This is a genomic window from Bacillus sp. EU55 (genome assembly GCF_038005925.1).
Classification (GTDB): domain Bacteria; phylum Bacillota; class Bacilli; order Bacillales; family Bacillaceae; genus Bacillus; species Bacillus velezensis.
Map to the genome: position 1 here is coordinate 573,993 of NZ_JBBOUE010000001.1, position 43,508 is coordinate 617,500.

Annotated in this window: 44 protein-coding genes, 2 tRNA genes, 1 rRNA gene, 1 pseudogene and 1 riboswitch (2 of these 49 cut by a window edge); of the genes and pseudogenes, 25 read left to right on the forward strand and 23 right to left on the reverse strand. The window is 46.9% G+C overall.

What is annotated here, in order from left to right; genetic code table 11:
* Nucleotides 1-572: the 5' portion of a DMT family transporter gene (locus NYE50_RS02995; protein ID WP_172869008.1), read on the reverse strand. It extends 313 nt beyond the left edge of the window; only the first 572 of its 885 coding nucleotides appear in the window; it begins with the start codon at nt 570-572; its stop codon lies off the left edge, out of view.
* 126 nt (nt 573-698) lie between these two features.
* On the opposite strand from NYE50_RS02995, the gene pdxR reads away from it, so the two are divergent.
* Entirely contained in the window at nt 699-2,087 is a 1,389-nt protein-coding gene (gene pdxR / locus NYE50_RS03000; protein WP_021495035.1) for a MocR-like pyridoxine biosynthesis transcription factor PdxR, read from the forward strand.
* A gap of 65 nt (nt 2,088-2,152) precedes the next feature.
* Here the strand turns inward: pdxR and NYE50_RS03005 are convergent, their stop codons facing one another.
* The 5 genes from NYE50_RS03005 to NYE50_RS03025 are packed head-to-tail and all read right to left on the reverse strand — an operon-like array spanning nt 2,153 to nt 4,471.
* Nucleotides 2,153-2,452: a spore coat protein gene (locus NYE50_RS03005; protein ID WP_172869005.1), complete on the reverse strand. Its 300-nt coding sequence runs from the start codon at nt 2,450-2,452 to the stop codon at nt 2,153-2,155.
* A gap of 7 nt (nt 2,453-2,459) precedes the next feature.
* A complete protein-coding gene (locus NYE50_RS03010; protein WP_014417027.1) occupies nt 2,460-2,666 on the reverse strand; it encodes a hypothetical protein in 207 nt (68 codons plus the stop codon).
* 18 nt (nt 2,667-2,684) lie between these two features.
* Nucleotides 2,685-3,821, reverse strand: a complete 1,137-nt coding sequence (locus NYE50_RS03015; protein WP_014417028.1) for a zinc-dependent alcohol dehydrogenase — start codon at nt 3,819-3,821, stop codon at nt 2,685-2,687.
* Between the two features lie 18 nt (nt 3,822-3,839).
* Nucleotides 3,840-4,208: a spore coat protein gene (locus NYE50_RS03020; RefSeq protein ID WP_015416918.1), complete on the reverse strand. Its 369-nt coding sequence runs from the start codon at nt 4,206-4,208 to the stop codon at nt 3,840-3,842.
* 17 nt (nt 4,209-4,225) lie between these two features.
* The gene (locus NYE50_RS03025) at nt 4,226-4,471 is read right to left on the reverse strand and encodes a spore gernimation protein GerQ (protein WP_172869003.1); all 246 of its coding nucleotides are present in this window, start codon (nt 4,469-4,471) and stop codon (nt 4,226-4,228) included.
* A gap of 146 nt (nt 4,472-4,617) precedes the next feature.
* Between NYE50_RS03025 and NYE50_RS03030 the strand changes: the two genes are divergently transcribed.
* From NYE50_RS03030 to NYE50_RS03045, 4 genes are all read left to right on the forward strand, one after another.
* Nucleotides 4,618-4,914: a hypothetical protein gene (locus tag NYE50_RS03030; RefSeq protein WP_172869000.1), complete on the forward strand. Its 297-nt coding sequence runs from the start codon at nt 4,618-4,620 to the stop codon at nt 4,912-4,914.
* 46 nt (nt 4,915-4,960) lie between these two features.
* Nucleotides 4,961-6,178, forward strand: coding sequence for a sensor histidine kinase (locus NYE50_RS03035; protein WP_079891268.1), 1,218 nt, complete (start codon nt 4,961-4,963; stop codon nt 6,176-6,178).
* Entirely contained in the window at nt 6,171-6,806 is a 636-nt protein-coding gene (locus NYE50_RS03040; RefSeq protein WP_053285505.1) for a response regulator transcription factor, read from the forward strand. Before NYE50_RS03035 ends, NYE50_RS03040 begins: the two co-directional genes overlap by 8 nt.
* 97 nt (nt 6,807-6,903) lie before the next feature.
* Nucleotides 6,904-9,057, forward strand: a complete 2,154-nt coding sequence (locus NYE50_RS03045; RefSeq protein WP_172868998.1) for an MMPL family transporter — start codon at nt 6,904-6,906, stop codon at nt 9,055-9,057.
* A gap of 33 nt (nt 9,058-9,090) precedes the next feature.
* On the opposite strand, the gene NYE50_RS03050 is transcribed toward NYE50_RS03045, so the two are convergent.
* The 4 genes from NYE50_RS03050 to NYE50_RS03065 all read right to left on the reverse strand — a co-directional run bounded on the left by NYE50_RS03050 (nt 9,091) and on the right by NYE50_RS03065 (nt 13,347).
* On the reverse strand, nt 9,091-9,813 hold the full coding sequence (locus tag NYE50_RS03050) for a gamma-glutamyl-gamma-aminobutyrate hydrolase family protein (protein ID WP_095273189.1): 723 nt from the start codon (nt 9,811-9,813) through the stop codon (nt 9,091-9,093).
* A 126-nt stretch (nt 9,814-9,939) separates the two neighbouring features.
* On the reverse strand, nt 9,940-11,568 hold the full coding sequence (abc-f, locus tag NYE50_RS03055) for a ribosomal protection-like ABC-F family protein (RefSeq protein WP_172868995.1): 1,629 nt from the start codon (nt 11,566-11,568) through the stop codon (nt 9,940-9,942).
* 277 nt (nt 11,569-11,845) lie between these two features.
* Nucleotides 11,846-12,373, reverse strand: coding sequence for a GNAT family N-acetyltransferase (locus NYE50_RS03060; protein ID WP_159353837.1), 528 nt, complete (start codon nt 12,371-12,373; stop codon nt 11,846-11,848).
* 116 nt (nt 12,374-12,489) lie between these two features.
* The gene (locus NYE50_RS03065; RefSeq protein ID WP_032866769.1) at nt 12,490-13,347 is read right to left on the reverse strand and encodes a YitT family protein; all 858 of its coding nucleotides are present in this window, start codon (nt 13,345-13,347) and stop codon (nt 12,490-12,492) included.
* A 282-nt stretch (nt 13,348-13,629) separates the two neighbouring features.
* Between NYE50_RS03065 and NYE50_RS03070 the strand changes: the two are divergent.
* Together NYE50_RS03070 and NYE50_RS03075 are read left to right on the forward strand one after the other, a co-directional pair.
* Nucleotides 13,630-14,764: pseudogene (locus NYE50_RS03070) on the forward strand (glycerol dehydrogenase).
* A 145-nt stretch (nt 14,765-14,909) separates the two neighbouring features.
* On the forward strand, nt 14,910-16,121 hold the full coding sequence (locus NYE50_RS03075; RefSeq protein WP_017419177.1) for a Bcr/CflA family efflux MFS transporter: 1,212 nt from the start codon (nt 14,910-14,912) through the stop codon (nt 16,119-16,121).
* A gap of 29 nt (nt 16,122-16,150) precedes the next feature.
* Here NYE50_RS03075 and fabF read toward each other — a convergent pair whose 3' ends face one another.
* Nucleotides 16,151-17,386, reverse strand: a complete 1,236-nt coding sequence (fabF, locus tag NYE50_RS03080) for a beta-ketoacyl-ACP synthase II (protein ID WP_053573702.1) — start codon at nt 17,384-17,386, stop codon at nt 16,151-16,153.
* A gap of 108 nt (nt 17,387-17,494) precedes the next feature.
* On the opposite strand from fabF, the gene NYE50_RS03085 reads away from it, so the two are divergent.
* Complete coding sequence (locus NYE50_RS03085; RefSeq protein ID WP_159353838.1) at nt 17,495-18,334, forward strand: helix-turn-helix transcriptional regulator; 840 nt, start codon at nt 17,495-17,497, stop codon at nt 18,332-18,334.
* Between the two features lie 40 nt (nt 18,335-18,374).
* On the opposite strand, the gene NYE50_RS03090 is transcribed toward NYE50_RS03085, so the two are convergent.
* Nucleotides 18,375-19,118: a sulfite exporter TauE/SafE family protein gene (locus NYE50_RS03090; protein ID WP_060963459.1), complete on the reverse strand. Its 744-nt coding sequence runs from the start codon at nt 19,116-19,118 to the stop codon at nt 18,375-18,377.
* A gap of 145 nt (nt 19,119-19,263) precedes the next feature.
* Nucleotides 19,264-19,734 (reverse strand): GNAT family N-acetyltransferase, encoded by a 471-nt coding sequence (locus NYE50_RS03095; protein ID WP_159353840.1) that lies wholly within the window; start codon nt 19,732-19,734, stop codon nt 19,264-19,266.
* A gap of 131 nt (nt 19,735-19,865) precedes the next feature.
* On the opposite strand from NYE50_RS03095, the gene NYE50_RS03100 reads away from it, so the two are divergent.
* The 4 genes from NYE50_RS03100 (at nt 19,866) to NYE50_RS03115 (ending at nt 23,386) form a co-directional block, all read left to right on the forward strand.
* The gene (locus NYE50_RS03100; RefSeq protein ID WP_014417047.1) at nt 19,866-20,687 is read left to right on the forward strand and encodes a MerR family transcriptional regulator; all 822 of its coding nucleotides are present in this window, start codon (nt 19,866-19,868) and stop codon (nt 20,685-20,687) included.
* A 215-nt stretch (nt 20,688-20,902) separates the two neighbouring features.
* Nucleotides 20,903-21,775: a DMT family transporter gene (locus NYE50_RS03105; protein WP_224988676.1), complete on the forward strand. Its 873-nt coding sequence runs from the start codon at nt 20,903-20,905 to the stop codon at nt 21,773-21,775.
* A 175-nt stretch (nt 21,776-21,950) separates the two neighbouring features.
* Nucleotides 21,951-22,568, forward strand: coding sequence for an NUDIX hydrolase (locus tag NYE50_RS03110; RefSeq protein ID WP_014417049.1), 618 nt, complete (start codon nt 21,951-21,953; stop codon nt 22,566-22,568).
* A gap of 35 nt (nt 22,569-22,603) precedes the next feature.
* Nucleotides 22,604-23,386, forward strand: coding sequence for a class I SAM-dependent methyltransferase (locus NYE50_RS03115; protein ID WP_014417050.1), 783 nt, complete (start codon nt 22,604-22,606; stop codon nt 23,384-23,386).
* Between the two features lie 47 nt (nt 23,387-23,433).
* Here NYE50_RS03115 and NYE50_RS03120 read toward each other — a convergent pair whose 3' ends face one another.
* Nucleotides 23,434-24,492, reverse strand: coding sequence for a tartrate dehydrogenase (locus NYE50_RS03120; protein ID WP_224988678.1), 1,059 nt, complete (start codon nt 24,490-24,492; stop codon nt 23,434-23,436).
* A 182-nt stretch (nt 24,493-24,674) separates the two neighbouring features.
* Between NYE50_RS03120 and NYE50_RS03125 the strand changes: the two genes are divergently transcribed.
* Nucleotides 24,675-25,361: a GntR family transcriptional regulator gene (locus tag NYE50_RS03125; RefSeq protein ID WP_095273194.1), complete on the forward strand. Its 687-nt coding sequence runs from the start codon at nt 24,675-24,677 to the stop codon at nt 25,359-25,361.
* Nucleotides 25,362-25,503: 142 nt separating this feature from the next.
* Nucleotides 25,504-26,697: a macrolide family glycosyltransferase gene (locus NYE50_RS03130; RefSeq protein ID WP_159353842.1), complete on the forward strand. Its 1,194-nt coding sequence runs from the start codon at nt 25,504-25,506 to the stop codon at nt 26,695-26,697.
* Nucleotides 26,698-26,754: 57 nt separating this feature from the next.
* Here the strand turns inward: NYE50_RS03130 and NYE50_RS03135 are convergent, their stop codons facing one another.
* Entirely contained in the window at nt 26,755-27,009 is a 255-nt protein-coding gene (locus NYE50_RS03135) for a hypothetical protein (protein ID WP_014417054.1), read from the reverse strand.
* A 230-nt stretch (nt 27,010-27,239) separates the two neighbouring features.
* Between NYE50_RS03135 and NYE50_RS03140 the strand changes: the two genes are divergently transcribed.
* Both NYE50_RS03140 and NYE50_RS03145 read left to right on the forward strand, forming a co-directional pair.
* Nucleotides 27,240-27,509: a hypothetical protein gene (locus NYE50_RS03140; protein ID WP_007409303.1), complete on the forward strand. Its 270-nt coding sequence runs from the start codon at nt 27,240-27,242 to the stop codon at nt 27,507-27,509.
* Nucleotides 27,510-27,645: 136 nt separating this feature from the next.
* Nucleotides 27,646-29,004 (forward strand): serine hydrolase, encoded by a 1,359-nt coding sequence (locus tag NYE50_RS03145; protein ID WP_159353843.1) that lies wholly within the window; start codon nt 27,646-27,648, stop codon nt 29,002-29,004.
* 52 nt (nt 29,005-29,056) lie between these two features.
* Here the strand turns inward: NYE50_RS03145 and NYE50_RS03150 are convergent, their stop codons facing one another.
* Nucleotides 29,057-29,230 carry a hypothetical protein gene (locus NYE50_RS03150; protein WP_007409301.1) on the reverse strand — a complete coding sequence of 58 codons (174 nt, stop codon included), beginning with the start codon at nt 29,228-29,230 and terminating at the stop codon, nt 29,057-29,059.
* A gap of 196 nt (nt 29,231-29,426) precedes the next feature.
* Between NYE50_RS03150 and NYE50_RS03155 the strand changes: the two genes are divergently transcribed.
* Complete coding sequence (locus NYE50_RS03155) at nt 29,427-29,993, forward strand: YdhK family protein (protein WP_014417056.1); 567 nt, start codon at nt 29,427-29,429, stop codon at nt 29,991-29,993.
* A 51-nt stretch (nt 29,994-30,044) separates the two neighbouring features.
* On the opposite strand, the gene NYE50_RS03160 is transcribed toward NYE50_RS03155, so the two are convergent.
* The gene (locus NYE50_RS03160; protein WP_007409299.1) at nt 30,045-31,205 is read right to left on the reverse strand and encodes an MFS transporter; all 1,161 of its coding nucleotides are present in this window, start codon (nt 31,203-31,205) and stop codon (nt 30,045-30,047) included.
* A gap of 54 nt (nt 31,206-31,259) precedes the next feature.
* Nucleotides 31,260-31,359: riboswitch (purine riboswitch) on the reverse strand.
* Between the two features lie 177 nt (nt 31,360-31,536).
* Between NYE50_RS03160 and NYE50_RS03165 the strand changes: the two genes are divergently transcribed.
* The 3 genes from NYE50_RS03165 to NYE50_RS03175 all read left to right on the forward strand — a co-directional run bounded on the left by NYE50_RS03165 (nt 31,537) and on the right by NYE50_RS03175 (nt 34,265).
* Nucleotides 31,537-32,253 (forward strand): GntR family transcriptional regulator, encoded by a 717-nt coding sequence (locus tag NYE50_RS03165; protein WP_159353844.1) that lies wholly within the window; start codon nt 31,537-31,539, stop codon nt 32,251-32,253.
* Nucleotides 32,254-32,374: 121 nt separating this feature from the next.
* Complete coding sequence (locus NYE50_RS03170) at nt 32,375-33,061, forward strand: FadR/GntR family transcriptional regulator (RefSeq protein WP_031378597.1); 687 nt, start codon at nt 32,375-32,377, stop codon at nt 33,059-33,061.
* Nucleotides 33,051-34,265 (forward strand): CynX/NimT family MFS transporter, encoded by a 1,215-nt coding sequence (locus NYE50_RS03175; protein ID WP_012116961.1) that lies wholly within the window; start codon nt 33,051-33,053, stop codon nt 34,263-34,265. Before NYE50_RS03170 ends, NYE50_RS03175 begins: the two co-directional genes overlap by 11 nt.
* Before the next feature lie 59 nt (nt 34,266-34,324).
* Here the strand turns inward: NYE50_RS03175 and NYE50_RS03180 are convergent, their stop codons facing one another.
* From NYE50_RS03180 to NYE50_RS03205, 6 genes are all read right to left on the reverse strand, one after another.
* Nucleotides 34,325-34,639: a DMT family transporter gene (locus NYE50_RS03180; RefSeq protein WP_003156024.1), complete on the reverse strand. Its 315-nt coding sequence runs from the start codon at nt 34,637-34,639 to the stop codon at nt 34,325-34,327.
* On the reverse strand, nt 34,639-34,968 hold the full coding sequence (locus tag NYE50_RS03185; protein ID WP_003156023.1) for a DMT family transporter: 330 nt from the start codon (nt 34,966-34,968) through the stop codon (nt 34,639-34,641). The genes NYE50_RS03180 and NYE50_RS03185 overlap by 1 nt, the downstream gene beginning before the upstream one ends.
* A 72-nt stretch (nt 34,969-35,040) precedes the next feature.
* Nucleotides 35,041-35,622: a TetR family transcriptional regulator gene (locus NYE50_RS03190; protein WP_007409294.1), complete on the reverse strand. Its 582-nt coding sequence runs from the start codon at nt 35,620-35,622 to the stop codon at nt 35,041-35,043.
* A 116-nt stretch (nt 35,623-35,738) separates the two neighbouring features.
* Nucleotides 35,739-37,301, reverse strand: a complete 1,563-nt coding sequence (locus NYE50_RS03195; RefSeq protein ID WP_159353845.1) for an APC family permease — start codon at nt 37,299-37,301, stop codon at nt 35,739-35,741.
* Nucleotides 37,302-37,538: 237 nt separating this feature from the next.
* Nucleotides 37,539-38,393, reverse strand: a complete 855-nt coding sequence (locus NYE50_RS03200) for a manganese catalase family protein (RefSeq protein WP_172868986.1) — start codon at nt 38,391-38,393, stop codon at nt 37,539-37,541.
* A 111-nt stretch (nt 38,394-38,504) separates the two neighbouring features.
* Nucleotides 38,505-38,972, reverse strand: a complete 468-nt coding sequence (locus NYE50_RS03205) for an SRPBCC family protein (protein WP_020955414.1) — start codon at nt 38,970-38,972, stop codon at nt 38,505-38,507.
* Here NYE50_RS03205 and NYE50_RS03210 point away from each other — a divergent pair.
* From NYE50_RS03210 to NYE50_RS03230, 5 genes are all read left to right on the forward strand, one after another.
* Nucleotides 38,971-40,047, forward strand: coding sequence for an NADPH:quinone oxidoreductase family protein (locus tag NYE50_RS03210; protein ID WP_236563916.1), 1,077 nt, complete (start codon nt 38,971-38,973; stop codon nt 40,045-40,047). The genes NYE50_RS03205 and NYE50_RS03210 overlap by 2 nt on opposite strands.
* A gap of 428 nt (nt 40,048-40,475) precedes the next feature.
* Nucleotides 40,476-41,894 (forward strand): sugar porter family MFS transporter, encoded by a 1,419-nt coding sequence (locus NYE50_RS03215; RefSeq protein WP_224988682.1) that lies wholly within the window; start codon nt 40,476-40,478, stop codon nt 41,892-41,894.
* A 302-nt stretch (nt 41,895-42,196) separates the two neighbouring features.
* A tRNA-Arg gene (locus NYE50_RS03220) sits at nt 42,197-42,273 on the forward strand.
* Nucleotides 42,274-42,281: 8 nt separating this feature from the next.
* Nucleotides 42,282-42,355: transfer RNA gene (locus tag NYE50_RS03225), tRNA-Gly, on the forward strand.
* Between the two features lie 162 nt (nt 42,356-42,517).
* Nucleotides 42,518-43,508, forward strand: a 16S ribosomal RNA gene (locus NYE50_RS03230) (it continues 559 nt past the right edge of the window).

The window sequence follows — 43,508 nt, forward strand, 5'->3', positions numbered from 1 at the left end:
ATAAGGGGAAGCGATAAAACGAGAGCCCAAGAGATCACCTGCCAGTTGCCAAGCCGCCGGGAGAGGCGGGCGCCTTCGGCATAACCGAGACCGCACACGATAATCGAAGCGATCATGTACGTATCACCGAGCGGAGAGGATTCCCCTCCTTGCAGCAGAGCATATCCGGCTACGAGGATGCTGCCGGCAGCCGAGAAAATCCAAAAGACCGGTCTGGGCCGTTCGCCTCCTCGCAGTACGCCGAAGATCGCCGTCGCAAGCGGGAGAAGCCCGATGTAGACAATGGCATGAGCGGATGTGACATGCTGAAGCGCTAATGCTGTAAGCAGCGGGAAACCGATCACGACGCCGAGCGCTACTGTTATTAATGAAATGATGTCGCTTTTGGCAGGGCGTTTCTCCTGAAAAATCAGGAGCAGAGCGCCTGCCAATATACCGGCTATCGCGGCGCGGCATACGGTGAGAAATACCGGATCAAAGTCCGCTACAGCCAAGCGGGTCGCGGGAAGCGAGCCGCTGAAAATGAGCACGCCGATAAATCCGTTAATCCAGCCGTTTGCGGCCTTATTCATTCCAATCACTCCAATATATATTTCTAAACCCATTTTCAAAGTTTATAATGACTATAAACTGAAATTGGCCTTATACAAATGGCCAGTTTTTATAAAAAGAAGAATGCCAGTTTGGAGGGAATAAAAATGGATATCACGCCATTTTTAAATAGAGATCTGGATATTCCGCTTTATCAGCAGCTTTATCGGCATTTTAAGGAAAATATGCATCAGGGCCGTATTCCTAAAGGACTGAAGCTTCCTTCAAAAAGGCTTTTGTCAAGTCAGCTTTCCGTCAGTCAGACGACTGTGGAGCGTGCCTATGAACAGCTTGCCGCCGAAGGCTATATTGTCAGTAAGCCGAGAAGCGGATGGTTTGCCGATTATGACTCGGACGCCGTCTATGTGAAAAAGCCGGGCGCTTCGCCTGTTCAAACAAAGGCGAAGGAAGACCGCCAATGGATTGATTTTCACTACGGCACTGTGGATGCCGCTCATTTTCCTTTTTCGGCATGGCGCAAAAGCATGGTTGCAAGCTTAGATCAATATGGGCACGAGCTGTATCGGCCCGGGGATGATTTGGGCGAGCTTGAACTGAGAACGCTCATTTCAGAATACTTATATCAGTCGCGCGGCGTGAATTGCCGTCCTGAACAAGTGATAGTCGGCGCCGGGAACCCTGCTCTTTTGCAAATGCTGTGCAAAATATTTGAAGCAAATCTATCCATCGGATATGAAGATCCGGGTTATCCGAGAGCGAGGGAGATTTTTAAAGCCAATCACATGAAGATCATTCCGATACCCGTCGATAATGAAGGAGTCTGTATCCGGAAGCTGAATGAAGAGCGGCCGCGTCTTGTATATGTCACGCCTTCTCATCAATTTACGTTAGGAATGATTATGCCGGTAAACAGAAGGATTCAGCTGCTGAAATGGGCGAAGGAACATCAATCGTTCATTATAGAAGATGATTATGACGGTGAATTCCGATACACCGGCCAGCCGATCCCATCATTGCAAGGGCTTGATCAGCATCACCGTGTTATTTATATGGGAACGTTTTCCCAATCTCTGCTTCCTTCGCTGCGCATCAGCTATATGATTCTTCCTTTGCCGCTTATCGAAAAAGGCAGGGAAATCGCTTCTTTATATAAGCAGACCGTCTCCTGCCACAGTCAGCTGACGCTGGCTCAATTTATCAAAAGCGGAGAGTGGCAGAAACATATTAACAGAATGAGAAAGCTGTACCGGAAAAAAAGAGCGGTATTATTAGAGGCCGTGCGGCGCGAGCTGGGACAATACGTCAGGATTCGCGGAGAAAATTCCGGGCTGCGGATTTTACTTGACGTTCAGCTGCCTTTCAGTGAAAAAGAGCTGATTGAAAAGGCGGAGGAACAAGGAGTCAAAATCTATCCCGTGTCTCTCACCTATCAAAAACAGCTCCCTGAAAAAACAGTTTCTCTCGGTTTCGCGGGGGTTTCTGAAACCAATATACAAGAAGGTATAAAAAAACTGAGAGCCGCCTGGGCGCTGTAAAAGGCAGCTCACAGTTTGAAATACTGAAGCTTGAGTCAGGGGTGCAGTCTCAGCAGCAAAACGATTTATAGGACGGGCAGGCGGAGCGCCGTATCAATATTTTGCAAATTGAGCCGGACTTGTTCATTTGTGTTCCACGGGTGATACCAGCCTTTTTCCATCATATAGCGTGAGATTTGCTCGTGCATGTCAAGGGCTTCTTCTAAGTGCCAGGTGAGGATCGCTTTCACTTCAGGCGTTCCGGCTTCCGTCGCCGCCATCGCATAGTTTCTGACACCGCTTTTTGCCGAATTCAATAAATCCATTGCGACAATTTGGTCTGTCAGTGCATTCATTCCCGTCAAGTATTCAATAATCGGATTCATTCGTGATTCATCTCCTCATTTCATGCTGTGCATCAGATAAAATCGAGGCAAATTCCTGCAATTGCCTTGTTGATGTATCCACATCCTGCTGCATGATTTCTTTCAGCTGCGGATCGGATACGAGCGCTTTCATGGTTTTGGATTTCGTCAGACAAAGTGACTTAAAAGAAGCCATCTCCTGAATTTCGAGTAATTCATGTAAGGCGCTGGCCATTTCTGTAGCCTCCGTTCTTTAAGGTTTGAGTACAACTTTAATACAATCATCTGTTTTCGTGTCAAACATCTCATAGCCGTGCTTCGCTTCACTGAGCGGAATGACATGGCTTACAACATCGCCTGGATCAATTTTGCCGGTTGACACCAATTCAAACATATACGGCATATAGTGGATGACCGGAGCTTGTCCTGATCGGATATTGACGTTCCGCTGCATGATATCGCCAAGGGGAAACCCGTTGTATCTGCCGCCGTACACACCCGTAATCTGGATTGTTCCCCCTTTTCGCACCGCTTGGGACGCGATGACCAATGCGCTCATCGCCCCGCCCTGAAGTTTTAATCCGCTGGCGAGGAACTCGAGATCCGTCATTTTTCCGTCCATGCCGACGGCGTCAATGACAACGTCGGCGCCGCCTTTGGTGATTTCCTTCAGGTAGCTGCCTGTATTTTCGTGGTCTTCGAAGTTCACGATTTCTACTTTATTCGTCCGTTTCGCATGCTGGAGACGGTAGTTGACATAGTCTACGGCTATTACGCGTTTCGCTCCCTTTAACCAGCAGAATTTTTGAGCGAAAAGGCCCACGGGCCCGCAGCCGAGAACGATAACTGTATCGCCTTCTTTTACGCCGGCATTGTCGACGCTCCAAAAGCCGGTTGTCATCGCATCGGAAATAACACTCAGTTTCTCATCCGGTTCTTCGCATGTTTCGGGAACTTTAAAGTGGGTAAAGTTCGCAAATGGAACGCGCAAATATTCGGCCTGGCCTCCCGGATAGCCGCCGGCATTTCCTGAATAGCCGAAATAAGCGCCTATATCGCCGTTCTCATTTGATTGATCACATTGGCTTTCCAGGTGATTTTTGCAATAAACGCATTCTCCGCAGGCGATATTAAAAGGAATAATGACACGGTCCCCTTTTTTGACTTTCGTCACGCCGGGACCGGTTTCTTCCACGATGCCCATCGGTTCATGGCCGATGATGTAGTCTTCCTGCAAATTCGGGATGAGTCCGTGGATTAAATGTAAATCTGATCCGCAAATTGCCGTACTTGTGACTTTTATAATCATGTCATCGTGTTTTTCAATCTTCGGATCAGGCACGTCTTTGACAACGACGTTTTTCACTCCTTGATACGTTACGGCCTTCATGCTGTAATACCTCCAGTGTTAGTGTTCATCAGGTGTGCGGTCAAACATCCCTTTTCTGTTCGTTTCAACGGGAAACAGATTCATATTTCCGACCATGAGGGTATTTTTCGCAGAGAGCTGATCCAATTTATACTGTTCGCTCAGATCATGCGGGTGAAACCACTTTTTGCTGACCATCAAGTCTGTTATCTCCTGATGCATCGTGATTCCCTGCATGAGCTGTTTGCGCAGCAAAGCTCTTACATCAGGTGAAGCGGTTTCTGTTAAAGCAACGGCGGTATTTCTGACGCCTTCTTTGGCGCGTATGAGAAAATCCATTGCGAATGTCATATCCGCAAGTTCAGGGACATGTAATGAATTGATCGGATCTAAATGGTCATGATTCAATGATGCTTACCTTCCTTTCAATTGATGATCGAAGTCGGCCGGTTTTGAGGAACGGGAGCCTGAAACATTGCCCGTTCATAAACCGCCTGCAGATCAGCCAGGTCTTGAGAGGCTTGCTGAACGTCTTTTTCCATTAACGTTTTCAGATCCTGATCAAACACAAGCCCTTGCATGAGCTTGGATTTCGCGACACAAAGCGTCTTGAAGTTAATGATTTCATGTAAGTCCAGCGACTCGTGAGCCGCTAATTCACGCTTATCCATAATCGTCTGAAACCTCCCTTTGTAGAAATACGTAGTTAATTTCCCCTGAGAAAAGAGGTCTAGTCTTACAAATTTTGTTTGTAAGAAAAAGCGGTGAAAAAGCCTGACAGTGCATCAAAAAAAAGAGGAAGCACAATCGCTTCCTCTTGTCAAAATATGCCGAAAATGATAAGTCGGCAAATACGATTCTTTTGAAAGCGGCAAAAGCACCTGCGCTGATAACAAACAGAACGCTGACCGGGGCAACGAACCTGGTTCCCTTCCGCGAGATCATCCGGCTGGCGCTTAACAGGCCGATCAATGAGCCGAACGCAAGCCCGAATATAATCAATCCCGCAAAAACAGCTTGCGAACAATCCCGCAGGCTGTTTTTTCTTTCACCCGTCATGCAGGGACAGAAGGGGAAGGTGAGAAGAAGGCACATATGGTATGATGACAAATAGAATAAAACCTCGTGAGGCCGGTCGGCTAAAAGGAAGTGGACAGAGATTGTTTGGTACAAAACATCAAGAAGACTACGTCTCCCGTGACAGACGCTCATTGCATATGCTTGCGCTTCGGGTGCCCGGTCTGGCGTTTATTTTAATGGTATATGCCGCATCAGTTTCTTTGCAGTACATTTATGAAAGCTGGACGGTTTTTTTGCAGCTGTTATTCACGATATTGATCGTCATTTTTACCGTGCTGCACTGGCATTCCCATCGCTGGGTGAAGAAAAAGACGTTTCTTTATTTCATCATACAGGGATTTATCATATATACATCGGCTAACTTGATGACCGGCGGCTATATCGCACTGGTCATCGGTCTCTATGCCTTTTTAATCGGGCAGATTATCGGAATGGCGGATAAGGGAAAAACGTTGCTCATACTCTATCTTTTCATTTTAATGTCCATAACAGCCCTGCATCAGGAGCATCCGCATCATCTGCTGCGTTTCATCGTTATCGCCGCTCCCATCATGATCGTGATTATCACGTATGCGGCCACATTTTTCGCGCAAGTTGATGAAAAAATAAAAACACAGATGACGCTTGAAAAATTAGAGCTCGCTCACCGGCAAGTGAAACAGCTGACGCTTCAGAATGAAAGACAGCGGATGGCGAGAGACTTACACGATACGCTTGCCCAAGGATTGGTCAGCTTGCACATGCAGCTTGAAGCGGTGCAAGTTCATCTTTCGAAAGATAACACTGACAGAGCGAAAGACATCATCAGCCAGTCAATGGACAGAGTGAAGGGCACATTGGCTGATGCGCGCTCGGCCATTGATAACCTTCGCAGTAAATCAGAAGAGATCGGCTTCTTAAAAGAAAGCATCACTGAACAAATCAACCATTTTACAGAAGCCTCCGGGCTGTCTTGTTTTTTAGATTACAGCGTGCATCATGTGCTTGACGTTCATACGGCGGAGAATTGCCATTACATGATCGGAGAAGGCCTGACAAACGCCGCCAAGCATGCAGAAGCAAAGAATGTCTGGGTGTCCGTTCGGGAAGAAGAGAGACAGATCCGCATAACCGTCAAAGATGACGGGAAAGGCTTTGATGCCGGAACAGAAATGAGAAAAAGCGGACATTACGGGCTGCTTGGGATACAAGAACGCGTCAATATGATGAACGGTACTTTCCGTATAACAAGCGCCAGATCAGCGGGGACTCAAATTGAGATCATCATACCAATTCAGGGAGAGGCGGAACATGTATAAAGTGTTAATAGCAGATGACCATCTTGTCGTCAGAGAAGGTCTGAAGCTTTTGATAGAAACAAATGACCATTACACCATAACGGGAGAAGCGGAAAACGGGAAAACCGCCGTCCGCCTCGCAGAGGAACTAAAGCCCGATGTCATTCTCATGGATCTGTACATGCCGGAAATGAGCGGGCTGGAAGCCATTAAACAGATAAAAGAGCATTCTGATGTGCCGATCATTATTTTGACGACCTATAATGAAGATCATCTGATGATAGAAGGCATCGAATCAGGCGCGAACGGTTATCTGCTGAAGGACACAAGCTCAGAAACCTTATTTCATACGATGGATGCGGCAGTCAGGGGAGAAGTGCTTCTGCAGCCGGACATCTTGCGGCGTTTCCGGGAAATGAAAATGGAACGGGCAAATGCCAATGAAACACAGCTGACGGACAAGGAAATCATAGTTCTGCAAGCCGTTGCGCAAGGACATAAAAGCAAAGCGATCGCCTTCGATTTAGGAATCTCAGAGCGGACGGTAAAAGCGAGATTAACATCAATTTATAACAAATTAGGCGCTGATTCGCGGACGGAAGCCGTCACCATTGCCATGCAAAAAGGCATTCTGAAACTGAATATATAATGAAAAACTGCCCAAACGTACATGCCCCTATGTACGTTTTTTTATGTGAATGTGAACTACAATTAGGCAGAAAGTAATGATTGGAGAGGAGTATTCGATGTCTGGTTTTTTATATAAATTAGGGGGATGGTCTGCCCGCAATCGATTAAAAATGATCAGTGCGTGGCTCGTGATACTGATCGCTTCGATTGTGATCGCCATCTCGTTAAAACCTGCTTTTTCTGAGGATATGTCAATTCCCGACACACCTTCTGAAAAGGCGATGGATATGATTCAAAAAGAATTTTCAAAGGGTCCCGATAAAGGAAGCATACGGGTTATTTTCGGAGCTGAAGACGGGAAGAAATTGACGTCAAAACCGGAAAAACAAGCGATTGAAGAGACATTAAAGAAGATCAAAACAGATCATTCAGTCGCTTCGATTGCAAGTCCTTTTGAGACAGGAACCATTTCTAAAGACGGATCAGTAGCATATGCCGATATTACGTACAAAAAAGCGGCGGATGACATTACGGATGCGTCTGTTTCACATATTAAACACAGTCTGTCCGCCGCAGGAGACAAAGGTCTGCAGACGGAGCTCAGCGGCGATGTGCCGGGGGCCGGTGTTGAAATCGGCGGTGTATCTGAAATTGTCGGCGTTGTGCTGGCATTCGTCGTACTGGCTATTACGTTTGGTTCATTAGTCATAGCGGGGCTTCCGATTGTCACGGCCCTGATTGGGTTAGGCGTAAGCGTCGCGCTGACGTTAATCGGGACACAGTTCTTTACGATAGCCTCGGTCAGTCTCTCATTATCCGGAATGATCGGACTGGCCGTCGGGATTGATTATGCGCTGTTTATCTTTACGAAGCATCGTCAGTTTTTGGGCGAAGGTGTACAAAAAAATGAATCGATCGCTAAAGCCGCGGGAACGGCTGGCAGCGCCGTCGTTTTTGCGGGACTGACCGTGATCGTCGCGCTTTGCGGATTGACCGTTGTCGGCATTCCGTTCATGTCTGCCATGGGATTGACTGCGGCACTCAGTGTGCTGATGGCTGTATTGGCATCAGTAACGCTGGTTCCTGCGGTGTTGTCAATCGTGGGAAAACGGATGATTCCGAAATCAAACAAGAAGAAAGAAAAGAAAAGCGCCGACACGAATGCCTGGGGGCGCTTCGTTACAAAGAAGCCTATTCTGTTAAGCATTTTCAGCATTATTCTTTTAGCCGTCATCAGTCTGCCGGCCATGCATTTAGAGCTGGGGCTGCCTGATGCGGGAATGAAAGCGAAAGACAGCCCGGATCGCCGCGCCTATGATCTTTTGTCTAAAGGATTCGGCGAGGGCTTTAACGGCAAGCTGACAATTGTTGCCGATGCAAAAGGGGTCAAGGGGAACAAAAGTGAAGCATTTCAAGACGCCGTGAACGAAATGAAGGATTTGCACAATGTGGCGAGCGTCACACCGGCCATGCCGAACGAAAAAGGGGACTATGCCATTATTACGGCAGTGCCTGAAACCGGGCCGAATGATAAGGCAACGAAAGAGTTAGTGCAGGATATACGGAAACGATCAGACAAAAACGGCATCCGCCTGCTCGTCACCGGGTCAACCGCGGTGAACATTGATATTTCAGATCGGTTAAACGATGCCATTCCGGAATTCGCCATTCTCATTGTCGGGTTTGCGTTTGTATTGCTGAGCGTTGTTTTCCGCTCGCTTCTCGTGCCCCTTGCCGCCGTCGTCGGCTTTTTGCTGACGATGACCGCTACACTCGGCTTATCGGTATTCGTTCTGCAGGATGGGAATTTCACCGGCTTGCTCAGCATTCCGGAAAAAGGCCCGATTCTCGCCTTCCTGCCTATTTTAGCGATCGGTATTCTTTTCGGACTGGCGATGGATTATCAAGTATTCCTTGTCAGCAGAATGAGAGAAGAATATGTCAAAACAAAAAATCCGGTACAAGCCATCCATGCCGGATTGAAACATAGCGGACCTGTCGTAACAGCGGCGGGACTGATCATGATTTTCGTCTTTGCGGGATTCATCTTTGCGGGAGAAGCTACGATCAAATCCATGGGCTTGGCAATGACCTTCGGTGTTCTTTTTGATGCGTTCATTGTAAGAATGACCATTATTCCGAGTGTCATGAAGCTGATGGGACATGCGGCCTGGTACTTGCCGAAGTGGCTGGATAAGATCATTCCGAATGTGGATATCGAAGGCCATAAGCTGACACAAGGCAAAACACCGGAGAAACCGGAAGAATAAAATGAAAAAGCAGATCGTTATGATCTGCTTTTTTTATGTGCTGATCGCATTCATGAAAAGAGAAAAAAGCTTTTTCATGTCTTCATGTTTTTTTGTCAGCATTTCGGGATGCCATTGCACGCCGACGACAAATAATTCACCCGTCCGTTCAATCGCTTCAATGGCCCCGTCTTTCGCATAAGCCGCGGCTTTAAACGAAGGCGCCGTCTCTTTTATGATCTGGTGATGGAACGAATTCACCCGCGCTGAATCGCCGAACAAAGAATGGAGACGTGTCCCTTTTTCAAAGGAAACATGATGGGTTTTTAACGGTGGATCTTTTTCTTGATCGTGCTTGATTTCAGCAAATGAAGCGTGTGTCAGATCCTGATATAAAGTTCCCCCGTAAGTGACGTTTAACATATGCATCCCCCGGCAGATGGCCAGAATCGGCTTTTCTAAAGCAACCGCCGTGAGAATCAGCTCCTTCTCGTAGGCGTCCCGATCAGGAAAGGTCTTTCTTAAAGCCTGTAAAGGTTCTTCGCCGTAAAACAGCGGGTCTATGTCCTGGCCGCCGGACAGAATGATCCCGTCAACATGAGAGACCTGTTCCTTTACAAGCGCCGTCTCTTGAATCACCGGCAGTATAAACGGCACACCGCCGGCCTCAGAAACAGACTGAATATAATCATTATTGACATATGCCCGATTATAACCCGGGAAAGGACCGGATTGATCAGCCATAATGTTTCCCGTAATTCCGATGCGTTTGGCCATTCTTTGCCCCCCTGAACCATGCTCATAATAAATCTGAACGTAGGTTGTACAAATCAGTTTGAAATTATTCTTCATGATACGTGAACTTTCCAAAACAAAACCCGTGACAATCACGGGTTTTTACATTCATTTCAATTTCTTGATTTCTTCCGTCAGCTCTTTGAATTTTTGATCAAGCTCACGATATTGTTTATCAGCCGGAGTCATGAAGCTGAGTTTTCCGAGGACTTCCTGCCGTTCGGTTTCAAGCTTTAATCGCAGTTCTTCAGCATCGTCCCTGACAGAGGGGGATTCTTTCCATTGTTTTCGGACGCTGCCATTTGAGATATCAAGCCGGATGTCCGTCGTCTTTTCGAGAAAGTAGCGATCATGAGATACGATGATAAGCGTTCCGTCGTATCGGGCCAAAGTGTCTTCAAGCTGCTCGCGTGACGGCAGATCAAGGTGGTTTGTCGGCTCATCCAGAATCAGCACATCTTTCTCCTCCAGAATAAACGCCATCAGTTTGCATTTGACCCGCTCTCCCATGCTCATCTTGCCGATGGGTTCCGTCCATTGCGCTGCGGTAAATCCTAAATGCTTCATGAGAGATTGAACATTTCCCCTTTCCTCGAACGTTTCTTTGTAAAAAAGCTGTTCGGGGGTTTTATCAAGCGGGAGGTCGAATACTTCCTGCGTTAAATATCCGACGTTTGCAGACGGAGAAATCCATATGCTGCCCTGCGCTTTTTCCTGCCCGAGGATGACCTTCAATAATGTTGTTTTCCCGCTGCCGTTCGGGCCTGTAATCGCGATCTTTTCACCGTGCATCACAGTAAAATTCACGTTTTTAAAAAGCATTCGGCCGTCATATGACTTTGCGGCATCCCTTACTTCTAAAAAACGCTTTCCCGCTTTTTTGCGGTGTTCAATGGAAAAACGGACTTCATACTCCGCTTCAACCGGTTCTGCTTTCGCTTTTTCAAGCTCTTTTTCAAGGCGCTTCTGCTTTGATTTAATCTGGGCGTCCGTGCGTTTTGCTTTTACGCGATGGTATTCTTTAAATCCTTCTATTTTCGTTGATTGGGCGTGGGCTTTTTTTGACCAGGCGCTCAGCTCGTTCATTTGAGCTTCAATCCGTCTGATCATATGCTGCTGATTCTCATATTCCCGCTGCTGTGTCAGTCTTCTCTGTTTGCGGACCTCCATATAGCTTGAATAATTCCCTTTATGTTCAATGAGTTTCTTTCCTTCGATGGCCCAGATTTTTGTCGCCGCTGCATCTATAAAAGCACGATCATGCGAAACAAAAACAATGGTGCCTTTGTAATTCTTGATCTGATTTAGCAGTATTTCTAAACTGTGCTGATCGAGGTGGTTCGTCGGCTCATCTAATAACAAAAGGCTGCTTGAGGAGGAGAAACCTTTGGCAAGACGGGCTTTCAATTTTTCTCCGCCGCTTAATTGCGAAAAGGCGCGTGCGGGCACGTTCCACTTTTCTAACAAGGCTGCCTCCGCAGGCTCCGGATGGCCGGAATCATAAGCTTCCGTTTCTTGTTCCACCATATATATATTCACATCTTGCATCATCTGGATCTGTCCTTGTGACGGCGCTTTTTGATTGCAGATCAATTGCAGCAATAACGATTTGCCGGCGCCGTTTTTACCGATAACGCCGATGATGTCACCTTGCTGAACGCTCGCGCTGATCTGTTCAAAAAGGGGAACGCTGTTGATTTCATAACTGATGCCGCTTATTTTTAACATTTCTTTCATATGTCAATCCCTCGCTTTAAAGGGAGGACCAAAAAAATCCTCCCAATTGATTTGGAAGGATTAGCCGTACCTGTGCATGATCAAATAAGCTATTTTTACATAGCTTTCGTATCGTATAGAAAATGGGCAGACTAATCCTATTTTTTCTGATTTGAAATATTTGATTTCAAACGGTCAAAATAAGATTAGTTAATCATTGTCCACCCATCATCCCTTCGTATTTGTTACAAACAGTGTAGCACACACTTATCTGTAAAAGCAAAGGGTATAAGCCTTTTTATTCCAGATTGGGGACTTCCCACTCTTCTTCTAAAACGGCATAATAATATTCGTCCCACCATTCATTATCATGGGGGATGCATTTTTTAAAAAATCCTTCCCGTCTCATTCCGATCTTTTCCATCACCCGGTGCGAAGCCGTGTTTTCCGGCTGACATGTCGCAATGATCCGGTGTAATTTCATCTTGTTAAACCCGAATGCCAGCACGGCGCGCGCCGCCTCTGAAGCATATCCTTTGCCCTGGTATTCCGGGTGAAACACCCAGCCGATTTCATACGTATGATCGCCAAAATACTGAAAAAAAGCAATGTGGCCAATGACCGTTTTCTCATTCTTCAATAAAACGGGAAACTTCCCGGCATGTTCACCGCTGTTTTCAGTAACGAATTTCCTGGCATCATCTTCGGTAAAGACACCCTCTGGTATATATTTCATGACATTCGGATTTGAGGCGTACGCATAGACATCCTGCCAATCTTCCGGTTCAAATGTCCGAATTACGAGCCTGTCAGTTTTGATATTCATTTTTTATGTTCCTCCATCAAAAAAGGTTTCATTTACTACTTCGATTGAAAGATGTAAAAACCTTTGAGCGGGGAAGAGCCGAATAAAAAAAGCCTGCAGCTATACACTGCAGGCGGTTATTTTTCATTTCCGGCGGCGGGCAGGTTTGTAAACCCGAATTGCCCTCCGACAGCTTCTTTTACTTCATGAATAACGATAAATGATTTCGGATCAATTTTTTGAACATGTTTTTTGATTTTCAGCAATTCGTTCTTTTTAATGACAACATAGATAATGCGCTTGTCTTTGCTGCCGTAATACCCGTATCCGTAAAAAATCGTCGCCGCGTTGCCGTACTCGGAGGTGATGGCTTTGGCGATTTCTTCGTATTGGTCAGACATAATGGTGAGAGCTTTTTTATTATGGAAACCCTCAATGACAATATCGACGATTTTGGCGCACAGATATACGAATATAAACGTATACAGCATATGATTGATGCCGATCGCTAAAACGGATGCGAAAATGATGACACAATCCATATAAAACATGCTTTTCGAGATGTTAAAGCCCTTTGTGTAATTTAATAAATACGCCAAAAGCGTGGTCCCGCCGGTAGATCCGTCAGCGATAAAGATCAATGCCAGCCCCGCTCCCATCAGCAGAGCGCCGAATACAATCCCGAGCACCATATCGTGCACGCCGAACGGAATAAAGCTGACGATGCTGAGAAAAACAGAAGTCATTCCCGTACCGAGTATCGTGTATAAAATCGTTTTTTTCGTTAAAAATTTATAAGCCAGCCCGATAAAAATCAAATTTACAACCAGAGTCGTAATACTTGCAGGTATATGGAAAAGATAATATAACACGAGAGCGATTCCCACGGTGCTGCCGTCCCCTAAATGATTCGGGATGACGAAAAATTCCACGGACGCCGCAATAAGAAAGGCTCCGGCCATAATCATCAGTATATCCTTGCAAATGTTCTTCATGTGCAAACCTCCTCTGCAGTCAAAAATATATAAAAAACAAAAACGCCTCAAAAATTATCCAGCAGAACTAAATAATTTTTAAGACGAATCATTCACAATCTCGTTTGTTCATTCAGTAAAGAATGATCAGCTTCAATATCGAAGATTATATAGACACCTTCACATCTTGTCAATGCCGTGAAAATTGATTTTTCTGCAGTGTATATGAGGTTTAAATCAAGTTAAAACGAGGAATTATATCAGAAGAGTTTTCATTTCTGCTCTATCAATAAGAGAAATGTAATGAGAGACAACGAAGAAGGGATGATGACATTGGAACGAATTTTTATCAGTCCGGCCAAATACGTGCAGGGAAAAAACGCCATTGAAACGATCGGCGGACATCTGGAGGGCGTTGGTGAAAAAGCCGTCGTCATCGCGGACAAAACCGTATGGGATATCGCGGGCCACAAGGTGACGGCTGAATTAAAGAAAAGCAATATCTCTTCTGAAGAGGCGGTTTTCAACGGCGAAGCCTCCCAGGAAGAAATGAAAAGAATTGCTGGCATCGCAGAAAAAGCAGGCGCGACTATTGTCATCGGTGTCGGCGGCGGTAAAACGCTTGATACGGCCAAAGCCGTATCAGATGAAATAAACGGCTATACCGTTATCGTGCCGACGGCCGCTTCAACGGATGCTCCGACAAGCGGGCTGTCTGTCGTGTATTCTGAACAAGGCGCGTTCGAAAACTATCGTTTCTATCATAAGAATCCTGACCTGGTTCTGGTCGATACGAAAATCGTCGCGGAAGCTCCGCCGCGCTTTTTAGCATCAGGGATTGCCGATGCAATGGCGACGTGGATAGAGGCGCGCAGGTGTCATCGCCAATGGCGGTAAAACGATGGCAGGCGGAATTCCGACAATCGCCGGAGAGGCTATCGCGGAAAAATGTGAAGCGGTATTATTCAAATACGGCCATCTCGCTTATGAGTCTGTGAAAGCGAAAGCCGTTACGCCCGCATTGGAAGCGGTGGTTGAAGCCAATACACTTCTGAGCGGACTGGGATTTGAAAGCGGCGGCTTAGCTGCGGCACATGCCATTCACAACGGCTTCACCGCGCTTGAAGGTGAAATCCATCACTTGACCCACGGTGAAAAAGTGGCATTCGGCACGCTCGTTCAATTGGCGCTGGAAAAACGTTCGCTTGAGGAAATTGAGCGGTATATCGCGTTTTATATCAGCTTGGGGCTGCCTGTCACACTTGAAGACATCAAATTGAAAGACGCATCTAAAGAGGACATTATGAAAGTGGCAGAAGCCGCGACGATTGAAGAAGAAACAATTCATGCCGCTTTTGACGTGACGGCTGACGACGTGGCGGATGCCATTATAGCGGCTGATCAATACGCAAAAGCATTTAAAGAAAAACACGCGTAAAACCTTTTACCGCGTGACCCGGACCCAAGGGCTGCTACAGCCCTTGGTTTTTTTATGCCCTTTGAAAACTTTTAAAAATAAAGAAAAAATTATGATACAATATACAAATGTTTTGAGAGATTGACAAAGGAAAGGTGGGAACGATATGCTGCATAATCCGACCGGTAAGGAGCGGCTTGCGCTTGCTTTTCTTCTCGGAATGCTTGCGATACTGGGGCCGCTCAATATAGATATGTATCTGCCGAGTTTCCCTGAAATCGCCGAAGATTTAAGCGCCCGCGCTTCGCTTGTCCAGCTCAGTTTAACCGCTTGTCTGATCGGACTGACAATCGGACAGGTTGTTGTCGGCCCGTTAAGTGACGCGAAGGGAAGAAGAAAACCGTTATTACTATGTATTTTTTTATTTGCGTTGTTTTCTCTGTTTTGCGCGCTTGCACCGAACATTGCAACACTAGTGATTGCCCGTTTTCTTCAAGGGTTCACCGCTTCGGCAGGACTCGTTTTATCCCGTGCAATCGTCAGAGATGTGTTTACGGGAAGAGAGCTTTCTAAATTTTTCTCGCTGCTGATGGTCATTACCGCCGTAGCGCCGATGGTGGCGCCGATGACGGGAGGCGCGATTTTACTGCTCCCGTTTGCATCATGGCATACGATTTTTCTCTTTTTAACCTTTATTGGGTTTTTGCTTGTTCTCATCATTGCGCTCAAGCTGACAGAAACCCTGCCGCCGGAAAAGCGGATTCCGAGCTCCATCGGAAATTCCGTGCGGACAATGGGAAGCCTGCTGAAGGATCGGTCATTTATCGGCTATGCGCTGACGGTCGGTTTTATTCACGGCGGGAGCTTTGCGTATGTCTCCGGAACGCCTTTCGTGTATCAGGATATTTACGGAGTATCGCCTCAGGTATTCAGTGTTTTATTCGGCATAAACGGTCTGGCGATCATTACCGGAAGCTTTATCATCGGGCGTTTCGGCGGGATCATTCACGAAAAAAGCCTGCTGAGAATCGGCGTGATTACAGCGATGACGGCGACTGCCGTTCTGCTCGTCATGACAATCATTCACGGGCCGCTGGCGGCACTGGTGATTTCCATTTTTATTTATATGATTACGATCGGCATGACGCTGACAAGCACCTTTACATTGGCGATGGAAAAGCAGGGACACCGCGCGGGAAGCGCAAGCGCACTGCTCGGCATGCTTCCGCTTCTTCTCGGTTCCATCGTGTCGCCGCTTGTGGGGATGAATGAAGCGACGGCCGTGCCGATGGGGGCAATAATGTTCACGACATCCGTTATCGGTTCCATCGCTTTTTTCGCCTTAACAACAAAACCGGAGAAAGCAAAAAAGGAGTGAAATGATTCACTCCTTTTTTTGATGCCCGCCTATTCATATGTCTTCAGCACAATCGCCGAATTATGCCCCCCAAAGCCGAATGAGTTGGAAAGGCCGATCGTTAACGATTGCTGGCGGGGTCCGTCTGCTACATAGTCCAAATCACATGCCGAATCAGGGTGCTGCAGATTGATCGTCGGCGGAATGATGCCGTGTCTCAGGCTTTCTGTCAGAGCGATGGCTTCAACGCCGCCTGCCGCGCCAAGCATGTGGCCGAGCATTGATTTGTTGGCCGTAACCGGAATGTCATAGGCAAGCTCCCCGAATAATGTCTTGATGGCCAATGTTTCAGAAAGATCTCCGGCTTTTGTGCTTGTCGCATGAGCGCTTACGACATCAATGTCTTCCGCTGAAACGTTCGCCTTTTTCAAAGCGTTTTTCATCGCCAGGTATGCGCCCGTTCCTTCCGGATGAGAGGCTACCATATGATAGGCGTCAGAGCTTGCGCCGTAGCCGAGCACCTCACAAAGGATCGGGGCATTTCTGCCGATTGCGCTATCCAATGATTCCAATACTAAGATGCCCGCGCCTTCACTCATGACAAACCCATCGCGATCCGCGTCAAACGGCCGGCTTGCCGCGGCGGGGTCTTCATTTCTCGCTGACAGCGCGTGGGCATTGCCGAAGCTGGCTAATGACAAATTCGTAATCGCCGCTTCCGCTCCCCCGGCAAACATGATATCTGCGTCATCATTCCGAATGGCGTTGAATGCTTCCCCGATCGACGTATTGCCGATGGAACACGCGGTGACGGGAGAAAGTGAGGGGCCGAGCGCGCCTAATCTGATGCTGATTTGAGCGGCGGCCGCGTTTGAGATCATCATGGGGACAAGGCTCGGGCTCACTTTTCGCGCTCCCCGTTCATTTAAAGTATGAACGTTATCAATCAAAGTCGTGATGCCGCCGATTCCCGAGCCGACGTACACGCCGAGGCGTTCACGGTCAATCTGATCGAGCTGAATCCCGGAGCTTTCAAGCGCCTGTTCCGCTGCCGCTAAAGCAAACTGGCTGAAACGGTCAAGCCGTCTCGCTTCTTTTCTGCCCCATCTTTCTTCTGCGTCAAAATCACGGACGGTACCGGCTATTTTTGTCTTTGAACCGGAGACATCAAACGAATCGATGAAAGAGATTCCCGATTTTCCTTCCGTCAGGTGTTTCCAAAATGTATGCACATCATTGCCGAGAGGTGAAATCACTCCCATTCCGGTGATCACAACTCTTTTCATGGTCATTCCTCCTTCAGTATGTATTTATTGTAACTCGCAATTATCCTATTACAAGTTGTTGATTATCCTAGTATAATGAATACCAGGGTAAGAGAGGAGAGATTCGGTATGATACCAGAAGGAAGATTGCAGGCGCTTTCAGAGTTTTTAAAAACGCAGCGGGCCAAAATTTCTCCGCAGATGGCCGGGCTGCCCATGGGCACACGGAGAAGAACGCCCGGACTCCGAAGAGAAGAGGTCGCGCAATTAGCCGGCGTAAGCACCACGTGGTATACGTGGCTGGAGCAGGGCAGAGATATTAAAGTGTCCGCAGCCGTATTGGACGCCGTTTCCGATGCGCTGCAGCTCAACAAAGATGAGAGAAATTATTTATACGCGCTTGCCATTGAGGAGGGCGTGAAGCAGCCGTTTACCGCGGAGGAAGAAGCGGTTATCAGCCCGTCGCTTTCAAAAATCCTGCAGGAGCTCTGTTATTGTCCCACCATTATCTCGGACAGGCGGTGTCATATCGTAGGATGGAACCAGGCCGCGGCTCACGTGTTTTTAGATTTTGAACAAATTCCTCCTGAAAAACGGAATCTCATAGAGCTATTGTTTTCCAGAAAAGAATTAAGAAGTCTAGCCGTGAACTGGGAGCATTTTGTGAAAGGCTTCATTGCCATTTTCAGAACGTATTACGGCCAGTATGTAGCGGATACGTGGTATTCTCAGTTTATAGAGGAAATGGAGAAGACATATTCAGAGTTTCATACGCTGTGGAATGAGAGCGAAGTCAGCTCGGCTCCCGAAGTATTAATTGAGTTCCGCCACGCGAAGGCGGGAAAAATGGTCTTTAATCTGACTTCTTTTCAGGTTCAGGGCAATAGTGACCTGCGCTGCAGCGTGTATACGCCGGTAGATCATACCGAAACGGAAGCAAAGCTGAAAAAGCTTTTCGAAAACAGGTGAAAACAGAAAAAAACGGGAGGCCGCCGCCTTCCGTTTCAGTTTAAAATAAAAGCATCAGCCCGGCGATGGCCGGTGTTAAAAAGATGGCTGATTTCAGAATGACTTTCGGCACGAGATTGGTGAATTTCGCTCCGACATATGCGCCGCACATCGTTCCGATCAGCACTTTGACCAACAGCATATAATCGACAAACCCTTCCGTCACATAACCGAGACCTCCGCCGACTGCAAGCGGGATTATGACTAGCATGGTGGTGCCGACCGACTGGCGGATGGATAAGCGCAAAAGAATCATTAAGCCGATTTGGATGAAAGGGGCAGAGCCGATGCCGAATGTTCCGGACAAGATTCCTGCGATAATACCGAGAACAACGGCTTTCACCCATATGTTCAGATGGCTTTGCGGTCCGGTGTCCTCTTGTGTTTCTTTTAAAATAAATAACCGGACTAAAATCAATAGAGCAGATAAAAACAGCATGCCCGCCGTCAAGTAATGCAGCAAATCTGCGGGGATAAGAGAAGTAAGCCTTGCCCCGAAAAATGAACCGAATGCCGCAAAAACGCCGACGATGAGACCGATTTTCATCTGAATATTGCCTTCACGGTAGTGGCTGAAAGCTCCAGACAAACTTGTGAAAGCCATTCCGGCAAGGGAAGTGCCCAAAGCCGTGTGAATCGGTACGTGAAAAAGTATAGTTAAAAGTGCAATGACAAAACCGGCTCCCCCCGCGCCGATAAACCCGAGAATAATCCCGAGCAGAAACATAACGAGTATAATAAGCACAATCTTCTCCTCCATTTAGATGCCTGATGACAATGTTTCGATCCGCTGTACCAGATGTTTAACGATCGACCGTTGTCCGTCGACCGTCGTTCAATAACTTTATGTTACCTCAAATTTAAAGTATTGGCAAGAAGCCGGAATGCTTTTATACAGCGCTCAGCAGCTCTTTGACCATCACTTTTTCCCCGTTTGAGTCCAGCTCTCCATTGAATCTAAAGCCGAATTTTTGATAAAGGCGCAGTGCGTGCACGTTATCTTCAAACAGGCTTAAATAAATCCGTCTGCAATCATATAATTGAGCGAGATGATGGATAAGGGCATCAAGCATCAGTCTGCCCAATCCCCGTCCCTGGTATCGTTCATCAATGAAAAAACGGTCAAGCCACACTCTGCCGTTTTTATTTTCTTCATCATATTCCGGAAACCAGCCGTACATGGCAAAGCCGACCAACTCCCCGTCAACATAAAGGCCGGCCGGCTGATAATGCCGGCAATCCTCAGCATCTTGTAAGCACTCTTCCGCGGTTTCAATAAATGAAGTCTGGCTTTCACTTACATGAAGCGCCAGTATATCGGCACGGTTTTCTTCCGTGACTGTTCTGATTTCAATCGTCATACTTGTTACTCCTCTTCCGCTTTTTTTGAGACGGTAAAGCTTTCATTGCGTAAGCCATTTGTGAATCAGCTTTCTCTCGGATACAATGATCATCATAAAGGATATGGTTACCGTATAGTCAAGGAGGCATTATGAGCGAAGACGTCAGAAAATACTTCACAACGGGTGAATTTGCAAAACTGTGCCACGTAAAAAAACAAACCCTGTTCCATTATGACGAGATCGGCCTGCTTTCTCCGGAAATCAAAAAAGCGAATGGATACAGATACTATTCCTATCATCAATTCGAACTGTTCCAGGTCATCGGTCTGTTTAAGGAGGTCGGCGTGCCCTTAAAGCAGATCAAACCGCTCTTAACAGACAAAACTCCTGAAGGTATCATCACGCTTTTAAAAGAGAAATCTTCAGAAATCGAAAGCAAAATCAAAAAGCTGGAGCACCTGCAAAGGATGATTCAGACAAAGGTGAAGCTGACCGAACAAGCCTTGGAGACAGACTTTTCCTCCGTCTCATTGCAGCGATTAGATGAAGAGACACTTATGATAGGACGACCCGTACTCCATTTGCCAGAACGGCAATACACTGCCGCCATTTCCGAATTGATCCGCTATATGCGGGTACATGAACTCGATCAGGGGCATCCGGTCGGCGGACTGTTTGCGCGGGAGCAGATTCTGAAAAAAGAATTCTACAACTACACCCATTTTTATATGAAGACAGAAGAAGGCATAGAGAATAGAGACCTCCATATCAAGCCGAAAGGGCTTTATGCCGTCGGGTACCAAATAGGGGATGAAGCGGAAGCGGCTTACCGCAGCATCATGCAGTTTATTGAAGAGTATGGGCTGGAAATGGGCGATTATGCATATGAAGAATATATGTTTGATGAGGTTGTGGCGGACGGGTTTGACAATCAGATCACAAGAATCCAGCTGCAAGTCCGCAATCGATAAAGCCGGTGCCGCCGTTCGTTTACGTCTTCTAACAAACCTTGTATAATGAGAAAAATCAGATTGCAATTGAGGTGAAACACGATATGTTTCTAGCGCCCTTATTTGAACATGATGTACCGGCAGCACTTCTCCGCCCTTAATGGAGGAAAGTGACTGCGCTTCTCTCCGTTAGGGCATATGACGTGACCTAATATGATAACGGAGGGTGCATCAAATTGAAAAATACATTGTTCGGTTCGATTTATTTGACATTGGCCGCCAGTATCTGGGGAGGTATGTATGTCGTTGTAAAAGTTGTGGTAGCGGTCATTCCGCCGCTTGAACTGGTATGGCTGAGATATGCGGTGGCGCTTCTTTCGCTTTTGATTCTCAGTTTGTTTACACGCCAATCCTGGAAAGTTCATAAACGTGATTTATTACTGATCGCTGCGATCGGATTGATCGGCAACACGATTTCGATCGTCACGCAGGAAATCGGCACGAAATTATCAACCGCGCAGATGGGTGCGATTATTACGGCATCCACTCCCGCATTTATGGTTGTATTTGCCCGGCTGATGTTGAAAGAGCGGTTAACGCTGAAAAAAGGAATATCGACAGGGCTGGCGACGATCGGAGTATTGCTCATTGTGGGGAACGGAGATCTCGATATGTCGAGCCAGCTCGGCGGTCTCTCGGTTCTGGCTGCGGCGCTGACATGGGCTTTGATGTCCGTGCTGATGAAACGGGTTCCCGGCCATTACTCACCGCTTGTCGTCACAACGTATTCCATTTGCGTCGCATTTGTCATCCTGACCCCGTTTACAGCGGGCCCGCTTCAGGAGATTCCTTTGTCTCAGCTTGCCCGGCCTGAGATATGGGGCGGACTTTTATATTTGGGTGTGATCTCAACCGCCTGCGCGTTCATGCTTTGGAATCGCGGATTGCAATTGCTGAATGCGGCAAGCGGCGGTCTGTTTTTCTTCTTTCAGCCGCTTTCCGGGACATTGCTCGGCTGGCTGCTGCTGGGAGAGACGATCGGAGGAACCTTCTGGATCGGGGCGGCCCTTATTGTTTCAGGCGTCGTTCTCGTCATGAAAGAAAAATAGAAAATGAAAAAAAGCCATTCAGCAAATGAATGGCTTTTTTCTGTTTTCCCGGCAGGATTCGCCCCTCCATAAACAGAAAACAAGGAGCAGAAACGGATCATGGGCACCGGTACTCTCAAGGTGCAATACCCGGACCCTCAGGGTTTCGTCAATTAACATAACGGGCGGTGAAAAAATGGAGCCAAAATGGCTTGAATGGGCAAAACAGCTTCAATCCGCGGCGCAAGCGGGGCTGGCTTATTCCAAAGACATATATGATATTGAGAGATTTGAAGAAATAAGAAAAATAAGCGTGGATATCATGGCGCATCATACCGGCATCGACAAAAGAATCATTAAAGACGTATTCGCCGGTGACACGGGCTATCCCACTCCGAAAGTTGATATCAGAGCGGCAGTTTTTAAAGATCAGAGCATATTAATGGTAAGAGAGAAAAGCGACGGCAGATGGGCGCTGCCGGGCGGATGGGCTGATATCGGGATTTCTCCGGGCGAGACCGCTGTCAAAGAAGTAAAAGAGGAGTCGGGAATCGACGTAAAGCCCGTTAAACTGTTAGCTGTAATGGATAAGAAATGCCATTCCCATCCGCCGTCCGCCGTCCACGTTTACAAAGTGTTTATCAAATGCGAGATCATCGGCGGCCGGCTCAGGGAGGGAACGGAAACAAGCGCGGCCGGCTTTTTTGCGGAAACGGAACTGCCGCCGCTATCTGAAGCCCGCAATACGGAAAGTCAGATTGAAAGGATGTTTGCATATCTCAAACATCCGGACGAACCCGTTTATTTTGATTAAGGCAGCAATCAGAAAGAAAAGGGGGCCCGATTATAATGGAGGATTCAATTAAACAGCAGGCGCAGCGGCAATTTGCCAAAAACGCCGCGAAATATGTGACTAGTCCAGGACACGCCGCAGGAGAGGATTTGGCGTATCTCGTTTCAGCTTCCGGTGCCGAAAAGCATATGAACGTGCTGGATATCGCGACGGGAGGCGGACATACGGCTAACGCTCTCGCTCCTCTCGTACGCTCTGTTATCGCATATGACCTCACGGAAGAAATGTTAGCAGCCGCTGAAGCATTTATAACCGGAAACGGATGGACGAACGTGTCATTCGAAAATGGCGATGCTGAAAAGATGCCGTTTTCCGATGCTGCTTTCGATATCGTCACATGCAGAATCGCGGCGCATCATTTTCCCGATGTCAGAGCCTTTGTTCATGAAGCGTTTCGGGTTGTCAAACCGGGCGGCAGACTGCTTCTCATTGACAATACCGCACCTGAAAAGGATGAATATGACCATTTTTATAATGACATTGAAAAGAAACGGGATCAGAGCCACTTTCGGGCGTGGAAAAAAACAGAATGGCTCCGTTTTCTGGAGACAGCCGGCTTCCGGATTGAATCCGCTGTCTGCTTTTTGAAACCATTTCAATTTACCGTCTGGTGTGAACGGGCAGGCCTGACTGAAGAGAAAGCCGCATTACTGGAAAAACAGATGTTGGATGCTCCTCGTGATATACAGCGGTTTTTTTCTGTAGAAAAGGATCAATCAGGCCGTATTGCGGGCTTCACAGGTGAATCGGCCTGTTTCTGCGCGGTCCGTCCCGTCTGAGACGAAAAAAACCGCTGTGCAGTTTTCCTGCCCGCGGTTTTTTCGTATTATCTGTTCTTGATTTGAGAAATAATAGCGGAAGTGACATCTTCCGTTGAATGTTTTCCGCCGACATCAGGAGTCAGAATGCCGCTGTTTGTGACCGTTTCAATAGATTGTAAGAGGAGATGGCCCAGTTCCTCTTCTCCGAATGAATCGAGCATTAATTTCGCCGTCCATATTTGGCCTATAGGATTGGCAATTCCTTTTCCGACAATATCCGGGGCGGAGCCGTGAACAGGCTCAAACATGGAAGGGTATTTGCCGTTTACATTGATGTTGGCTGCGGGAGCGATTCCGATGCTTCCCATAATCGCCGCGCCGATATCTGTCAGCACATCTCCGAACAGATTCGAAGCGACAATGACATCAAAGCGTTCCGGCTGCGTGACAAAGAAGGCCGCCAGTGCATCGATATGCTGGGAATCCGTCTCAATCCCGGCGTACTCCCGGCTGACCTCTTTAAAGATGTCATCCCAGAACGGCATCGAGTGAACAATACCGTTTGATTTCGTCGCGCTTGTGACGTGTTTCCGCCGACTTTCCGCCAGTTCGAAAGCATACCGCATCACTCTTTCCGTACCCCGGCGGGAAAAGACCGCGTTTTGTATGGCGATTTCGTCCTCACCCTGATAGATTCTGCCGCCGACAGAGCTGTACTCGCCCTCACTGTTTTCGCGGACGACTATCAGATCAAAATCCTTCGGGTTAACGAGGGGGGAAGTGATTCCCGGCAGGAGCTTTGCCGGCCGCACATTAATCACCTGTTCAAATTCCCGGCGTATCTTAATGAGCAGCCCCCACAGCGAAACATGATCGGGGACGAGTTTTTGATTCCCCACCGCTCCCAAAAACAAAGCATCAAAGTGCTGTAACGTTTCTAATCCATCATCCGGCATCATAGTCCCGTGCTCCAAATAATACTCGCAGCTCCACGGAAAAGAAGTGAAATCAAAGGCAATGCCTCCATGTAATTCGGCGATCGCGTTCAACACCCGCTCCGCTTGCGGAACTGTTTCTTTCCCCACACCGTCCCCCGGTATGCTGGCAATCTTGTAAGTTTTCATGTTTCCGTCACCTCTGAATGAATTGTTTTCGGTTTACGGCAGACCGTCGACCGTCGTTCATCATAATTCCATATTACGCCACATCCGATATGCTGACAAGCTCGGGAATGTTGCTTCCATAGATAAACTGTTATATGATCTTGGTAACAATAAGGCCTAAATTGTATGAAGAGGTAGGAAAGATGGATAATTTTAAATTAGATAAGCCAATCCCGTATTATCTGCAATTTTATTCCCAATTGAAAAAAATGATATTTGACGGGATTTTTAAACCGGGTGAACGGCTGAATGAGACTCAGCTGGCCAAGGATTTCGGAGTCAGCCGGTCGCCGGTCAGAGAAGCCATGCGGCTCCTTGAAAAGGACGGGCTTTTGACGGCAGACGATCGAAACGGCTTTGTCATTTATTCTTTGTCCGTTAAGGATGTTGAAGAGATTTATAAAATCAGAATGTCACTTGAATCACTGGCGGTCGAACTCGTTATTGATGAAGCGGCTGAGAGTGAAATTGACCTCATTGAAAAACAGCTGCGGGAGACGGAAGAAGCCATCAATAAAGGCGTCAAAGAGACTGAGATTATTTCCTTAAACGAGTCGTTTCATCAGCTCCTTGTGGATTTCAGCCGCAACAGCCGGCTGGCCATGCTGCTTGAGCATGTCAATGTGCTGATTCATTTTTGCAGAGTTCTTAATTTTAAAGGCGATGACCGTGCGGAGGTTATCCTGCATGAGCACCGGAAAGTCTTTGAAGAAATAAAAAAGGGCGACAAAACAAAAGCCGTGCAATATATGACGGAGCATCTCAAGCATGATGAAGAACATCTGAAAGGCGTGCTCAAAGCGGGAGAAACAGACGAATCATCACGATAGACAAGGTGAAAAGCCTTGTCTTTTTTTTTGCCGATGTCATCGAACCGTCATAAAGACCTGACGGATGTTCCTTGCATGATTTTTTCCGCGTCATTTATGATGGATATGGAAGAGACGCAAAAAAGGCAAAGGAGTTTGAAAAATGGCGAAACATATTCTGATGATCAATTTTCCCGCAGAAGGACACGTAAACCCGACTTTGGGTATGACAAAGGCCTTCAGCGAACGGGGCGATCACGTTCATTATATCTCAACGGAAAAATACAAAAGCAGACTGGAAGGAGTAGGGGCGAAAGTTCATCTTCACAGCGATCTGCTCAGAATGACACCCATTGATCCCGGCAGTCCGTCCGGCATACTTGCATTTTTAAAGGTTCATATCAAAACGTCACTGGAGATTTTACATATTGTGCAGCGGCTGGCAGAGGACATTCAATTCGACGCCGTCTATTATGATAAATTCGGTGCGGGAGAGCTGGTGCGGGATTATCTCAACATCCCCGGCATCTCTTCTTCAGCATCCTTCCTGTTCAATGAAGACCGTCTGAAAATACTGCCGCTCCATCCGGAATCGGGCGTGCCGTTTCAGCCGGACAGGGAATGTGAAGAGCTGTTGGCCGAGATGAAAGACAAATACGGTGTCGCCCCTGACAGCATGGTTCAATTTATGAACAACACAGGTGAATTGAACGTCGTCTATACAAGCAGATATTTTCAGCCCAAAAGCGAGACATTCGGAGATGAGTATTTATTTATCGGTCCAAGTTTTCCGAAGAGAAAAGGGCGCGTCGACTTCCCGATTGACTCATTAAAGAATGAAAAAGTCATTTATATCTCAATGGGAACGGTGCTCGGGGACACGGAAGCGTTTTTCAATCTGTGCATAGACGCGTTCTCAGATTTTGAAGGAAAAGTAGTCATTGCCGCCGGGGAAAAAGCCGATCTGTCGAAAATCAAACAGGCGCCGGAAAACTTTATCATCGCCCCGTACGTGCCGCAGCTTGAAGTGCTGGAGCAAGCCGATGTGTTTGTCACGCATGGCGGAATGAACAGTGTAAATGAAGGCATTCATTATCAAGTGCCGCTGGTCGTCATCCCGCACGATAAAGATCAGCCGATGGTTGCGCGCCGCCTGACTGAATTGGATGCAGGCTATACCGTGCAAAAAGATGAAGTGAGCGCTGAAAAGGTAAAGCTTGCCGCGAAAGAAGTGCTGCATAACGGAAAATACAAACAAGGCATTCAAGCCATTAATGAAAGCTTTAAAGACTGTACGGACATGAAGGATGTTCTGGCCCGGATCGACCGGTTTATTGAACAAAAACATGCTCAATAATACATGGAAAAAGCCTGTTTCCTCTGCCAAAGGGAAACAGGCTTTTTATAATGGCTTTTAGATGATGTGATGTTCTTCATTTGCAAGTTTCACAAGAGTCAAAAGAGATTCTGCCTCACGTGCGTCGAGTGTTTTTGCCAGACGGTCTTTTTCAAAGATCTGCTGGCCGAAGACATTCACTGACGCCTGGTCAACCGCCGTGTGCCAGTCCTTTTGTGAATGATTCTCAGAAAAAGAGAAAACGAACACGGCAAAGACCGCTATAAGCATCGCCATGACCCAAAATTTTTGCCGATTTCCTGCTGCTGACATAGGCCGCCTCCTAAACATTTTACTGGTATTAGATCATATATGAGCTGTTTTTAACAGAGTAAAGAAGTCATTATTTCATGTAGTCCAAATGAAACGGAGCACAGCCGAAAGCCCGCCGGTCAGGCCGATGAGCCAATTCATATTTTGTTCATATTTTATTAAAAGTTTATCCAAGCCTGTCCTTTACAGTAGATATAACCACAAAATGCTCTGAAAGGAGCCTTTAAAAAATGCATATTCATATGATCAACAAAAACCAGTTTGAGAGTGACTTGGAGGCGGCCGGCTTCAGCCGTCAGGCAGATGATATTATCGGCAAAATGAAAGAGTACGTAACGGAATACGCGGCTTCATCCGAACGGTTCCTGATTGAAATTCAAACCGTCATGAACGAATACAAAGCCGTCGTCTGCGCGATGTTTTCGACTATGGAAATTGCCGGTGCAAATAAAGACGAGAAGCATGTTGAATTCGAAGCCTGCACAGTATTGTGTGAATAAAAGACATTCATCAAACCTCCGCGGCTGCCTGAACGGCAGTATCCTGACTGGTGTTCCGGAAAGGGAAAATATTGAAACTTCTAAAGCGGCCGTTCGTATAAAAGGGTAAATCAGCTTGTATATGGAGGTTCGTGAAATGAACGATAAGAAAAAACAAGCGTTTGAACAGCTTTTCAGCACTTTAGACGGAAGACATGAAATAAACGGCGCTGTATTGGCAGCGGAAAACGGCCGCATCTTATACCAGGGTTCATTCGGCGCTGCAGAACTGAAAACAAAGAGGATGCTGAATGACCAATCGGTCTTTGAATTGGCCTCAGTATCGAAGCCGTTTACAGCTTTAGGCGTTATCATTTTAGAGCAGCAAGGGAAGCTGCGTTATGACGATATGATAGAGCGGTGGCTTCCTGATTTTCCTTATCCGGGCATTACCATTCGGCATTTACTCCATCATACGTCAGGATTGCCGGACTATATGGAGTTGTTCTTAACACATTGGGACCGGGACAGAATTGCCGTTCATCAAGATGTGATCAATATGCTTAAGCAGCATAAACCGGATGCTTATTTCCCGCCGGGCAAGGAGTGGCTGTACAGTAATACGGGGTATGTGGTGTTAGCGGTTATTATAGAAATTGTATCAGGCATGAGTTTTGCTGAATTTATGAAACAAGCCGTATTTCATCCGCTTCGTATGCACGATACGCGGATTTATAACAGAAGGCTGAGTAAAGAAAACATCCCGAACTATGCATATGGCTATGTGTATGATGTTCATTCCGGAGAATATGTGCTGCCGGATGAACTTGAGGAAACTGATTATGTCGTCTTTCTTGACGGAATTCAAGGTGACGGAACCGTTAACTCCGCTATTAGAGATTTATATCTGTTTGATCAGGCTCTTTATACGGAAGAAATCATCAGCAAAGAGTCTAAAAATCAAGCGTTTACACCGGGCTATTGGAATGAAGAAGAGCAATTCGGATACGGATTTGGCTGGATGATTCAAAACAGCCGGCAAAAAGGGAAGGTTATCAGTCACGACGGAGGCTGGCCGGGCTATTCAACTCTGATGATCCGGTATATTGACCAGAATAAAACACTGATTTATCTCAGCAATATGGAACAATCGTATCAATTTGAACAAGCTGTAATTGCCGCGGCTGTAAACATCTTATTTGATCAGCCATACGTGATTCCGAAACGTCCGGCAGATCAGAAAAAAGCAGATATCGATCCTGCGATTTACAGCAGATTTACCGGCAATTACTCATTTCAGGATGACACACATGCATCGGTGGCGGTAAAAGAAAACCGATTGTATCTTACAATAGACGGGCAGACACCATTCGAAATATTCCCAATGACGGAAACCCGTTATTTTGTCAGGGCGCTGCCGCTTGAAATTGAATTTGCAGGTGATAAAGCACAAACAGCCCCGCATTTTGTTTTATATCAGGACGGCACAGAAGAAACGGCTGTGAGGATAGACTGAGTGACATGCAAAACAAAACCGCCGTCCTGAGAAGACGGCGGTAATAGAAAAGTCAAACCCCTTTGATGACGCGAAATTTTCTTTTCGGCTCTGACATAAATATAGAAGAAAAAATCATAGCTCCGAGCATTGTGATGTATTCCATATAAAGCGAAACTTCTGCCAAAACCAACCCCGCAATCATTAAAACAGCGCCCAATACCACCGCAAAAACCTTCGTTTTCATGATGAGTTCCCCCTATTATCTGATAATTGAATTATACTGCATCTCCATTAATGTGTACATTTTGTGAACAATTTCACCTGATGAAAGGCAATAAAGAGAGATTTGAAGAATTAGGAGAAATGACAGGCCATCTTTTTGTTTTACCGAAGAAACGAAAGGGAAAGTGAAAAATCAAAAAGGCAAAGGAGTTCTTGAAATGAAAGCGAGACTATTTTTATTCAGCATGTTTCTCCTGATCCCCGTTCTGGCGCTTGCCGGATGCAACAGCCAATCTTCAGGAGGAAGCGAAAAAGCGAAAGACAAAGAAACGCACTCTCACGAAGACATGAATCACTCAGGTTCATCCGAGGTGCCGAAAGGTTTAAAGAAGGCCGAAAATCCGACTTATAAGGTCGGCAGTGACGTCATGATTTTAGCTTCTCATATGAAAGGCATGAAAAATGCGCAAGGAACCGTAAAAGGTGCTTATGATACAACGGTTTACAGTGTATCTTACACTCCGGAAACGGGAGGAAAGCGCGTCGAAGATCATAAATGGGTCATTCAGGAAGAGCTGAAGGGCGCCGGTAATAAAACGCTAAAACCGGGTGACAAGGCCGTGATCGAGGCATCCCATATGAAAGGCATGAAGGGCGCCGAAGCCGTTATTGATTCAGCCAAAAAGACAACCGTTTATATGGTCGACTATACACCGACTGACGGCGGCCAAAAAGTAACCAATCATAAATGGGTGACAGAAGACGAGCTTGCTGCCGCAAAATAAAAAGACCGCCAAAGCCGAAGGAACTCCTTTGGCTTTTTTGCGGTCTCACATTTATGCGGATTTTCTTTTCAAAGCGGGTCTCGTTAAAGAGAATACAGCTAACGCGACAGCGATAATGACAATCAAACCTCCGCACCAGGCTGTTGCTGTGACTGAACCGGTTTGTCCGATCACGCCGCCGCCGATGGCTGACCCGAGCGCGATGCCGATCTGCAAAGCGGACGTGTTGAAGCTTTGCTGAATATCGGAAGACTCAGGTGCAATTTTGATTAAATAGCTTTGCTGCGCCGGCGCAAGGCTCCAGCTGAGCAATCCCCAGATCACCATCGCAGGCAGGAAAATGATTAAAGAAACCGTTGTCAGCGGAAGAATAAACAGGATCAGAGCGAAAGAAACGGTCACAAGCATGATGCTTTTAAATGCCCCTAAGCGGTCATACAGCCAGCCTCCGAACGGGCCGCCGCATACCGCTGACAGACCGAACAAAAAGTAGCATACACTGACCCAAACGGAACTCAAATGAAGCGTTCTTTCCAAAAAAGGCGCAAAGTAGGCATAGAGTGTGTAATGCCCCGCCAATGTAAACAAGGTGACAAGATGTGCGCTGGCAATTTTGGCGGTCCCGATCGTCTTGATCTGCTCACGAAACGGAATCATTTTTTCAGCAGGTATTTTTTCGAAAAAGACGCTGATAATCAGCATGGAAACGAGAGATAATACGCCGATTCCCAAGAACAGAACGCGCCATCCGAAGGCATTGCTGATGATAATGCCGACAGGCACGCCTAAAGCGATTGCGGAGCTGAACCCCATGAAAATGATGCCGATCGCCCGCGCTCTGTATTCAGGCGCCACGATTTTAGGAGCAATCGTTAAAGAAAGGACGACAATCAGCCCTGTGCTCATGGAAGCGAGCACCCGTGACACCATAAGTACGGCGAAATTGGGACTGAAATAAGCGACCAGATTACTTAGGAAGAAAATAAACAGTGCGATTAAATAAAGCCGCTTTCGTTCAGCCTTTGCCGTCACTGCCAAAAGCAGCGGGCCGGATACCGCGTAACCGAGCGCAAACACGCTGATCAGCTGCCCCGCGCTGACGATGGATATATCTAAGTCGGAAGCGATTTGCGGAAGAATACCGCCCACAATTAATTCAACCAATCCGACTGCGATGGTAGATGCTGCAAGCAGAAATACTTTGAAATTCATGTACAGATACTCCTTTTTTTATTTTTTAGAAAATAAAAAATCCTGATTACAAAAAGTGTACGGGACAATTTTTGTAATCAGGATTTTACGGTTCCTGGTAGACACCCTCAAACCATATCATTGAGGTTATACAATGTATGCAATATTCGGTTGTGTCCGTTTCTGCAAAAAATTCTACCATAATAGTGAGGGAGATTCCATAGAAAATTCGAGGAAATCCTTTCAATTTCAATATCGGCGCCTGTAACGTCATTGATGAAGCAGGGAAAAAAATTTATGATAACCGTAAGGAGTCTATACAGATCAAACATTATACAGCCGGAGGAAACCGATGAATAAGTACGAAAAAATCGCCAACGAAATGAGAAAGAGGATTAAAAGCAGTGTATATGACATAGATCAGCCGATCCCGGATGAAAAGACGCTCGCTGCGGAGTTCGGGTGCAGCCGGATGACAATGAAGCGGGCGCTTGATACACTTGCGGCTGAAGGGATGCTTTTCAGAAAAAGAGGGCACGGCACGTTTATCATTCAATCAGCCATGCAGGATGAGCACGTTCACGTAGTCAGCAACGAAATTCTCGGTCTGAGCAATTTGTTAAAAGGAAAAAATATCAAGAGTAAGGTCATCCGGTTTGAAGTGCAGTTTCCGTCTCAAGATGTCGCCGCACATTTGGCCATCGATGAAAAGACTCCCGTCTATTATGTAGTGAGGCTCAGAATTGTTGAAGGCGAACCGTACGTTCTTGAAAAAACGTACATGCCGGTGAGCCTTATACCCGGCATTAATGACGAGGTGCTCAACCATTCCATCTACGATCATATTACGCGGGAACTCCAGCTCAAAATCGCAGGCTCACACAGAAAAATCAGAGCGTGCAAGTCGGATGATATGGATCAGCAATATCTCGGCTGCCGGCCGGATGACCCGATACTTGAAGTCGAGCATGTAGGCTTTTTGGACAACGGCACTCCCTTTGAATATTCATTTTCCCGCCACCGTCATGACAAGTTTGTCGTGACCTCAGTCAATATAAAACGTTCATAAAAGCGCCGAAGAGTGAGAGAAAAACTCACTCTTTTTTTGTTGCCGCTGATTTACATCTTCGCTTCTTTTATGTTATATTACCCAATGATAGAATCATCCTACAAATTTCAGAGGTGTTTTGATGGAGATATCCAAAACAAGCAGACTGTCGCTCGTAGAACAAGTGGTGACGCAAATTGAATCGTTAATTCAATCGGATAAATGGCCGGTCGGGACGCGCATTCCCCCTGAGCTGGATTTAATGAAGCAATTTGATGTGAGCCGAAACACATTGCGTGAGGCCATTCGAGCGCTCGTACATGCCGGCCTGCTTCAGACAAGGCAGGGGAGCGGTACGTATGTCAGCTCATCCAGTGTTCTCGGCGCGGCATTTTACCGCCATATTAAAAAATCAAATTTGCTTGAAACATTAGAAGTCAGATACGCACTCGAAAGAGAAGCTGCGCGATTGGCGGCGGAAAGGCGTAATGACGAAGACCTGAAAGCACTGAAGGTGTGCTTGGATGAATGTGAAGCGGCCTTGCAAAATGAAGATCGAAAACGGTATGCCGAGGCTGACATTAAACTGCACAAAACCATTGTACAGGCGGCCCATAACAACATGCTTTCTGATCTATACGAGCATATGACGGAGGCGCTTTGTGCGTCAGTCCATAACCTGTTGGAAATCACCCCTGCTATACGGATCCACACCCAGCTTGCCGCCGCGATTATCGGACAGAAACCGGATCAGGCCATGGAGGCCGTCAACCAATACATCACAGTATTTAAAGATACAATACACATGGAGGATGAACATGAAAATTAAAGACGAACATCAAATTCTGCAAGCAAGTCAGCGTAAAAAACTGATATTGCTGGTCATCGGAGTCATATTGATAGGAGCCAACCTCAGAGCGCCTCTGACATCGGTCGGGCCGCTCGTTTCCTCAATTCGGGACAGCCTCGGCATGACCAATGCGGCTGCCGGCACCATTACGACAGTGCCGCTTTTGGCCTTTGCATGTCTGTCGCCGTTTGTTCCTTTATTGTCCCGGCGCTTCGGGACCGAGATTGTGTTACTGTCATCATTAATTGTCCTGACAGCCGGAACTCTGCTGCGCTCCATCGCCGGAATCGGCACTCTCTTTTTCGGAACGATCCTGTTGGGATTGTCGATCGCCGTATGCAATGTCCTGCTGCCGAGTCTCATTAAACATAAGTTTCCCGGAAATTTAGGCATCATGACCGGCGTCTACTCGGTTTCTATGAATCTGTGCGGCGCGATTGCATCCGGCATCAGCGTGCCGATCGCCTCTTCAGCGGGGTTAGGCTGGAAAGGCGCGCTCGGCTGCTGGGCTATCCTTTCTTTCATTGCGTTTGTCATGTGGATTCCGCAAATGCGAGGACGCGAACTGCCCGTCCGCACGACTGGGACAAACGGAGAGAAGAAAAGCAGTCTGCTGCGGTCTCCGCTTGCTTGGAAGGTGACGATGTTCATGGGGCTGCAATCCCTTATTTTTTACACCGTCATCGCTTGGCTGCCGGAAATTCTTCAGCAGAATGGACTCAGCTCAAGTAAGGCGGGATGGATGCTTTCATTAATGCAATTCTCAGTCCTGCCGATTACTTTTATCGTGCCGATCGCTGCCGCTAAAATGAAAAATCAGCGCGCACTCGCCGGACTGACGGCTTTATTTTTCCTTATCGGCATTGCCGGCGTTCTTTTCGGAAGCCCGGCTCTCACTCCGCTATGGGTCATTTTGATCGGAATTGCGGGAGGATGTGCGTTCAGCTTGGCGATGATGTTCTTCAGCCTGCGGACCCGGCATGTTCATGAAGCCGCGGCGCTTTCCGGCATGGCTCAGTCATTCGGATACCTGCTTGCCGCGTTCGGGCCGCTCGTATTCGGTTTGCTGCATGACATCACGCACGGCTGGACGGTTCCGTTATTCATGCTGATCGCAGTCTCCGTTCTGATTTTTATTTTCGGAGTCGGAGCGGGAAAAGCAGAACAGATCAAAACAGCATAAAAAAACAAAGGGCCCGTTTAGGGTCCTTTGTTTTTTATTTGAAAAGCTGTCTCAGGCCGTCACGCTGTCAGTTTTAAGCCGATGACACCGATGAGGATAAGCCCCAGAGACACCAATTGTGACAGATTGAATTTTTCTTTAAACCAAAGTATGCCCACGGCCGAAACGCCGATGCTTCCCATGCCGGTCCAAGCCGCATACGCGACACCTGTGGGAAGAACCTGCATCGCTCCGGAAAGGCAAAAGAATGAAAGCATAAAGCCTGTTACCATGACAATCAGCGGCCACTTTTTTTTAAAACCGTCAATATGTTTCATGGCAACGGCCGCTACAACTTCCTCCGCTCCGGCAATAAATAACAGCAGCCATGCCATTAATGTTCACCCCTTGTTTCAGTTTCTTTCGTAAAAACCTTCATTCCTAAAATGCCGGACAACAGCAAAGCCAAAAAGAATATTTGCCCGATTGAAAACGATTCGCCTAAAATGACGCCCGTTACATATGTGCCGACGGTGCCTATTCCGACAAAAACGGTATATGCGGCAGCCATTGGAATTTTTTTATAAGAGCGGATCAGCATCAGAAAGCTGACGGCAATCAGAAGGAAAATACCAATCCAATCAAAGAGCGAATCCGCATGCTTCAGGGCGGACGCCCAAACTACTTCTAACAGTCCGGCTATCAATACAAGCAGCCAATACATGATACAGTCACCTCAGTTATGAATGAATGTCAGTCATTTTTACGGCGGTCAAAAATGATCGGTCTCCGCCAATCATTTCTGCAAGCTTCTTTTGAGAAAGCTGAATATTTCTTTTTTATATACTTCGAGATCGACATCCTGTTCACAGCCGATATAAAACCGTTCAGCCGCGTTCTCGACAACGTTGATAATCGTTCTGGCCGTCCATCTGACATGAATGCCGCTGTGGACCTCACCCTGTTCAATGGCCGTATTGATCACGCCTTCCAGCCAGGAATAATAAGGCTGATAAATGGCTTCCCATTTCTCCATTGAATGATCGATGGCAAGACCGGAATAACAGAGAACGATAATATCTTTATGAAGCCGGGTGATGTGAAATGTCTCATCTACCAAAATGTCCAGCAACGTCCAAAAATCTTCAGAACCGTCCGTTTTCCCTTTTATTCTGTCCAGCGTAGTGTCGAGCAGGTTTTCTGCAATCGCGGATATCAGTGCGTTTTTAGAAGAAAAATATAAGTAAAACGTACCTTGGGCCGTTCCGGCTTTTTTGACGATTTCTGAAATGGAAGCTTTGTCTAATCCTTTTTCAGAAATGACTTCAATCGCGGCTTGCAGGATCTTTTCGTATTTTCCCGAGCTTTGTTTTGCCAATAGAGGGGTTCCTCCTTTTATGAATGACTGTCATTCATTTTATCGCATGTTCTCTTTTTTGTCATCCCTTAAAATAAAAATACCGGAAAGAAGACCATACTTCTTTCCGGTATTCGTCATTTATCACTGTCGATTATAGCCTTCGGCAGTCCCGTATATTTTGCCCAGTAATAAATACCGAGCGAACCGATGGCGATCAGAATCAGGTCAAGCGGATTGCTGATAATGCCCAATCCGTGGCCGAACGAGCCGAGATAGGAGAAAATCAGCATCATGACATAAAAGCCGACGATCCACCATGCTGATTTCAGCTGCTGGCGTATGCTGACATCATCTTTGGGAGCATATTTACTGAAACAGAGATAGATCAGAAACATGACAATTTGAGAACCGAGAAGCCAGGATACGGTGCGCCATCCGGACCAATATACAATATAAGAGGTAAAAATAAACGACAGCGGCCCGATGATGCTCATCCCTTTTAAATAAAACGGTCTGTTAATGTTCTTTGCGTTGACTCTCAGCGCTGCAGAAGAAATCGGCGCAATCGCATAAGACAGAATCAATGCGACGGAGCATACGTTGACAAGAGCGTTCCAAGAAGGGAACGGAAGCGTCCAAAAAACAGCCAGACCGAACGAAAGCCAAAGGGAGGCGCGCGGTGTCCCGGTTTCTTTATTGACTTTAGAAAAAATGCTGAATAATGTTCCGTTTCTGGCCCACGCATAGACGAGACGTGAAGTCGTATTCATAAAGATATTTCCGTTACCGCCCGGTGATAAAATCGCATCTAAAATGACCAATGTCGCCAGCCACCCCAAACCGAGCAAAACGGCGATATCTTTGAACGGAAGGGAGAATTCAGTCCCGATAGCCGGCCATCCGTGCTTCAGGGTATCCGCCGGGATCGCCCCGATAAAAGTGAGCTGCAGCACGGTGTAAATAATAGTAGAAACGATAATACAGACAATCAATGCGATCGGAATGTTCCGCTTCGGATTCTGCACTTCACTTGCGACAGCCACAATCGGATGCAGCCCAAGGTATGCAAACATGACGCCGCCTGTGGAAATCGCGGCCTGAATTCCGGTGAAACCAAAAGGCGCGAATCCGTGAACGGTCATATTGCCCGGGTGAAAATGAAAAATCAGTACCACAATTACCGTAATCGGTACGACATATTTAAAAATCGAAATAATGAAGTTTGCTTTCGCAAAGGTTTTGACACTCCAGTAATTGAGGAGGAAGAACAGGCAGAGCAGCGCAAATTGCAATATCCACCCGGCAATTGTCGGAGAATCGGAGCCTTTTACGGTCAAACCGGGAAACCAATACGCCACGTATTGGCGGACTGCCGTGACTTCTATAGAAATAAGGCTCGTGTATGCCACAATGGTGACAAAGGAAATTAAATATCCGACGAGGTGTCCGTGTGAATATACGGGATACCGGATAATTCCCCCGGTCCGCGGCAGCGCGGCGCCCAGTTCCGCATAAACCAAGCCGATCAATAAGATGATTCCCCCGCCGATCAGCCAGGAAAAAACGCCTGATGGACCCGCTTTAGAGGCGACGTTGCTGACGGCAAACAGCCATGCCGAACCGAATATGGCTCCCATGCCGATTAAAATAAGATCAAAAAGTGACATAGTTTTCTGGAAGTTTCCTTGCTTAGACATTCGCTGCCTCCTTAGAAAAGACATTGTTCTCTTTACATAATTCCCATTATCATTCAAACATACCCAGCCGGCCGGCTGGAAAATTAGGACAACTTTCGAAACGAAGTATGTACAGCAATGTGCTCACATTATAATAACGGCCGTATGGCAAGATCTCCCGGCTTATATTCCCCGTTTTAAACACATTCAAACCTCATATTCAGAAAAACAAAAAACGCCCGAAACAGGCGTTTTTTGTTACAAGTTCATATCTTTCAGTCCGGGGCTGTGCTCATTCGGAAGCTCAGGAAGTTCCGGCACGGGGAAACCTTTAGGAGGCTCGGACACACTTAATTCGCCGCCGTTTCGGCTCGGCGTCGTTCCCTGCAGAATTTCTCCGATCCGTGTCGGATCCAGTCTGAAATTAAATTGAGTATTATGATAACCCATCTCAACGAATTTCCGGCATTCCGGGTATTTTTCAATATCATAATTTGGCACGGGAAATAATTTGCCCCATTCGACACCCAGTGTTTCCAACGCTTTTGTAAATCCATTTTGATGGGCGTTGTCACGGACGATCAGAAAACCGAGTGTTTCTCTGAACGTCTGATTTGAACTCATTTCATAAATGCGCGTCTTTTGCAGCACGCCGGTTGATTCCAGCACGACATTGTCCAATAAATCGGAAATCAGATTCCCGTGGTTGTATACCCAAGACCCGTTCCATGGATTGCCGCCGGCGTCTACAGGAAGAGAACTTTGCGCTCCGATAATAAAATGGTGCGGATTGGCGTGTTTAACTGCTTCGTCAAGCGGCGCCTGATCTGCTGCCTGATTTCCGGGGCCCTCAGCGCCGCTTTCGTCGAGCAGCGCATTAATCGTATGCTGGACAAGCTCAACGTGTGCGATCTCTTCTAAAAATACACCGCGAAGCAGGTCACGGAACTGTTTTTCTTTTCCTCTGAAATTAGAGCTTTGGAAAAAGTATTGCATCATCGTCCGCATTTCTCCGTAGTGCCCGCCTAAAATTTCCTGAAGCACCTTGGCCGCGGCCGGGTCCGGCTTGTCCGGTTTAATGATATTGATCAGCTCTTCTTTGTAATAATACATAAACAGCGCCCCCTGAAAGAAGTTTTCGGTTCTTCTGTTAGTGTCTTTGCAAAGTCAGTTTTTATGTATCGGCATCAAAAAAAGGACGGGAAGCGTGTCCGTCCTTTTGTGTTAAGCCTCAACCGCTCCGCGAAGTTTCGTGTTGACAAGCCCGTTCCATCCTTGATCCATCGTACTGTGAATCTCGGAGCTTTTCCGATTGACTTTATTGATGACGGCTTCCGGCTCTTTCCATCCGCCGTGAATGAGAGTGAATTCCGTATCTCCGCTTTCCGTTTCCTTTAAGACAAAAGAAACGATCCAGCCTTCCGTATCCCACGAAAAAGAAAGGCGGTACGGCGCTTCGATATCCAGCAGCTTGCACGGAGACGGACCGAACGGAGATTCCAGCTGAAACTCACTGTCTTCTTGAGGTGTGAAATCATTCGGCATAAACCAGAGAGACAGGCCGTCCGCAGTGGAGACCGTATCCCAGACAACTTGTATCGGCGCCTTGAAAACGGCGGTATGAATAATGTCCGGTAATGGCTGATTGCTGCTGTTGTTGTTTTTGTTATCTTTGTTTTGTTTATCAGACATGATGCGTAACCACTCTTTCGCTGTTTTTACTTTTGATCATCCTACACGGGGCAGGACATTTGAAATCAAATCAAACTTATTCTATGCTTTTCCAAAGACATTCAATCAACATGAAGACCGGTTTTCAGTCAGCGTACGGGAGCTGGCGGTTCAGGACCTTCCCGAGGGTGAAGTGCTGATTAAGGTTTGCTACTCAGGGGTGAATTATAAAGACAGCTTGGCTGCCATTCCTGACGGCAAGATTGTAACGTCGTATCCTTTCGTGCCGGGAATTGATTTAGCGGGAATCGTCGTTTCCTCAGATGACGCCCGTTTCAAAGAGGGGGACAAAGTCATTGCGACAAGCTACGGCATAGGTGTTTCCCGCTTTGGCGGTTATAGCGGGATGGCCCGCATTCCGGCTGATTGGATCGTGCCGCTGCCTGAAGGTCTGACACTTAAAGAAGCCATGACGATCGGAACCGCCGGCTTCACTGCCGCATTGTCCGTACGGCGTCTTGAAGAAAACCATGCCGCTCCTGAAAAAGGGAAGGTGCTGGTGACAGGAGCGACAGGCGGCGTCGGAAGCTTTGCTGTCTCCATTCTTTCAACCTTAGGTTACGAGGTCGAGGCCAGTACGGGAAAAGAAGACGAAAGCGGCTATTTGAAGAGCCTCGGAGCAAAGACGGTCATTCACCGTGACGAAGTGTATAACGGCACGTTAAAACCAATGCAAAAACAAAAATGGGCAGCGGCCGTCGATCCGGTCGGAGGTGAGCCGCTTGCTTCAGTTCTCAGTCAGATTCAGTACGGCGGATCAGTTGCTGTAAGCGGACTGACAGCGGGAACGAAACTCCCGGCTACAGTCTTCCCGTTTATATTGCGCGGCGTCAGTCTCTTGGGAATTGATTCCGTATTCTGTCCGATGGAGACAAGAAAGAAAACATGGCAGCGTTTAGCTGATGACTTCAAGCCTGCAGATCTGGAGGCCTTTATTCAAAAGGAAATTACACTTGAAGAGCTGCCGGATACGCTTCCTGCCCTTTTAAAAGGAGAAGCGAGAGGGAGAACGATCGTTACGATAAACGAAGAATAAAACAAAAACCCCCAACTGCTGATTGGGGGTTTTCAATATATAATCAATTATTTATTGAAAAGAGATTAACTATTGAGTATATCGTGAAAATAAGTTGATTAAAAATATAAATTGATTACATATAGGTAATATAAAGGTAAGTTATAAAATTTTCTGAAATATTTATTGACTGAAAGCGCTTTTAAAATTATGATAATAACATAAGCGCCAATAATATCATTATAACTTCACTACAAAGTAACTATAAAATAACAATTTGACGAGAGGGGAGAGCGAATAATCACTATAAATGATAACGCTTTCAGATCATTTTCTTCTTATATAACTGTTTTGGACGGTCAGAACTTGTATGCAGACGTTATGGGTGTAAATATTGATAACTGAATATTCCGATATTATCTCTGTGTAAAAACTAGGAGGATTTGAAGATGAATAAAAATAGCAGCCAGCATTCATTTTTAAGAACCATCATTTTGGTATCGACATTCGGGGGACTTCTTTTCGGCTACGATACAGGTGTAATTAATGGGGCGCTGCCGTTTATGGCGGAAGCTGACCAGCTTAATCTTACGGCTTTGACTGAAGGGATGGTGGCGAGCTCCCTGCTCTTGGGGGCTGCGATCGGAGCAGTTTTCGGAGGGAGATTGTCGGACTATAACGGCAGACGTAAAAATATCCTTATCCTTGCCGTTTTGTTCTTTGCAGCGACGCTTGGATGTACACTGGCGCCTAACGTATCGGTTATGATCATCTCCCGTTTTCTGCTGGGGCTTGCCGTCGGGGGAGCATCCGTAACCGTTCCGGCATATTTGGCTGAAATGTCGCCGGCGGAAAGCCGAGGGAGAATGGTTACCCAAAATGAATTGATGATTGTAACGGGCCAGCTGCTTGCCTTCACGTGTAATGCTATCATCGGCAATGTGCTTGGTGATACCTCTCACGCCTGGCGTTATATGCTCGTTATCGCGGCCCTTCCGGCGGTACTCTTGTTTTTCGGTATGCTGAAAGTTCCTGAAAGTCCGCGCTGGCTGGTTTCTAAAGGAAGAAAAGAAGATGCTCTGCGCGTTCTCCGGCGAATAAGGAATGAAGAGAAAGCGAAGTCTGAGCTCGCTGAGATTGAATCTGCCTTTCATAAGGAAGCTGAGATGGAGCAGGCCGCCTTTAAGGATCTTGCCGTTCCGTGGGTGCGCCGCATTGTGTTTATCGGGATCGGAATTGCGGTAGTGCAGCAGCTCACCGGCGTGAATTCAATTATGTATTATGGAACTCAAATTTTAAAAGATGCCGGTTTCGAGACAAAAGCCGCATTAATCGGCAATATCGCTAACGGTGTGATTTCGGTGCTCGCGACTTTTGTAGGAATATGGCTTCTCGGCAAAGTCGGCCGCCGCCCGATGCTGATGACGGGGCTGATCGGAACGACTGCGGTGCTGCTTTTGATCGGAGTTCTGTCTGTCGTGCTGAAAGGATCGCCTGCTCTTCCTTATGTGGTTCTTTCATTAACAGTCACTTTCCTTGCGTTTCAGCAGGGGGCTGTCTCTCCGGTGACCTGGCTGATGCTGTCGGAGATATTCCCGCTTCGGTTGCGGGGACTTGGTATGGGGGTCACTGTCTTCTGCCTCTGGATCGTGAACTTCCTTGTGGGTTTCACTTTTCCGGTCCTGCTCGCAAACATCGGATTGTCTGCAACCTTCTTCATTTTTGTCTTGTTAGGGATAGCGTCCGTTATATTTGTGAAAAGGTTCCTTCCGGAAACGAAAGGTCTGTCGCTCGAACAGCTTGAACAAAACTTCCGTGCTTATGAAAAAACAGATGTTAATAGCGCAGAAGCTGAGGTGAGCGGGTAATCTGAATAGACGCGGGGTTCCTAGGAATCCTGCTTTTTTATTTATTATATAGAAGGGAATAATAAGTGAGAAAAAAGTTTCGTAAAAGTGTTGACCTAATTTAAAGTGCATGGTATATTATTAAACGTCGCTGATGAACAAAGCGATAACGACAAATGAGAAAATGATCTTTTAAAAAAAGACTTTACAAATTCTCGAAAGCGTGTATAATAAATGAGGTCGAGAAAAAGACTTCGAAAAGAAATAAAAAAACACTTGACATCATAACTGATTGGTAGTATGATAGTTAAGTCGCCTGATAAGCGCCCGTAGCTCAATTGGATAGAGCGTTTGACTACGGATCAAAAGGTTAGGGGTTCGACTCCTCTCGGGCGCGCCAATTCAAACGCGGGTGTAGTTTAGTGGTAAAACCTCAGCCTTCCAAGCTGATGTCGTGAGTTCGATTCTCATCACCCGCTCCATTATAATGATCTTTGAAAACTAAACAAGACAAAACGTACCTGTTAATTCAAAGTTTTAAATAAATCGCACAGCAATGTGCGTAGTCAGTCAAACTAAGGTCTGCATGATGCAGATCACACAGACGTTACTGCGGGATGCAGTGAATGTAGTCTGTGATCCGTTTATCGGAGAGTTTGATCCTGGCTCAGGACGAACGCTGGCGGCGTGCCTAATACATGCAAGTCGAGCGGACAGATGGGAGCTTGCTCCCTGATGTTAGCGGCGGACGGGTGAGTAACACGTGGGTAACCTGCCTGTAAGACTGGGATAACTCCGGGAAACCGGGGCTAATACCGGATGGTTGTTTGAACCGCATGGTTCAGACATAAAAGGTGGCTTCGGCTACCACTTACAGATGGACCCGCGGCGCATTAGCTAGTTGGTGAGGTAACGGCTCACCAAGGCGACGATGCGTAGCCGACCTGAGAGGGTGATCGGCCACACTGGGACTGAGACACGGCCCAGACTCCTACGGGAGGCAGCAGTAGGGAATCTTCCGCAATGGACGAAAGTCTGACGGAGCAACGCCGCGTGAGTGATGAAGGTTTTCGGATCGTAAAGCTCTGTTGTTAGGGAAGAACAAGTGCCGTTCAAATAGGGCGGCACCTTGACGGTACCTAACCAGAAAGCCACGGCTAACTACGTGCCAGCAGCCGCGGTAATACGTAGGTGGCAAGCGTTGTCCGGAATTATTGGGCGTAAAGGGCTCGCAGGCGGTTTCTTAAGTCTGATGTGAAAGCCCCCGGCTCAACCGGGGAGGGTCATTGGAAACTGGGGAACTTGAGTGCAGAAGAGGAGAGTGGAATTCCACGTGTAGCGGTGAAATGCGTAGAGATGTGGAGGAACACCAGTGGCGAAGGCGACTCTCTGGTCTGTAACTGACGCTGAGGAGCGAAAGCGTGGGGAGCGAACAGGATTAGATACCCTGGTAGTCCACGCCGTAAACGATGAGTGCTAAGTGTTAGGGGGTTTCCGCCCCTTAGTGCTGCAGCTAACGCATTAAGCACTCCGCCTGGGGAGTACGGTCGCAAGACTGAAACTCAAAGGAATTGACGGGGGCCCGCACAAGCGGTGGAGCATGTGGTTTAATTCGAAGCAACGCGAAGAACCTTA

Bases quoted from the DNA above. Each gene is read 5' to 3' on its own strand.
- NYE50_RS03165 (WP_159353844.1), top strand. From the start codon at position 31,537: ATGAATAAGTACGAAAAAATCGCCAACGAAATGAGAAAGAGGATTAAA.
- NYE50_RS03155 (WP_014417056.1), top strand. From the start codon at position 29,427: ATGAAAGCGAGACTATTTTTATTCAGCATGTTTCTCCTGATCCCCGTT.
- NYE50_RS03120 (WP_224988678.1), bottom strand. From the start codon at position 24,492: ATGAAAACTTACAAGATTGCCAGCATACCGGGGGACGGTGTGGGGAAA.
- NYE50_RS03200 (WP_172868986.1), bottom strand. From the start codon at position 38,393: ATGTATTATTACAAAGAAGAGCTGATCAATATCATTAAACCGGACAAG.
- NYE50_RS03010 (WP_014417027.1), bottom strand. From the start codon at position 2,666: ATGGCCAGCGCCTTACATGAATTACTCGAAATTCAGGAGATGGCTTCT.
- NYE50_RS03100 (WP_014417047.1), top strand. From the start codon at position 19,866: ATGAGCGAAGACGTCAGAAAATACTTCACAACGGGTGAATTTGCAAAA.
- NYE50_RS03095 (WP_159353840.1), bottom strand. From the start codon at position 19,734: ATGACGATTGAAATCAGAACAGTCACGGAAGAAAACCGTGCCGATATA.
- NYE50_RS03060 (WP_159353837.1), bottom strand. From the start codon at position 12,373: ATGAATATCAAAACTGACAGGCTCGTAATTCGGACATTTGAACCGGAA.
- NYE50_RS03215 (WP_224988682.1), top strand. From the start codon at position 40,476: ATGAATAAAAATAGCAGCCAGCATTCATTTTTAAGAACCATCATTTTG.
- NYE50_RS03180 (WP_003156024.1), bottom strand. From the start codon at position 34,639: ATGGCATGGCTGCTGTTATTTATTGCCGGAGCGGAGGAAGTTGTAGCG.
- NYE50_RS03140 (WP_007409303.1), top strand. From the start codon at position 27,240: ATGCATATTCATATGATCAACAAAAACCAGTTTGAGAGTGACTTGGAG.
- NYE50_RS03085 (WP_159353838.1), top strand. From the start codon at position 17,495: ATGATACCAGAAGGAAGATTGCAGGCGCTTTCAGAGTTTTTAAAAACG.
- NYE50_RS03135 (WP_014417054.1), bottom strand. From the start codon at position 27,009: ATGTCAGCAGCAGGAAATCGGCAAAAATTTTGGGTCATGGCGATGCTT.
- NYE50_RS03065 (WP_032866769.1), bottom strand. From the start codon at position 13,347: ATGAAGAACATTTGCAAGGATATACTGATGATTATGGCCGGAGCCTTT.
- NYE50_RS03045 (WP_172868998.1), top strand. From the start codon at position 6,904: ATGTCTGGTTTTTTATATAAATTAGGGGGATGGTCTGCCCGCAATCGA.
- NYE50_RS03160 (WP_007409299.1), bottom strand. From the start codon at position 31,205: ATGAATTTCAAAGTATTTCTGCTTGCAGCATCTACCATCGCAGTCGGA.
- NYE50_RS03025 (WP_172869003.1), bottom strand. From the start codon at position 4,471: ATGGATAAGCGTGAATTAGCGGCTCACGAGTCGCTGGACTTACATGAA.
- NYE50_RS03040 (WP_053285505.1), top strand. From the start codon at position 6,171: ATGTATAAAGTGTTAATAGCAGATGACCATCTTGTCGTCAGAGAAGGT.
- NYE50_RS03210 (WP_236563916.1), top strand. From the start codon at position 38,971: ATGATGCGTAACCACTCTTTCGCTGTTTTTACTTTTGATCATCCTACA.
- NYE50_RS03050 (WP_095273189.1), bottom strand. From the start codon at position 9,813: ATGGCCAAACGCATCGGAATTACGGGAAACATTATGGCTGATCAATCC.
- NYE50_RS03170 (WP_031378597.1), top strand. From the start codon at position 32,375: ATGGAGATATCCAAAACAAGCAGACTGTCGCTCGTAGAACAAGTGGTG.
- NYE50_RS03075 (WP_017419177.1), top strand. From the start codon at position 14,910: ATGCTGCATAATCCGACCGGTAAGGAGCGGCTTGCGCTTGCTTTTCTT.
- NYE50_RS03195 (WP_159353845.1), bottom strand. From the start codon at position 37,301: ATGTCTAAGCAAGGAAACTTCCAGAAAACTATGTCACTTTTTGATCTT.
- NYE50_RS03175 (WP_012116961.1), top strand. From the start codon at position 33,051: ATGAAAATTAAAGACGAACATCAAATTCTGCAAGCAAGTCAGCGTAAA.
- NYE50_RS03145 (WP_159353843.1), top strand. From the start codon at position 27,646: ATGAACGATAAGAAAAAACAAGCGTTTGAACAGCTTTTCAGCACTTTA.
- NYE50_RS03150 (WP_007409301.1), bottom strand. From the start codon at position 29,230: ATGAAAACGAAGGTTTTTGCGGTGGTATTGGGCGCTGTTTTAATGATT.
- NYE50_RS03130 (WP_159353842.1), top strand. From the start codon at position 25,504: ATGGCGAAACATATTCTGATGATCAATTTTCCCGCAGAAGGACACGTA.
- NYE50_RS03205 (WP_020955414.1), bottom strand. From the start codon at position 38,972: ATGTCTGATAAACAAAACAAAGATAACAAAAACAACAACAGCAGCAAT.
- abc-f (WP_172868995.1), bottom strand. From the start codon at position 11,568: ATGAAAGAAATGTTAAAAATAAGCGGCATCAGTTATGAAATCAACAGC.
- fabF (WP_053573702.1), bottom strand. From the start codon at position 17,386: ATGAAAAGAGTTGTGATCACCGGAATGGGAGTGATTTCACCTCTCGGC.
- NYE50_RS03125 (WP_095273194.1), top strand. From the start codon at position 24,675: ATGGATAATTTTAAATTAGATAAGCCAATCCCGTATTATCTGCAATTT.
- NYE50_RS03185 (WP_003156023.1), bottom strand. From the start codon at position 34,968: ATGTATTGGCTGCTTGTATTGATAGCCGGACTGTTAGAAGTAGTTTGG.
- NYE50_RS03005 (WP_172869005.1), bottom strand. From the start codon at position 2,452: ATGAATCCGATTATTGAATACTTGACGGGAATGAATGCACTGACAGAC.
- NYE50_RS03115 (WP_014417050.1), top strand. From the start codon at position 22,604: ATGGAGGATTCAATTAAACAGCAGGCGCAGCGGCAATTTGCCAAAAAC.
- pdxR (WP_021495035.1), top strand. From the start codon at position 699: ATGGATATCACGCCATTTTTAAATAGAGATCTGGATATTCCGCTTTAT.
- NYE50_RS03110 (WP_014417049.1), top strand. From the start codon at position 21,951: ATGGAGCCAAAATGGCTTGAATGGGCAAAACAGCTTCAATCCGCGGCG.
- NYE50_RS03015 (WP_014417028.1), bottom strand. From the start codon at position 3,821: ATGAAGGCCGTAACGTATCAAGGAGTGAAAAACGTCGTTGTCAAAGAC.